The organism is Achromobacter sp. Root83 (assembly GCF_001428845.1).
Classification (GTDB): domain Bacteria; phylum Pseudomonadota; class Gammaproteobacteria; order Burkholderiales; family Burkholderiaceae_B; genus Achromobacter.
The window spans coordinates 165,515-221,363 of the sequence record NZ_LMIU01000024.1; the positions used below are offsets into that span (position 1 = coordinate 165,515).

General features: G+C 66.3%; 52 protein-coding genes and 1 pseudogene (2 of these 53 cut by a window edge). 13 read left to right on the plus strand and 40 right to left on the minus strand.

Features of this window, described 5'->3' with window-relative positions; translation table 11 throughout:
• A protein-coding gene (locus ASE30_RS22340; RefSeq protein ID WP_057286469.1) for a LysR family transcriptional regulator crosses the window boundary here: on the plus strand, positions 1 to 275 show its 3' portion. The gene continues 637 nt to the left of window position 1, outside the view; the window shows 275 of its 912 coding nt (coding positions 638–912); the start codon falls outside the window, past its left edge; its stop codon occupies positions 273 to 275.
• 52 nt (positions 276 to 327) lie between these two features.
• Positions 328 to 957, plus strand: coding sequence for a class I SAM-dependent methyltransferase (locus ASE30_RS22345; RefSeq protein WP_057286470.1), 630 nt, complete (start codon positions 328 to 330; stop codon positions 955 to 957).
• A gap of 18 nt (positions 958 to 975) precedes the next feature.
• Here the strand turns inward: ASE30_RS22345 and ASE30_RS22350 are convergent, their stop codons facing one another.
• The 8 genes from ASE30_RS22350 to ASE30_RS22385 all read right to left on the minus strand — a co-directional run bounded on the left by ASE30_RS22350 (position 976) and on the right by ASE30_RS22385 (position 8,612).
• Complete coding sequence (locus tag ASE30_RS22350; RefSeq protein ID WP_057286471.1) at positions 976 to 1,362, minus strand: VOC family protein; 387 nt, start codon at positions 1,360 to 1,362, stop codon at positions 976 to 978.
• 49 nt (positions 1,363 to 1,411) lie between these two features.
• Positions 1,412 to 2,170, minus strand: coding sequence for an SDR family oxidoreductase (locus ASE30_RS22355; protein WP_057286472.1), 759 nt, complete (start codon positions 2,168 to 2,170; stop codon positions 1,412 to 1,414).
• Between the two features lie 48 nt (positions 2,171 to 2,218).
• Entirely contained in the window at positions 2,219 to 3,190 is a 972-nt protein-coding gene (locus ASE30_RS22360; protein ID WP_057286473.1) for a tripartite tricarboxylate transporter substrate binding protein, read from the minus strand.
• 61 nt (positions 3,191 to 3,251) lie between these two features.
• Positions 3,252 to 4,922: a thiamine pyrophosphate-binding protein gene (locus ASE30_RS22365; protein ID WP_082601682.1), complete on the minus strand. Its 1,671-nt coding sequence runs from the start codon at positions 4,920 to 4,922 to the stop codon at positions 3,252 to 3,254.
• 33 nt (positions 4,923 to 4,955) lie between these two features.
• A complete protein-coding gene (locus ASE30_RS22370; protein WP_082601683.1) occupies positions 4,956 to 5,834 on the minus strand; it encodes an SMP-30/gluconolactonase/LRE family protein in 879 nt (292 codons plus the stop codon).
• Positions 5,831 to 6,805: a tripartite tricarboxylate transporter substrate binding protein gene (locus ASE30_RS22375; protein WP_235515320.1), complete on the minus strand. Its 975-nt coding sequence runs from the start codon at positions 6,803 to 6,805 to the stop codon at positions 5,831 to 5,833. Before ASE30_RS22375 ends, ASE30_RS22370 begins: the two co-directional genes overlap by 4 nt.
• 62 nt (positions 6,806 to 6,867) lie before the next feature.
• Positions 6,868 to 7,584, minus strand: a complete 717-nt coding sequence (locus ASE30_RS22380) for a GntR family transcriptional regulator (protein WP_057286474.1) — start codon at positions 7,582 to 7,584, stop codon at positions 6,868 to 6,870.
• A 14-nt stretch (positions 7,585 to 7,598) separates the two neighbouring features.
• Positions 7,599 to 8,612, minus strand: a complete 1,014-nt coding sequence (locus tag ASE30_RS22385) for a TauD/TfdA family dioxygenase (RefSeq protein ID WP_057286475.1) — start codon at positions 8,610 to 8,612, stop codon at positions 7,599 to 7,601.
• Between the two features lie 437 nt (positions 8,613 to 9,049).
• Between ASE30_RS22385 and ASE30_RS22390 the strand changes: the two genes are divergently transcribed.
• Positions 9,050 to 10,231 carry an MFS transporter gene (locus ASE30_RS22390; RefSeq protein ID WP_057286624.1) on the plus strand — a complete coding sequence of 394 codons (1,182 nt, stop codon included), beginning with the start codon at positions 9,050 to 9,052 and terminating at the stop codon, positions 10,229 to 10,231.
• 116 nt (positions 10,232 to 10,347) lie between these two features.
• Here ASE30_RS22390 and ASE30_RS22395 read toward each other — a convergent pair whose 3' ends face one another.
• From ASE30_RS22395 to ASE30_RS22410, 4 genes are all read right to left on the minus strand, one after another.
• The gene (locus ASE30_RS22395) at positions 10,348 to 10,866 is read right to left on the minus strand and encodes an O-acetyl-ADP-ribose deacetylase (RefSeq protein WP_057286476.1); all 519 of its coding nucleotides are present in this window, start codon (positions 10,864 to 10,866) and stop codon (positions 10,348 to 10,350) included.
• Between the two features lie 214 nt (positions 10,867 to 11,080).
• On the minus strand, positions 11,081 to 12,157 hold the full coding sequence (locus ASE30_RS22400; protein WP_057286477.1) for an RNA methyltransferase: 1,077 nt from the start codon (positions 12,155 to 12,157) through the stop codon (positions 11,081 to 11,083).
• Between the two features lie 265 nt (positions 12,158 to 12,422).
• Entirely contained in the window at positions 12,423 to 13,919 is a 1,497-nt protein-coding gene (locus tag ASE30_RS28650; protein WP_082601684.1) for an ATP-dependent endonuclease, read from the minus strand.
• Between the two features lie 681 nt (positions 13,920 to 14,600).
• The gene (locus ASE30_RS22410) at positions 14,601 to 15,311 is read right to left on the minus strand and encodes a hypothetical protein (protein ID WP_156407734.1); all 711 of its coding nucleotides are present in this window, start codon (positions 15,309 to 15,311) and stop codon (positions 14,601 to 14,603) included.
• A gap of 180 nt (positions 15,312 to 15,491) precedes the next feature.
• On the opposite strand from ASE30_RS22410, the gene ASE30_RS22415 reads away from it, so the two are divergent.
• Complete coding sequence (locus tag ASE30_RS22415; protein WP_082601685.1) at positions 15,492 to 15,878, plus strand: DUF4180 domain-containing protein; 387 nt, start codon at positions 15,492 to 15,494, stop codon at positions 15,876 to 15,878.
• Between the two features lie 116 nt (positions 15,879 to 15,994).
• Here ASE30_RS22415 and ASE30_RS22420 read toward each other — a convergent pair whose 3' ends face one another.
• Positions 15,995 to 16,858: a pirin family protein gene (locus tag ASE30_RS22420; protein WP_057286480.1), complete on the minus strand. Its 864-nt coding sequence runs from the start codon at positions 16,856 to 16,858 to the stop codon at positions 15,995 to 15,997.
• A 170-nt stretch (positions 16,859 to 17,028) separates the two neighbouring features.
• Here ASE30_RS22420 and ASE30_RS22425 point away from each other — a divergent pair, with 170 nt between their 5' ends.
• The 4 genes from ASE30_RS22425 (at position 17,029) to ASE30_RS22440 (ending at position 22,842) form a co-directional block, all read left to right on the plus strand.
• Entirely contained in the window at positions 17,029 to 17,562 is a 534-nt protein-coding gene (locus ASE30_RS22425) for a DNA-deoxyinosine glycosylase (protein WP_235515321.1), read from the plus strand.
• A gap of 216 nt (positions 17,563 to 17,778) precedes the next feature.
• Entirely contained in the window at positions 17,779 to 18,552 is a 774-nt protein-coding gene (dsrO, locus tag ASE30_RS22430) for a sulfate reduction electron transfer complex DsrMKJOP subunit DsrO (RefSeq protein WP_057286482.1), read from the plus strand.
• Between the two features lie 19 nt (positions 18,553 to 18,571).
• Complete coding sequence (gene nrfD / locus ASE30_RS22435) at positions 18,572 to 19,606, plus strand: NrfD/PsrC family molybdoenzyme membrane anchor subunit (RefSeq protein ID WP_057286483.1); 1,035 nt, start codon at positions 18,572 to 18,574, stop codon at positions 19,604 to 19,606.
• A 38-nt stretch (positions 19,607 to 19,644) separates the two neighbouring features.
• The gene (locus ASE30_RS22440) at positions 19,645 to 22,842 is read left to right on the plus strand and encodes a tetrathionate reductase subunit A (protein WP_369819356.1); all 3,198 of its coding nucleotides are present in this window, start codon (positions 19,645 to 19,647) and stop codon (positions 22,840 to 22,842) included.
• A gap of 35 nt (positions 22,843 to 22,877) precedes the next feature.
• On the opposite strand, the gene ccmI is transcribed toward ASE30_RS22440, so the two are convergent.
• The 16 genes and pseudogenes from ccmI to ASE30_RS22520 all read right to left on the minus strand — a co-directional run bounded on the left by ccmI (position 22,878) and on the right by ASE30_RS22520 (position 36,214).
• Complete coding sequence (ccmI, locus tag ASE30_RS22445) at positions 22,878 to 24,263, minus strand: c-type cytochrome biogenesis protein CcmI (RefSeq protein ID WP_057286484.1); 1,386 nt, start codon at positions 24,261 to 24,263, stop codon at positions 22,878 to 22,880.
• A complete protein-coding gene (locus tag ASE30_RS22450; RefSeq protein ID WP_082601686.1) occupies positions 24,260 to 24,757 on the minus strand; it encodes a cytochrome c-type biogenesis protein in 498 nt (165 codons plus the stop codon). Before ASE30_RS22450 ends, ccmI begins: the two co-directional genes overlap by 4 nt.
• Positions 24,754 to 25,275: a DsbE family thiol:disulfide interchange protein gene (locus tag ASE30_RS22455; protein ID WP_057286485.1), complete on the minus strand. Its 522-nt coding sequence runs from the start codon at positions 25,273 to 25,275 to the stop codon at positions 24,754 to 24,756. Before ASE30_RS22455 ends, ASE30_RS22450 begins: the two co-directional genes overlap by 4 nt.
• On the minus strand, positions 25,275 to 27,296 hold the full coding sequence (locus ASE30_RS22460; protein WP_057286486.1) for a heme lyase CcmF/NrfE family subunit: 2,022 nt from the start codon (positions 27,294 to 27,296) through the stop codon (positions 25,275 to 25,277). Before ASE30_RS22460 ends, ASE30_RS22455 begins: the two co-directional genes overlap by 1 nt.
• A complete protein-coding gene (ccmE, locus tag ASE30_RS22465; protein WP_057286487.1) occupies positions 27,293 to 27,745 on the minus strand; it encodes a cytochrome c maturation protein CcmE in 453 nt (150 codons plus the stop codon). The genes ASE30_RS22460 and ccmE overlap by 4 nt, the downstream gene beginning before the upstream one ends.
• A complete protein-coding gene (ccmD, locus tag ASE30_RS22470) occupies positions 27,742 to 27,915 on the minus strand; it encodes a heme exporter protein CcmD (RefSeq protein WP_057286488.1) in 174 nt (57 codons plus the stop codon). The genes ccmE and ccmD overlap by 4 nt, the downstream gene beginning before the upstream one ends.
• Before the next feature lie 74 nt (positions 27,916 to 27,989).
• A pseudogene (ccmC, locus tag ASE30_RS22475) lies at positions 27,990 to 28,754 on the minus strand (heme ABC transporter permease CcmC); the annotation flags it as partial.
• Between the two features lie 10 nt (positions 28,755 to 28,764).
• Entirely contained in the window at positions 28,765 to 29,430 is a 666-nt protein-coding gene (gene ccmB / locus ASE30_RS22480; protein ID WP_057286489.1) for a heme exporter protein CcmB, read from the minus strand.
• A complete protein-coding gene (gene ccmA / locus ASE30_RS22485; protein WP_057286490.1) occupies positions 29,396 to 30,079 on the minus strand; it encodes a heme ABC exporter ATP-binding protein CcmA in 684 nt (227 codons plus the stop codon). The genes ccmB and ccmA overlap by 35 nt, the downstream gene beginning before the upstream one ends.
• Positions 30,066 to 30,704 (minus strand): cytochrome c3 family protein, encoded by a 639-nt coding sequence (locus ASE30_RS22490; RefSeq protein WP_057286491.1) that lies wholly within the window; start codon positions 30,702 to 30,704, stop codon positions 30,066 to 30,068. Before ASE30_RS22490 ends, ccmA begins: the two co-directional genes overlap by 14 nt.
• 10 nt (positions 30,705 to 30,714) lie before the next feature.
• Positions 30,715 to 31,191 (minus strand): nitrate reductase cytochrome c-type subunit, encoded by a 477-nt coding sequence (locus tag ASE30_RS22495; RefSeq protein WP_057286492.1) that lies wholly within the window; start codon positions 31,189 to 31,191, stop codon positions 30,715 to 30,717.
• Positions 31,192 to 31,210: 19 nt separating this feature from the next.
• Positions 31,211 to 33,706, minus strand: a complete 2,496-nt coding sequence (gene napA / locus ASE30_RS22500) for a periplasmic nitrate reductase subunit alpha (RefSeq protein WP_057286493.1) — start codon at positions 33,704 to 33,706, stop codon at positions 31,211 to 31,213.
• A complete protein-coding gene (locus tag ASE30_RS22505) occupies positions 33,690 to 34,007 on the minus strand; it encodes a chaperone NapD (protein ID WP_057286628.1) in 318 nt (105 codons plus the stop codon). The genes napA and ASE30_RS22505 overlap by 17 nt, the downstream gene beginning before the upstream one ends.
• 23 nt (positions 34,008 to 34,030) lie before the next feature.
• Positions 34,031 to 34,189, minus strand: coding sequence for a periplasmic nitrate reductase, NapE protein (napE, locus tag ASE30_RS22510; protein ID WP_057286494.1), 159 nt, complete (start codon positions 34,187 to 34,189; stop codon positions 34,031 to 34,033).
• Between the two features lie 211 nt (positions 34,190 to 34,400).
• Positions 34,401 to 35,255 carry a 3-keto-5-aminohexanoate cleavage protein gene (locus ASE30_RS22515; RefSeq protein ID WP_057286495.1) on the minus strand — a complete coding sequence of 285 codons (855 nt, stop codon included), beginning with the start codon at positions 35,253 to 35,255 and terminating at the stop codon, positions 34,401 to 34,403.
• Positions 35,252 to 36,214, minus strand: coding sequence for a 3-hydroxyacyl-CoA dehydrogenase family protein (locus ASE30_RS22520; RefSeq protein ID WP_057286496.1), 963 nt, complete (start codon positions 36,212 to 36,214; stop codon positions 35,252 to 35,254). The genes ASE30_RS22515 and ASE30_RS22520 overlap by 4 nt, the downstream gene beginning before the upstream one ends.
• Before the next feature lie 121 nt (positions 36,215 to 36,335).
• On the opposite strand from ASE30_RS22520, the gene ASE30_RS22525 reads away from it, so the two are divergent.
• Positions 36,336 to 37,244, plus strand: coding sequence for a LysR family transcriptional regulator (locus ASE30_RS22525; protein WP_057286497.1), 909 nt, complete (start codon positions 36,336 to 36,338; stop codon positions 37,242 to 37,244).
• A gap of 77 nt (positions 37,245 to 37,321) precedes the next feature.
• On the opposite strand, the gene ASE30_RS22530 is transcribed toward ASE30_RS22525, so the two are convergent.
• The 5 genes from ASE30_RS22530 to ASE30_RS22550 form a co-directional block, all read right to left on the minus strand.
• Complete coding sequence (locus ASE30_RS22530; RefSeq protein ID WP_200964464.1) at positions 37,322 to 39,754, minus strand: TonB-dependent receptor; 2,433 nt, start codon at positions 39,752 to 39,754, stop codon at positions 37,322 to 37,324.
• A 137-nt stretch (positions 39,755 to 39,891) separates the two neighbouring features.
• A complete protein-coding gene (locus ASE30_RS22535) occupies positions 39,892 to 40,923 on the minus strand; it encodes a FecR family protein (protein WP_057286498.1) in 1,032 nt (343 codons plus the stop codon).
• Between the two features lie 8 nt (positions 40,924 to 40,931).
• Positions 40,932 to 41,453, minus strand: a complete 522-nt coding sequence (locus ASE30_RS22540) for a sigma-70 family RNA polymerase sigma factor (RefSeq protein ID WP_057286499.1) — start codon at positions 41,451 to 41,453, stop codon at positions 40,932 to 40,934.
• 140 nt (positions 41,454 to 41,593) lie between these two features.
• Positions 41,594 to 42,310 (minus strand): GntR family transcriptional regulator, encoded by a 717-nt coding sequence (locus tag ASE30_RS22545; protein WP_057286500.1) that lies wholly within the window; start codon positions 42,308 to 42,310, stop codon positions 41,594 to 41,596.
• A gap of 16 nt (positions 42,311 to 42,326) precedes the next feature.
• Positions 42,327 to 44,102, minus strand: a complete 1,776-nt coding sequence (locus ASE30_RS22550) for an IlvD/Edd family dehydratase (protein ID WP_057286501.1) — start codon at positions 44,100 to 44,102, stop codon at positions 42,327 to 42,329.
• 221 nt (positions 44,103 to 44,323) lie between these two features.
• Between ASE30_RS22550 and ASE30_RS22555 the strand changes: the two genes are divergently transcribed.
• Entirely contained in the window at positions 44,324 to 45,319 is a 996-nt protein-coding gene (locus ASE30_RS22555) for a tripartite tricarboxylate transporter substrate binding protein (RefSeq protein WP_057286502.1), read from the plus strand.
• Positions 45,320 to 45,609: 290 nt separating this feature from the next.
• Positions 45,610 to 47,607: a cyclic di-GMP phosphodiesterase gene (gene pdeR, locus ASE30_RS22560; protein ID WP_057286503.1), complete on the plus strand. Its 1,998-nt coding sequence runs from the start codon at positions 45,610 to 45,612 to the stop codon at positions 47,605 to 47,607.
• A gap of 20 nt (positions 47,608 to 47,627) precedes the next feature.
• Here pdeR and ASE30_RS22565 read toward each other — a convergent pair whose 3' ends face one another.
• Positions 47,628 to 48,512 carry a crotonase/enoyl-CoA hydratase family protein gene (locus tag ASE30_RS22565; protein ID WP_057286504.1) on the minus strand — a complete coding sequence of 295 codons (885 nt, stop codon included), beginning with the start codon at positions 48,510 to 48,512 and terminating at the stop codon, positions 47,628 to 47,630.
• A 367-nt stretch (positions 48,513 to 48,879) separates the two neighbouring features.
• The gene (locus tag ASE30_RS22570) at positions 48,880 to 49,629 is read right to left on the minus strand and encodes an SDR family oxidoreductase (RefSeq protein WP_057286505.1); all 750 of its coding nucleotides are present in this window, start codon (positions 49,627 to 49,629) and stop codon (positions 48,880 to 48,882) included.
• Positions 49,630 to 49,745: 116 nt separating this feature from the next.
• On the opposite strand from ASE30_RS22570, the gene ASE30_RS22575 reads away from it, so the two are divergent.
• Complete coding sequence (locus tag ASE30_RS22575; protein ID WP_057286506.1) at positions 49,746 to 50,657, plus strand: LysR family transcriptional regulator; 912 nt, start codon at positions 49,746 to 49,748, stop codon at positions 50,655 to 50,657.
• Here the strand turns inward: ASE30_RS22575 and ASE30_RS22580 are convergent.
• The 4 genes from ASE30_RS22580 to ASE30_RS22595 all read right to left on the minus strand — a co-directional run bounded on the left by ASE30_RS22580 (position 50,636) and on the right by ASE30_RS22595 (position 55,690).
• Positions 50,636 to 52,030, minus strand: coding sequence for a GntP family permease (locus ASE30_RS22580; RefSeq protein ID WP_057286507.1), 1,395 nt, complete (start codon positions 52,028 to 52,030; stop codon positions 50,636 to 50,638). The two genes, ASE30_RS22575 and ASE30_RS22580, sit on opposite strands and share 22 nt — an antisense overlap.
• A 110-nt stretch (positions 52,031 to 52,140) precedes the next feature.
• Positions 52,141 to 52,950 (minus strand): aminoglycoside phosphotransferase family protein, encoded by an 810-nt coding sequence (locus ASE30_RS22585; RefSeq protein ID WP_057286508.1) that lies wholly within the window; start codon positions 52,948 to 52,950, stop codon positions 52,141 to 52,143.
• A gap of 38 nt (positions 52,951 to 52,988) precedes the next feature.
• On the minus strand, positions 52,989 to 54,248 hold the full coding sequence (locus ASE30_RS22590; RefSeq protein ID WP_057286509.1) for an MFS transporter: 1,260 nt from the start codon (positions 54,246 to 54,248) through the stop codon (positions 52,989 to 52,991).
• Positions 54,249 to 54,250: 2 nt separating this feature from the next.
• Positions 54,251 to 55,690, minus strand: a complete 1,440-nt coding sequence (locus ASE30_RS22595; RefSeq protein WP_057286510.1) for an amidase — start codon at positions 55,688 to 55,690, stop codon at positions 54,251 to 54,253.
• Between the two features lie 140 nt (positions 55,691 to 55,830).
• On the opposite strand from ASE30_RS22595, the gene gcvA reads away from it, so the two are divergent.
• Positions 55,831 to 55,849 carry the start of a transcriptional regulator GcvA gene (gcvA, locus tag ASE30_RS22600; RefSeq protein WP_057286511.1) on the plus strand. 866 nt of this gene lie beyond the right edge of the window, so the window shows 19 of its 885 coding nt (coding positions 1–19); it begins with the start codon at positions 55,831 to 55,833; the stop codon falls past the right edge of the window.

A 55,849-nucleotide genomic window follows, 5' to 3' on the forward strand; every position in this document is an offset into this window, starting at 1 on the left:
TGCGGGTCGACGGGACAGGGCCGCTGGTCGTGCAGATCGGCGGCGCGGTCGATCTCGCCGTCGATTCGGCCATCGCGGGCGCGGGCGTGGCGTATCTGTTCGAGGACTGGCTGCGCCCGCACCTGGACAGCGGGGCGCTGGAACCCGTGCTGGAGCCATGGTGGCCACGGTTTTCCGGGCCGTTTCTGTACTATTCCGGACGCCGCCTGGTGCCTTCGCCGCTGAAGGCGCTGATCGATTTCATCAAGACGCCCGCGGGCCGGCCATCGCCGTGACCCGGACGGGCCGGGCTCGCGCCGCAAGCCGCTTTTCATGCACAATCGGCCTATGCAACTCGACCCCGAAGACCTGGCCAAGATTTCGTCCCTGACCCTGGCCCACTACGAAGAGAACGCGGAATCGTTCGAGGCTGGCACGCGCGACCACGACGTCAGCCAGAACATTGCGGCCCTGCTGCGGCATATCGAAGGCGAGCCGCCCTACGACATTCTGGATTTTGGCTGCGGCCCGGGCCGCGACCTGAAGACGTTTGCCGCGCTGGGCCATCGGCCCGTGGGCCTGGACGGCGCCGCGCGCTTCGTGGACATGGCGCGCGCCGCCAGCGGCTGCGAGGTATGGCATCAGGATTTCCTGCGGCTGGCGCTGCCGGCAGGGCGCTTTGACGGCATCTTCGCCAACGCCGTGCTGTTCCATGTGCCGGGACAGGAACTGCCGCGCGTGCTGCGCGAATTGCGGGACGCGTTGCGGCCCCGTGGCGTGCTGTTCAGCTCGAATCCGCGCGGCGGTAACCAGGAAGGCTGGAATCGCGGGCGCTATGGCGCGTACCACGACCTGGAGGGTTGGCGGGCCTTGCTGGAACAGGCCGGTTTCCAGGAGCTGGAGCACTACTTCCGGCCCGACGGGCTGCCCCGCGAACAGCAGCCCTGGCTGGCGAGCGTGTGGCGGCGCCTGGACTAGGCGCCGCAGTGCATTCAATCAGACGGCGCGGTGGTACACCGCCTCGACGTTGTAGCCGTCGGGGTCCAGGATGAAGGCGCCGTAGTAGTGCGGGTGATATTGCGGGCGTAGCCCAGGCCCGCCGTTATCGCGGCCGCCGGCGGCCAGCGCCGCCCGGTGGAAGGCGTCGACCTCGGCACGGCTGCGGGCGCGAAATGCCACATGAATGCGCGGGGTGCTGGGCGTGCCCTGGTGGATCCAGAATTCGCCACCCGGGTCGCCCGCGTCATCGGGCTCACCGACGCCGAACCCCATGCCGGTCGCCAGCGCCTTGCGCGGCACATAGCCCAGGTTCGCAAGCGCGCTCAGGTAGAACGCCCGGCTGCGCTCGAAGTCGCTCACGTGAATTTCGATATGGTCCAGCATGCGTGTTCCTCCGTATTGCGGCTACCGTGGGCCGCATCCGTGACCGCGCTCAACGCGCTCCTGATACCCCGAGGTTCGTCCCCGAGACGTAGCTGGCTGCCGACGAGAGTAGCCACATCACCGAGGCAGCCGCCTCGATGGCGGTGCCAGGCCGTTTCATCGGCAATTGCGGCCCGATCTGTGCCAGTCGTTCCCGCGTATGGATGTCGGTATCGATGACGCCTGGCGAAACGGTATTGACACGAATTCCCTCATCGGCCACCTCCTGGGCAAGGCCAAAGGTCAAGGCTTCCAGGGCGCGCTTGCTCGCGGCGTAGTGCACGTTGCGTCCCGCGGCGCCCAGCCTGGCCGCTGCCGACGACATGTTGACGATGCTTCCACCGCGGCCGCCGTGGCGGGTCGACATCCGGCGGATGGCCTCGCCGCAGCAAAGAAAACTGCCCACCACGTTGAGCGCGAAGATGGCCTGCAAGTCTGGCGCCGTGATCGCGTCGACCCGGCCGATATATCCGCTCGTGCCCGCGTTATTGACCAGGGCGGTCAAGACGCCCAGATCCAGGTCGGTCTGGCGGAACATGTCGGAGATCTGCGCGGCGTCGGCGACGTCCGCCTGAACGGTCAAGGCCTTGCGGCCATGGCTGCGCACTTTTTCCGCAACTGCCTGAGCCTGCTGCTCATTGTTGCGATAGTTGATGCAGACGTCGTAGCCCTCGCGCGCTGCAAGCTCGCAAATCGCGGCGCCGATCCCGCGGCTGCCGCCGGTGACCAGAATGACGCCGAGGCCGGTTGTGCTGGAAGATTCTCTCATTGCGTGTCCTTTTCTGCGCTTCGGGGCATGGAGTTGAATTCCGGTATTTCAGCGGACCTGCGCGAGATCCGGATTGTCCTTCGCCAGTTGCTTCCATGAACGCACGTCGCTGGCGACACGTTCACCCAGTTGCTCGGGCGTGCTGGACTGTATGGTCAAGCCATCGCTCGCCAGACGCGCCAGCGAAGGATCGGCCAGAGCCGCCTTGGTGGCCTTGGACAGGCGGTCAATTACCGCCGCCGGAGTTCCTTTCGGTACGAACACGCCATTCCAGGTTACGAGTTCCAGGGCGGGGACGCCGGACTCGGCGAATGTCCTGACTTCAGGCAGCGCCGCGATCCGTTCCTTCGACAGCACCGCTATGGGTTTCAGCGCACCATTCCGGATGAAGGGCAGCAGCACCGGCGGCTGCCCCATGACCAGATTGGTGCGTCCGCCTATCGTGTCCGTCACAGCGGGGGCCCCGCCCTTGTAAGGAACGTGCAGCAGCTCGATGCCGGCCTGGGCGCCAAGCACGTTGACATATAGCTGCAACTGGGCGGAGGCGATGCTGATGCTCTTGGGCTTGGCCTGGGCGGCCTTGATCAGTTCTTCTGGAGAGGAGAATTTCTGGTCCGTGTTGCCCGCGATCATTTGTGGCGAGGTCAGGATCAGGCTGACGGGAGCCAAGGCCTCGGTCGGGTCGATGGCGGGGAAGGGCCCGAAGGTCATGGTCTGGGTCATCTGCCCCGTGCTGTACAGCAGGGTATAGCCGTCAGGGTCGGCCTCGGCGACCAGCCTGTTGCCGATATTGGTCGATGCGCCAGGTTTGTTCTCGACCACGACAGTCTGGCTCAATTCGCGCCCGAGAAGTTCGGCATACTGGCGCGCGACCAGATCTGTCGTGCCGCCGACCGCATACGGGACGATCATGCGGATGGGGCGGGATGGATACTCCGTTGCCGCGCTGGTTGATACGGCGGGATAGACGGCCAAGAGTACTGACATGGCGGCGCCCAATGCGCGCAGGGTATTTCCCATGTTGCTCTCCTTCGGTAGGTACGCAATGGTGCGACGGACAATCGAGGCGGCAGCGACCGGGTCAAGGCGTCCAGGGCAAGGGCGCCAGGGCTTGCGGATCGGTTACGACGTCAATGACGACAGGCAGCTCGCTCGCGCGCGCCTGCTCGAACGCGGCCGCGAACCCGGCCGGCTCGGTCACCCGAATTCCGGTGCATCCCATGGCCTGCGCGATGGCCGCGAAATTCATGGGCCGGTAGTGATAGATTTCCTCGGCCTTGCCGTCCGATCCTTCGTACGCGCTGAGAATCGAACGCGTACCCTGGGCCAGGCAGTGATTGTTGTTGACCACCGTGATGGTCTTCAGGCCCCAGCGCAGCGCGGTCTCCAGCTCCGGCAGGTGATACATGAATCCGCCATCGCCGGTAAAGCAGACGACCGTCGCTTCGGGAGCGGCGAACTTCGCGCCCAGCGAGGCCGGAAAGCCCCATCCCAATGAGCCCGCCGCTCTCAGGTAGCGCTGTCCTTCGTGACGTAGCTGCACATAGGTGCCGGTCCATTGCGATGAATAGCCCGTGTCCGACACCAGGATCGCGTCCGGCGGCAGGACTCCGCTCAGTTCAGCGCAAAGCCTTTCTGGACGGATGGGAACGGAATCGCTGGCGCCGGCCAAAGCGGCCGTTTCGTTCCACTGCCGCACAAATCCCTGGACGCGGTCCAGCCACGCTGGCCGGTCGGCTGGCGGGCAGGCCCGGGCCAGTTGTTCGAGAACGGTGCGGGGGTCTCCCGGCAAGCCCAGCGCGCCGGGATAGTTCCTGCCCAGTTGGGCGGGGTCGGCATCTATCTGTATGACCGGCACCTCCTGCCGTGGCAGCGTCCAGTTGTGGCTGACATGATCGCCGATGATGCTGCCGGCAAAAATCACCAGATCGGCGGCGTTCACGATCTGGTTGGCGCATGCGCGGGAATAGGTGCCGGCAACGCCGCCGTTCAAGGGATGCGATTCGGGCAAGACGGCTTTGGCATCCAGCGACGTCACCACGGGAATCGAGGCTTGCTCGGCGAACAGCCGCAAGGCTTGCTGCGCACCGGACGTGCAGACCCCTAGGTCTGCCACGATGACCGGCCGCTCGGCTTGCGCGATCAACCGTACCGCTGCTTCGATCAGCCGGCTTTCGGCCGGGAGGCGAAAGCCCGGCAGGGCCGAAAAAGGCTGCCGGGCTTGCGGGTAGCCGTTAAGCGTCGCGGCGGCTATGGCGTCTCCGGTGTGTCCCGCGATGTCGATGTGCACGGGGCCCGAGCGGCCCGTGACTGCTTCGCGGAATGCCTGTTGCAGTACGTGGGGCAGTTGTTCGATGCCATCCACGCGCATGCTGTTCTTGGTCGTGGAACGAAACATCGGCTCATGTGGCAACTCCTGGTAGGCATTGCGGTATTGCATCGCCGCGGGCTGCCGGCCGGTCATGGCAATGATCGGGGTCTGGGCAAGACAGGCATCCTGCAGGCCCGCCGCCAGATTGGCGGCGCCTACAGACTGCGCCATGCAGACGGCGGGCTTGCCCGTCACGCGCGCATAGCCGTCCGCCATGTAGGCGGCGGCGATTTCCGAGTGCGCCAGGACGCGGCGGATGCCTAGCTTTTCCATTTCTACCAGGGCGCGCCGGAGTATGGCGTCCATGAAGAACACGTGATCCACGCCGTGCGCTTGGAGCATCTCCGCAATGATGCGGCCGCCTGTGAGGGGAGTAGACATACGCTTCCTTGTGTAGTGAGTTTTCGATGACGTTCAGCAGGCTTCCGCGAAAGGCGTATCGCAGACTCCCGAGACTCCCGCGTTCACGGCAAAAAGCGCGCCAGCCAGAGGCTGCTCGCGTAGCGCTTGCTCGGTCAGCCCCTGGGTAGCAGTGGTGATGAAGAGCGTCTCGAGGCGATCGCCGCCAAAGGCGCACGAGGTGACGCCGGTGACCGGCAGCTGGATGGTCCGGTCCCGGCGCCCTTGCGGCGTATAGCGAACCACCTGGCCCGCGTGAATGTGGGCGCTCCACAGGCATCCCTCGGCGTCGACGGTCGCGCCATCGGGGCGGCCGGCATGGCTGGACATGTCGAGAAATGTGCGGGGGTTGTAGGGCACACCGTCTTCCGTGTCGAAGTCGAAGACCTGGATGGATTTCGCTGGCGTATCGGCGAAATACATCTTTTTGCCGTCGGGACTCCAGGCCAGGGAGTTCGGGATCGTGATGCCGGAAAGATGGGCGGTGGATGTGCCGTTGCCCAGCACGGAATACAGCGTGCCGGTGGGAATCCGGTCGCCATCGTTCATGCTGCCTACCCAGAATCTTCCTTGCCTGTCGCACTTGCCGTCGTTCAGGCGATTGTTTGGCAAGGCCGGTTCGGGGTCGAACCAGGCTTGCAGTCCGCCGGTCTCCAGGTCGAGGAAATGCAGGCCGGACTTGAGCGCGAGCATCAACCTTCCCTTGCTGGTTTCGCAGAAGCTGCCTATCAGTTCCGGCAAGGGGAAGGTCCGCACCACACCGCTACCCGGAGCGTACGCGTGGAGCGCAGGCTTGCGGACATCGATCCAGAACAGCGACTTGCGCGATGGCGACCACAGCGGGACTTCGCCCAGCCGATCAGCGCTTTCGACAACGACATGGACTGCGCTCATTTTTTTCCTTCGATATTCGCGGCAACGTCTTTCCACATTGCTTGTTCTGTCTGGATGTATTGGGCAAAGTCCTGCGTGTCCAGAAACGCGGCTTGCGCATCCGCGGCACTCAGTGATGCCTGCACCTCCGGCCTGGATACGATTTCCCTGACGCTGTCAGAAAGCCGCCGGATGATTTCCGGAGGCGTTCCGGCGGGCGCATGCAAGCCAAACCACGAGGTCACGATGGCCTTGGGATAGCCCTGCTCGGTCATGGTCGGAATCGCAGGCGTGTTGGAGCCGCGTTTTTCGCCGAACGTGGCCAGGCCTTTCAGCTTGCCTGATTGGATAAGTGCGGTCACATTGGCGGCGGCCAGCACCGCCATAGACACGCGACCGCTTACCAGGTCCGGGATAATTGGGGGAGCGCCCTTGTACTGGACTGGCTCGACGTCCAGGCCCGCCTGGCCCAGGAATAATTCGGCCGCCATGCGTTGCGTCGATCCCGTCCCCGGGCTTCCATACTGCAAGGGCGGATTGGACTGGCTGCGGGCAAACGCCACATAGCCCGCCAGATTCTGATAGGGCGCGCTGGCGGGCACCACCAGCACGTTGTCCGTCAGCGCGAAGCGCGCCACCGGCGCCAGGCTGGCCGGCTCCCAGCGTCTGCCGGTCTCCACATATTGGTTGATCGCGAACCATGGGCCGCTTACCAACAGGGTGTAGCCATCGGGCTTGGCCCGGGCCACCCATTCCGCGGCAATGTTCGAGTTTGCGCCGGGCTTGGATTCCGCGATGAACGGTTGGCCCAGCGTCCGGGCCAGTTCGTTCAGCACGATTCTGGTGACCACATCGGCGGCGCCGCCGGCGGGATAGGCAATGACCACAGTTATGGGCCGTTCCGGCCATGTCTGGCCGGCGTGGCCCGATCCTGGGAATGCGTACGATGCCGCCAGGATCAAACCGGCGAACATCCGTTTGATACTCACCATCTACCTGTCTCCTCGATTTCGGCCGCCGCGCTTCTATCGAGCGCGTCGCGCGCAGGGGCGTGCTACTTCATGCCGGATTCCGGTTGGTCTTTAGTTGTTGGGCGGCGCGCGGACGCGTCCTGTTTTTCCTCCAGCAGGCGTAGCGCAAAATTCTTCGAGGCGGCCATGATGTGCCGGGCCGCTGCTTCCGCCGCCTGCGGATCGCGACTGAGCAAGGCGCGGCCCAGATCGTGCCAGTAGCGGTTGGCATCCTGGCGGCTCGCATACGAGGAAATGCCCATGTAGCAGTAGTGCCAGAGCATCTTCTGGCGCAGATTGTCGATAAAGGCGCGGGTGTAGCGGTTCTGGATCAGCGCATACATCTGCGAACTGATGGCGTTGGTCATTTCCTTGTATTCACGCTCATCGCAGCCGGCGTCTGTCTGCTTGATCAGTTCATCGATGTCCGCCTCGATTTTCTTCAGCAAGTCCAGTTCGCCGGTCGACGCAACATGCCTGACGCACAGCCCGAACATATCGGCGCGCGCCTCGAAAAGGTCCCTGATCTCTTCAAGCGTGGGTTCGACGATGCGCACGCCGCGCCAAGGCAGGATCTCGATCAGGCCATCGCGTTCCAGCACGCGGAAGGCTTCTCGGAGAGGCGCGCGGCTGGTCCCCATCTTGAGCGCCAACTCCTGCTCTTTGAGCCGCTGACCGGGCAGGTAGACACCTTTCAGGATGTCCTCGGTCAGCGTGGTGACGATCTGGTCGGGAAGGGAAAGAAACTGTACTTGGCCCACGTTTGATACTCCGTTTATGCCGAGGCGCGCTGTTGCCGGCGCGCATACGATGGTCCGAATTCCCGCGTTGTCGCGAACACTTCGGGCAGCGGACGACTGTTTTCCAAGGTCAACCAAAGTCGGTACAGGTGGCGGCGCAGCTCCGGCTCGTCGTAATCCACATACTTCGTGCGCGAATGCAGGATCGAGTAGTTGTTGCCGATCTGGATGTCGCCGGGCTGCATGCTGAACGCCAACTGCAAGGCGGGATCGGCGCAAAGCCGATCGAAGATGTCCAGGGCCTCGGTCTGCTGCGGCGTCAGTCGCGGGATATCCGGGAAACGCTGCGCGGTCACGATGTAGCGCCGCTTGTAGAGCACGTTCAGGTATCCCAGATGTTCCGTGAAGATGGGAACGACCTGAACGTTGTTTTCGTTCAGGTTCTGGGCACGGGAATCGAAGTAGAAGGGCTGCTGCAGCACCGCCGCAAGGTCGGGGCGCTCTTCCAGGATGGCATTGAACAACGCGGCCGCGCTGACAAGTTTGCTGATCCCGCCCTCCTTGGCGGTGCGCAGGCAAAGCAGCATGAAGACGTCGCCGCCGTCATTGTGGAACTTCAGTTCGTCGTCGGTTTCGTAGCCGCGGGCCGTATCGCTGCTGGCAATGGTCTTGCCGGTGTTCGTCACGCTGTGCAGCAGGCTGCCTGTCCGGTCCTGCGGTTCGGGCGTCCCCAAATATTGGGCCAGCCCCCAGATCACGCGCTTGCATGATTCCGCGCCCAGGCTGGCCGGGTCCAGGCCGCGCAGCACGGTGAAGCCGCGCCCGCCTTCGAGTTCCTGTTGGATGCGCTGGAAGCGCTCTGCCAGCGCTGCGAGCGGGAAGTCGTCCTTGGTGATCTCGAACAACGGGATATCCCGGCTTTCGCAATGGCGAGCCGCGGCCACCACTTCCTGAATCTCGGTGTCCGTGAGCCGCTGGCACCAATTTTCCTGAGGGCCCAGCTCTTCGCTGCGCCAGACTCCGGGCCCTTCCAGTTTTGTCAGAAGCATTTCAGGTCTCCTATCCGCTACATGGTTTGTTCTTTTGTTGGATTGTCGACAATCAAACAATTGAATCATATAGGTGAATACCCGTTGTTCGAGCGTGGGTCCGGCGCGCTGCGTTTATCTGTTGGATCCGACGGCTCCAGCGCCTTTCTGTGCAACACCCGGCCCGTTGCGGCGCATCAAGGTCGCCAAGACCGGCCCACCGTCGCTATGCCAAATTCGAGGGCTATCGCATGCCGAGGCTGCCTACGCTCACAAGCGCAAGCCGGTGCCCATCGGTGCCTCACGGCTGGGGAGAAACGCGCCGGCTGTCAGCCGGCTGACAGCCAGGCTCGAGGGCCTGCAGCTACACTCTCGGGGTTCCCGCGCCGATGGCCGCCGGGCCGGTCCCGCGCAGAGGCAAGGCGGCCGGCAGGCGGCCGCGCTTCCAGTCTCCCGTCATGTCGCAACCCGATTCGTTCAATCTGAAGCAGATCGCCGTGCCGGCGTTCGGCCCGTCGCTGCTCTATGGCATCAGCAACGGCGCCATCCTTCCCGTGATCGCGCTCACCGCGCGGGACCAAGGGGCGTCGGTGGCCGCCGCCGGCCTGATCGCCGCCCTCATCGGGGTCGGCTCGCTGCTCTCCAACATTCCGTCCGCGCTGATCACCGAACGCTTCGGCGAGAAGCGCGCCATGGCGGGCGCGGCCGTGTTGAGCGTGATCGGCCTGCTCCTCGTGATTGGCGTGCCCAACCTCTGGGTGCTGGCGCTGGCCATGCTGATGCAGGGGTGCGCGCAGTCGGTGTTCCAACTGGCGCGCCAGAGCTACATGATCGAGGTCGTGCCGCTGGTGTACCGGGCGCGTGCCCTGTCCACGCTAGGCGGCACGACCCGGATCGGCACCTTCATCGGCCCCTTCGCGGGGGCCGCGCTGATCCATTTCCTGGGGCTGGACGGCGCCTATTGGATCGCCGTCTGCGCCATGCTCGGCGCGGGATTCATCGCCATCAAGGCGCCCGACATCGAGCCCTCGGGCCGCGCCAGCGCGGGTGCGCCGCGCGCGCGCATGGGCGAGGTCGCGCGCGACCATCGCGGCGTGTATGCCACGCTGGGCGTGGGCGTGATGCTGATCAGCGCGCTGCGCGCGTCGCGCCAGGTGGTGATTCCGCTGTGGGCGGACCATCTCGGCCTGGACGCCACCACCACCTCGCTGGTCTACGGGCTGGTCGCGGCAGTCGACATGTCGGTCTTCTATCCGGCGGGCAAGGTGATGGACCAGCGCGGCCGCCTGTGGGTCGCGCTGCCGTGCACGCTGCTGATGGGGCTGAGCCTGATGGCGATCCCGCTGACCGGTGGCGTGACGAGCTTCATCCTGGTGTCGGTGCTGCTGGGCTTCGGCAACGGCATCGGATCGGGCATCGTGATGACGCTGGGCGCCGACGCCGCGCCGCCGGGCGCGCGCACGCAGTTCCTCGGCATCTGGCGCTTCATGGCCGACATCGGGTCAAGCGGCGGGCCGGTGGCGCTGTCGGTGCTGACCGCCCTGGTGTCGCTCGGCGGCGCATCGTTCGGCGTTGGCACGCTGGGTTTGGTGGCGGCTGGCGTGTTCTGGCGCTGGCTGCCGCGCCGCGCGCGGGCTTGAGTGCTTCGCGCTGGTAGCGGGAGCGGTCCTTGTCGGGAGCGGTCCTTACTGCTGCCTGCGACAGATCCTGGCAGCAGGCTAAGCCGGGGCCTCGAAGACCGCATCCCTGCATCGAGTCACGCAGGCGGCCTGTTCAGGATGCGCTCATAGTGAAGCAGGTCTTCCGGCGAAAAGCAGCAGAAGACCACCTCTTGAACCGGCGAGTCCTTGGACAAGCTTTCGCGGACGCTTTTGACAGCAACTTCAGCCGCCAATTCGATGGGATAGCCGTAGATCCCGGTGCTGATGCTCGGGAACGCAATCGAAGCGACTGCTTTTTCTTCCGCCAGTTCGATGCAGCGGCGATAGCAACTGGCCAGCAACGCCGGTTCCCCGCTTTCCCCGCCCCGCCAGACCGGGCCGACCGTATGAATGACGTAGCGGGCGGGCAGACGATAGCCTTTGGTCACCTTGGCATCCCCCGTCTTGCAACCGCCTAGCAGCCTGCACTCATGCACAAGGTCCGGGCCCGCGGCGCGATGTATCGCGCCATCGACGCCACCGCCGCCAAGCAATGAGGAGTTTGCGGCGTTGACGATGGCGTCCACTTGAAGCTTTGTAATGTCGGAGCGGATTGCACGCAGGGTGGTGGGCATGATTTCGGTCCTCGTGATGTGAGGGCGGTCGCTGCTGCAACCAGGAAGCAGCTTTGCACGCGCAAAGGCTGCGTTCGCCATCACGGTAAGACGCTGGCGGTGCTATCGCGAAAGCCGTTTTCCCACGCCAACGGATCCGGCCATTACCAGGGAAGAATTGTAGTCCGACGACCGCTGCGGGTCGCGATCGGAATTCTCGAAAAGGTTGCTCGGGCTAGGCGCGAAGAGCCCTGGCCTGGACGGCTACCGGCGTCGCAATGGGCTTGCGGCGCAGTTCGACCACCTGCGCCGCGCCAACGGCGCGAGCCCGCAATTGGCCACAGCCGCCGTCCACATCCTGCCCGGCGCTATTCCTTACCTTGGTTAGCACACCACGGCTTTGCAGAGAGCGGACGATCTCGCGGATGCGCTCGGAACCAGGGCGCTGGTAGTCATCCCCGTCAAGACTATTGAAGGGAATGACGTTGAGCACGCCGTACTTGCCCTTGAGCAGACGCACGACTGCATCGAGTTCGTCGTCGCCGTCATTGATGCCTTTGAGCAGCGTCCATTGATACTGGATCGGATAATCGGTGTCGCGCGCGTATTTCTCGCCAAGCTCGATCAGTTCTTCCGGCGCAATTTTTGGAGCGCGTGGCAGCAGGTGTGCGCGCAGTTCGGCCTTGGTCGTGTGCAGCGACAGCGCCAGCGCGGGCTTGATGCGTTGTCGCGGCAGGGCTTCGAACACGCGCAGGTCGCCCACGGTGGAGAACACGAGATTCTTGTGGCCGATACTGCCTTCGGTGCCGAGCAGGTCGATGGCTTCGAGCACATTGTCGAGGTTGTGCGCCGGCTCACCCATGCCCATGAAGACGACTTTCTTCACCGCGCGCAGACGCCGCGCCAGCACGACCTGGGCGAGGATTTCCATGCTTGTGACCTGGCGGATCAGGCCGCTCTTGCCGGTCATACAGAAGCGGCAGCCGACCGCGCAGCCGACCTGGGTAGAGACGCAGAGTCCGTCGCGCGGCAACAGCACGCTTTCCACCATCTGCCCGTCGGCAAGTTCGACGAGCAAGCGCGAGCCGTCATTGCCGGCATGTTCGGAGCGGACCCGAGCAAGGCCGTCCAGTTCCGCCGTCAAGGCGGGCACGGCGTCGCGCAGCGCGAGAGGCAGAAAGTGCTCCGCGCTCCGGCGCCGCGTGCCGGTGTCGAGCGCTTGCCCGTTCAGCCAGACGCGCATGACCCTGCCACGATGGACGGGCAGGGCGCCGAGAGCGGCGAGGCGTTGGTCGAAGTCGGAGTGGCGCATGGGGGCGGAGTTTACTCTGGTGCTTGGAAGGGGCGGGAGGGGAGTGCTGCCGGGGTTTTTAAGGTTGAGAATTGCCGGCCGGTCTCTTATCGGCCATGAGCGGACGCTGGCTCTCATGACTCCGACTTCCGAGAGCGCAGGGGTACGGCATCTACTAGCCGTTGAGCAAAGACAACGGCACGGCGATGTCCAGCCTAGCGACCGCCGAGGCGAAGTAAAGAGACACAAACGCCTTATCGGGAAATTTCGTGGGCGCGCAGGAAACTTAAGACAGCAGAGGAGACATACGCCGCATTATCGTAGCGCGATCGGTTGCGTAGAGATGATTCGCCAACAATTTGAGAAGCACCTCCTCCACTTTACTGGCGTCTCCATTGGGAAGCCGCTTGGCAAGCTTCTCACAAGCTTCCCATACATATTTTTTGTTTGGCTTTCTGGGGAGCGCGGGGGGTAGAACACCGAGATCCGCCTTTACAAACTGAAGCCCGGGGAGGTTGTAGTGGGCCCGGAGGGCGTTCCTTACCTCAGTTGTATTTTGATCCAAATACTGCGCCAGCCCAACTTCCGGTGTGACAGTGAGATAGGAAATTGAAGCTCGCTCAGTATCCCTGATCGCGATAACGTCAGGCTGCACTGCGTTGGCCAGACTGGGCTCTGCATCCGCATCCAGCAAGACGAAACATCGAGTAATCGCGGGAACCAGTGCTTTTTGGTGCTTAAAGAAGCGAAGGACGTTAACGAAACCTCCAACTGGGACGGATTGGACCGATGGGTGTGGAGTTAATCCTTTGTAGAGAGCATGGCAAACCTTGCCAACCAGATGATCTACTATCACCTTAGCCGCATCATCCTCAACGTAGATGATCCGATCTGCGGCATTTTCTTCGCCATATGCGAGCGCCCCCAGAACCATCGATGGGAAGCACTTGTCCAGACACGTGATGTTGCCTTTGCCATCGTTCTCCAACAGCAGCAATCGTTGTTTGCCCGCTTGTTTGATGAGGGTTGCCGAGTGCGTAGAAACGACAATGGTCAGTTGTTTACTTTCCGCGACGTCATCCAGATGGCGTAACAATGCCACCTGTGCCATCGGGTGTAGCGCGAGTTCCAATTCGTCAATTAATACCAGTGAGCCAGCGGGGCAGTCCTTCAACATTCGGAGCAGTTTAATAATGCAAAGCTCACCAAGACTAAAGTTCTTCTCTGAAGCATAGCTCTTACCCGTTTGCCCCGGCCGAGCAGGAAGTTCGAGGAGAAAAGCGTCATTCCCAACGCCACGTGACAGATTGATCGTCTTCAGATGACTAAAGCGTTGCGTATCGAAGATGCTATTCGCCCCAGCAATAATGGATGCGTGCGCGGCACGCACACCTCGGGGCTTGAAATCCTCTGGACGCGGCTCAATGCGTCGAGCATCCGCTGCGATATAGAGAACCCCAGGGTAGCCTGCGCCTTTTAGCGCATTTGCGTTAGCCCTCGGCAGAGGTGTCCAGCGTGTACCGCTGTACTTGTATTTGACCTTGACGCCATTGATGTCGTACTCCACAGAAGCGCCAGCGACCGAGTCGAGGCTACTCGATTGAGTCGATACCTTGAAGTGCATTGGGAACGCATTGCGCTCACCGATTCGACGCATACAAGCTAACAGCGACGTTTTCCCCGTGCCGTTCGGCCCAGTCAGTAGCCAAACGCCTCTTTCCGGAACAATGAAATCCAGCGTGTCGATATGCTTAAGATTCTTGATTGAAATCTTCACTGGCATCAAGTCACCACTTATTACGTTTTCTGCGTGACCGCGAATCCTACCACCGAATCTTGGCTACATGTCTGTTCCCCTCGTCCGGCGCGTAATTACACTGCGGACCTGACTAGCTGCTCCCGCGCGTCCAATGCCGATCCTGAATAATGTCCCTGTCTTATGGGAAGATTGAGCACCGCCACTGGTCAAGTTGATTGCGTACTCCAGCAGCGGGGAGTGTGTGTCATCAAAAAGGTCCGGGACGTCGGTTGCGGTGTCATCTGTTCTTCCGCAAGGCGGGGGGGCCTTGATTGAGCGATAGCGGCCCCTGCCGTCGATGTCAGAGCAACCATAAAAGCGCAAATGACAATTCCGATGAGTTCGCTCTCTACTCACGCCACGCCTCAATCGGCCCGAAACCGCACCGACTCAATCGTCCGCAGACTATGTCCATGCACCGGCGAAAGAAGTGGTCGCTCAGCTCGTGTTGGCTCGGAGGCGCGCAGTCCCTCGTCTACGTCCCAATGCCTAGCCGGCGTGACGCCGGCATTCTCCGTTCTCGGCACTTCTCAACGGCTTCTTTGGGTCGGAAGCTGCCGTTCACAAACGACGGCTTCCGACCCAAAGTGGAAATCGGCTACGCACGATTGAGCCCCGAAAAGCTGACCCTCAGGGCGCGCACACGTCCAGTCGCTGCGCGTCAACCTAGACAAACGACGTAGCCCCGCCATCCGCGCCGACTCCGAGTGTCCAGAGGTACTTGTCGAAAATGCGGTCAGCGAACCAACGTTCTTTGAAAACCGCCTTTGCCTCGGCATGCACATCGGACGGGATGCAAGTCCACGCGAGCTGGCGAGGCAGGTCGACAAGCGCTTCCGCCAGAACGCCCTTGTGCGCGTCAAGCTGATCTTTCCAGACTGCCGCATACTGCTCGTAGTCGACACCCAATTTGCCTCGAACGCCTCTGAGGCGGCCGAGTGCATCAACTGCTCGCTTGTCCAGTATTCGCACCTCGTGCTCGCCTGCAAACCATAAGAACTTCGTGGCTGCCGACAGCAGATTGGTTCCAGTAATGCTCTTTACCGGCGCGACCTTGCCCAGTTCAATCGCGAGAGTGTGTACCTTGACTTCGGCATGCTCCGCGCTTTGAGCGGCGGCCGTTAAGTGCGCTGCCGCCGTCACCCATCGTTGGCTGCTCGAGTGCGGATTGTCCTTTTCGGTCTTGAATCCGCGGGCTACCATGTACTTCGCCGCGAGATCTCCCAGGACAAGGGCATCAATTACCCGAGAGCCGTTTTTTCTCAGCTCTTTCATGAACTTGCGGTCTGTCATGAACCATTGATTGGCATAGGACAGCGCCGAGTGCTTCATCAACCAAGGCGCGCTTACATTTGATTTTGTCTTCGTCGATTTCATTGATCTCCCTTCGCAGAATCTGGTGAAAACGTGGAGCGCACGCCACCGGCGGACGGCCGGTGTGATCATCCGACCCGTAAGCAGACTGATGCAAACAGCCTGCTCCTGGCCGCAACCGGACATTGCCGGAGGCCAGCTTTTCGGCTCTACTCCCCGGGGCAGCCTAAATGCCCCTACGAGATGAAAGCAGACGAGATTGTCACGAACACAGAGAACAGTACAGGTCTTGACGCGTATTTTGCCGTCATTGAAGGCCCCGCCTTGGCGACCGAACAGGACGCGCTGGATCTGTTGGGCGAAATCTATGGCAAGGAGGTCGATGTCATTGTCGTCCCCGCCCATCGTTTCACGCCTGAGTTCTACGACCTCAGCAGCAGACTCGCCGGCCATTTTTTTCAGAAAATGCAGAATTATCGGGTTCGTCTCGTGATCCTCGGAGACATCTCTGTCCACGTAGCGGCGAGCAAGGCGCTCCGTGACTTTGTTGGCGAGACCAATCGCATCGGCCATCATTTGTTCGTGGCTGACCGGGCCGAACTAGAGGACAAGCTCCGCCGGAAGGGTTGATCCTCTGCCTTGCGGACGGAAGTTCAAAGAACTTCAACACCAGGGCCGCACACCCGCATCCAAAAGCAAAGAAGCCGCGCATTTCGCGCGGCTTCTTTTTTGCGGCCCGGCAGGCCTCAATGCATCTGGCCGTATCGCCCGGCGTTGAAGTCCTGGATGGCTTCCACGATTTCCTCTTGCGAGTTCATCACGAAGGGACCGTAGCCAACCACCGGCTCATCGATCGGCTCGCCGCTCAGGATCAGGAACACCGCGTCGTTATTGGCTTCGACGGTGACGTCCTCACCCTCTTGCGAGAACAGGGCCAGTTGCGCGTCGCGCGCGACCGATTCGCCGTTGACCAGGACGGTGCCGCGCAGCATTACCAGCATGCTGTTGCGGCCCGCGGGGATCGGGAAGGTCGCGGACTTGCCGGCGGCCAGTTTCACGTCCCACACGTCCATCGGCGTGAAGGTGCGCGCCGGTCCGGCCTGGCCGGCGTAGCTGCCCGCGATCACGCGCAGAGATCCAGCTTCGTTCGGCAGTGCGACCACGGGAATGTCCGCGTTCAGAATGCCCTGGTAGCCCGGCGCCGCCTTCTTGTCCTTGGCGGGCAGGTTGACCCAAAGCTGCACCATTTCCAGCTTTCCGCCCGAACGGGTGAAGGCAGGGGAATGGAATTCTTCGTGCAGGATGCCGGAGGCGGCCGTCATCCATTGCACGTCGCCGGGGCCGATGACGCCGCCGTTGCCGGTGGAGTCGCGGTGTTCGACTTCGCCGCTGTAGACGATGGTCACGGTTTCAAAGCCGCGATGCGGATGCTGGCCCACGCCTCGCGGCTGGGTAGCGGGCTCGAATTCGGCCGGGCCGGCGTAGTCCAGCAGCAGGAAGGGGCTGGTGTCGCGGCCCTTGTCGTTGTACGAGAACATGGAGCGCACCGGAAAGCCGTCGCCCACCCAGTGGGGACGGGGGCTGGCATGCAAACCGAGGATCTTCTTCATGGTGGTGTTTCCTGTTGCGCGGCCCCATCGGAGCCGTTCGTCATAACAATGAAGATAAGGGCGGAACGCTGTTGGCGGTAGTCCCCCGTGCTGGTAAGCACTGTTCCATGGATCGGACGATGGGGCGGCCGGCGCTTTTTCGGAAGTATGCTCCCGGCATGGAAACATGCATGGACAGCGCCCCAGGCCGGGGCGACGAACAGGTTTGGGGTTTTGCCCCGGTGGCATCCGCTGGCGCGCGCGTGCTGGTGCTGGGATCCATGCCCGGGGTGGCGTCGCTCAGGCAGGCGCAGTATTACGCCCATCCCCGCAATGCGTTCTGGCCGCTGGCCGCGCGCATCTGCGGCTTTGATCCGGTGCTGGACTATCCCGGCCGCCTGCGGGCGCTGCAGGCTTGCGGGATCGCGCTGTGGGATGTGCTGCGGGCCTGCGAACGGCCGGGCAGCCTGGACGCCGATATCCGGAACGATACGCTGGTGCCCAACGATTTCCGGGAATTCCTGGGCCGCCATCCGGGCATCGTCCGCGTTTGCTTCAATGGGGCGAAGGCCGCCGCCGTCTACCGCCGCCACGTCCTGCCGGGACTGGCGGGCGTTTCCTTGCAGTACGTGGAGCTGCCATCCACCAGTCCCGCCCATGCGGCGGCGTCTTTCGAGCAGAAGCTGGCGGCCTGGGCGCCTGCACTGAAAAGCCTGGATGAGTAACCGGCGCCAGGTCTGAACAGACCGGACGATATCCGGCGCCCACTCTCCTGAACCGCCTGCACAAATGCCCACCCGACGTGAAAAAACGCGGGGAAGGGCTGCGCACACGGCCCCCGCATGCCACTAACCTGTCCCCCATTGATGGATATCAACACTCTATATAACTACAGGTGATAAGTTAATTTCCGTAGCAGATATACGTTTCGGAGTTTAACCATGCACACCCCAACCAGCCCCCCGGAAACGCCTCTTCCGGGCAAGCGAGGCTTCCTTAAAGGCCTCCTCGGGCTTGGCGCTTCCGCCACCCTCATTCCCATCCACGCGGAAGCCACCCCCGGCATCAACGGCCAGCCGCCGCGCCGCCCCGGGATCCCGGGCAAGCGCTATGGGATGGTTGTCGACATGCGCAAGTGCATCGGCTGCCAGTCCTGTACGGTGAGCTGTTCGCTGGAGAATCTGCCTCCGGTCGGGCAGTTCCGCACCACCGTCCTGCAATACGAGGTCACCCCCGATACCGGCGGCCCCTGCGCCATGGTGATGCTGCCGCGTTTGTGCAACCACTGCGACAAGCCGCCGTGCGTGCCCGTCTGTCCCGTGCAAGCCACCTTCCAGCGGGAAGACGGCATCGTGCTGGTCGACAACGAGCGCTGCGTGGGCTGCGGCTACTGCGTGCAGGCCTGTCCCTACGACGCCCGTTTCATCAACCACGAAACCCAGACCGCGGACAAATGCACGTTCTGCGAACACCGCCTGGAAGCCGGCCTGCTGCCGGCTTGCGTGGAAAGCTGCGTGGGCGGCGCCCGCGTGATCGGCGACATGAACGATCCCGACAGCGCCATCTCCCGGCTGCTGGTCGAACACAAGGCCGACATCAAGGTGCTCAAGCCCGAGATGAAGACCGATCCCCACGTCTATTACATCGGCCTGCCCGACGCGTTCGTGCACCAGGTCGATGGCCAGGCGGGCGTGCGCCTGGCTGGCGGCCACTGAGCCCTTGAAGGAGACACTCATGCAAATCTCTGAATTGCTCACGCCGGTCTACGACGCCGCCTGGCTGCCCTGGGCCGTGCAGTACTTCTTTCTGATCGGCATCAGCGCCACCACGGCGCTGACCGCCGCCTTCGCGGCGTTCGGGCGCGCGGACTCTCCCGCGCGCCGCTTGCTGCCGGCCGCCGTGACGGTGCTGCTGGTCAGCGCCATCGCCGCGCCCGTGTCGCTGCTGGCCGACCTGCACCAGCCCGGCCGCTTCTGGCACTTCTATGCGCATTTCACGCCCTGGTCGTGGATGTGGCTGGGTGCTTTGCTGCTGCCGGTGTTCGTGACCCTGGCCTTGCTGTTCTGCGCGGCATGGTGGTGGGGCCGGATGGGCTGGGTGCGCGTGGTGGCCGTGGCGCTGGCCCTGTCGGCCTTGTCCATCCTGGTCTATACGGGCGCCGAAGTGATGGTGTTGCGTTCCAGGCCGCTATGGCACACCGTCTTTCTGCCGGTGAACTTTGCGCTGACGGCATGGCTGGGCGCGCTGGGCGCCATGTTTCTGGTGGGCCGCTGGCTGCCGGGCGGCATGAAGGCCTTGCCGGTGGACATGCTGCGCTGCCTGAGCGTGACGGCCGTGGTGCTGATGGCACTGGGCGCGGGCGCCTGGGCCTTGCTGGGCCTGTTGGGGCTGGATGCGTCGTTCGCGGCCGCGCTGAAGCTGTTTTCGGAATACCCGATCTGGCGCATCAGCCTGGCCGGCGCCGTGATCACGGCCTTCTGCATCATCGCGCTGCTGCAGCGCCCGTGTCGGACGCTGGCGGCGCCGCTGCCGTCGGCCGCGCTGGCGCTGACCATGCTGGGCGCGGCGTGGATCTTCCGCTGGGTGGTCTTCATGAGCGTGCAGGGCGTGCCCAAGTACGGCGCCGGGCTCTATCTGTATGACATGCCCTGGGGCAGCGATGGGCTGCTGGGCATGGTGGGCGTGCTGGGTCTCTGCGTGGCGCTGATCGCCGCCGTGACCTGGGCCCTGGAGCTGTTCCCGGCCCGCGCCCGCGCCGTGGCCGCCTGACCCCGGCCGCAAGACGAAAAAACATGGAAATGAAAGCAATGAACAAGCAACACGAAGACGACAAGCGCCGCCCGGCGGACGACGGCCCGGACCTGCCGCGCGATGAGGCACGGCGCAAACTGATGGTGCGGGGCGGCGTCGTGGCCGGCGGCATGGCGGCCTTCGCGGCCGGTTATGGCGAGACCGTGGCCAAGGCCGTCAAGGGCCTGGCGCAGGGCACCGCCGGTGTACCGACGGCGCATGCCGTGCGTGGCAACTCGCTGACGCCTGAATTCCGTATCGATCCGCTCTCGGGCGCGCTGAGCGCGCAGCCGGACCAGACGGTCAGCCCGTCGAGCTGTCTGGGCTGCTGGACGCAATGCGGCGTGCGGCTGCGCGTGGACACGAAGGAAAACCGCATCCTGCGCGTGGCCGGCAATCCCTATCATCCGCTGGCGACGACGCGGCCCGCCGCGATGGAGACGCCGGTGCGCGAGGTCTACGCGCAGCTGGGCGGCGACAACGGGCTGGAAGGGCGCGCCACGTCTTGCGCCCGGGGTTCTGCCATGCTGGAACAGATGAACAGCCCCTTCCGCGTGCTGCAACCCATGAAGCGGGTGGGCGGGCGCGGGGAAGGCAAGTGGCAGACGATCACGTTCGAACAGCTTGTGCAGGAAGTGTGCGAAGGCGGCGATCTGTTCGGCGAAGGCCATGTGGATGGACTGCGCGCCATCTTCGACCGCGAGACGCCGCTGGACCCGCAGAACCCCGAGTACGGCGCCAAGGTGAACCAGTTTCTCTTCACCGACGCGTCCAACGAGGGGCGCACGCCGTTGATCCAGCGTTTTGCCGCGCAGTCCTTTGGCACCGTCAACTTCAGCAATCACGGTTCGTATTGCGGACAGAGTTTCCGCGTGGGGGCGGGCGCCGCGATGGGCGACCTGAAGGGCATGCCGCACGGCAAGCCCGACTGGGACAACGCGCGTTTCGGCCTGTTCATCGGCGCGTCGCCAGCGCAGTCCGGCAACCCGTTCCAGCGCCAGGCTCGGCAACTGGCCGAGGCCCGCGTGCGGCCGGAAGCCTCCAGCTTCACGTATGTGGTGGTGTCGCCCATGTTGCCCGCGTCCTCGAGCCTGTCGGCGGGATCGGGCAACGAGTGGGTGGCCGTCAACCCGGCCGGCGACCTGGCGCTTGCGATGGGCCTGATCCGGTGGATCCTGGACAACGAACGCTTCGACGCCCGCATGCTGGCGCAGCCCGGCCCCAACGCCATGAAGGCGGCGGGCGAGGCGGCCTGGGCCAATGCGACGCACCTGGTGGTGGCCGAACCCGGCCATCCCCGCCTGGGCAGTTTCGTGCGGGGCGCGGACATGGGATGGGCGCGTCCGGCGGACGCGGACGACAAATGGGAGGACGTGTATGTCGTGCGCCTGCTGGACGGGACGCTGGCGCCGCACACGGCGGCCACGCCGGCCGAGCTGTTCGTCGATGAGGCGATTCCGATGTCTGGCATGGCGGGCGCGCCGCAAGCGCTGCGCGTGCGCTCGTCGCTGAGCCTGCTGCGCGAGGAATCGCGCCGCAAGACACTGGACGAATACGCCGAGCTGTGCGGCGTGCCGGCGGGCAAGATCGCATCGCTGGCCGAACGCTTCACCAGCCACGGCAAGCGCGCCGTGGCCGATGCTCACGGCGGCACCATGAGCGGCGCGGGCTTCTATACCGCCTATGCCATCGCCATGTTGAACACGCTGGTGGGCAACCTGAACGTGGAAGGCGGACTGGTGCTGGATGCCGGTCCTTTTCCGCCGTATGGCGCGGGCCCGCGCTACAACATCGCCGGTTTCGCCAACAAGGCGGCCCCCAAGGGCGTGGCGCTGTCGCGCAACCGTTTTCCGTACGAGAAGTCCAGCGAGTTCAAGCGCAAGAAGGCGGCGGGCCAGCCCGCCTATCCGGCGGCGGCGCCGTGGTATCCGGCCACGGGCGGGCTGAGCTCTGAGATGCTGGCGTCCGCGCTGGCGGGCTACCCGTATCGCGCCAAGGTCTGGTTCAACCACATGAGCAACCCCGTATACGGCATTGCCGGGTTCAAGAGCGTGGTGCTGGACAAGATGAAGGATCCGGGCATCCTGCCGTTGTCGGTGTCCATCAACCCCTTCATCAACGAGACCAATGCGCTGGCCGACTACATCGTGCCGGACACGGTGACCTACGAGAGCTGGGGCGTGTCGGCGCCGTGGGCCGACGTGGTGGCCAAGGCGTCCACCGTGCGCTGGCCCGCCGTGCAGCCGCGCGTGGCGCGCACCGCCACGAATGAACCCGTGTGCCTGGAGACCTTCCTGATCGCCTGCGCCAAGCGGCTGGGCATGCCGGGCTTCGGCGCCAACGCCATCTCGGACAAGGACGGCGCCAAGTACGCGCTGGACACGCCCGAGGATTTCTTCCTGCGCGGCATGGCCAACATCGCCTTCGCGGCGGGGCGGCCGGTGCCCGAGGCCAGCGACGACGACATGGCGCTGACCGGCGTGGACCGCTATGGCCCGCTGCTGCGGCAAAAGCTCAAGCCAGGCGAATGGCGCCAGGTCGCCATGCTGATGAGCCGCGGCGGCCGCTTCGACAGGATGGAGGATGCCTGGGTCGAAAACGGCCCGGCGCGCCATACGCGCGCGGCTTACGCCAAGCCGCTGCATGTCTGGAGCGAGGAGCTGGCGGGCTTTCGCCACGCCATGACGGGCGAACGCTACAGCGGCTGTCCGACCTGGTATCCGTCGCGCCTGGCGGACGGACGCGATGTGCGGGCAGAGTATCCGCGGCAGGACTGGCCGTTCCTGCTCAGTTCGTTCAAGTCCAACCTGATGAGTTCGATGTCGATCGGCGTGAGCCGTCTGCGCCAGGTGCATCCGCACAATCCGGTGTCGATCAACCGGCAGGACGGCGAGCGCCTGGGCATCCGCAATGGCGACGCGGTGCGCATCGTGACGCCGGGCGGCGCGGTGACGGGGCTGGCGCTCTTGCGCGACGGCATCCAGCCGGGCGCGCTGGGCATCGAGCATGGTTATGGCCATACCGAGCTGGGCGCCCGCGCGCATATCGTGGACGGCAAGCCCATGCCGCACGATCCGGCGCTGGCGGCGGGCGTCAACCTGAACGACCTGGGTTTCGGCGATGCCACGCGCGGCGAACATGCCAACGTCTGGATCGACTGGGTATCCGGCGCGGCGGTGCGCCAGGGCCTGCCGGCGCGGATCGAACGCGTCTAGGCGGACTTGGCGCACGGGGCCGGCCCGCGTGCGCGCTAGCGCACCACGGTGTCGGCCACCAGTTCCAGCCCGTCGGCATGGATGCCGACATCGGGCAGCACACCGCTCAGGTCACCCGGCTGGGCGGTGGCGCCGCCCGACCGGCTGATGCGGATCTCCACCCTTACCTTGGTGGCGCGAGACAGGGTGGCCTCCGGCGACATGGAGGTGCTGTCGTCCAGCACGAAGGCGCGGGGCAGGTCCGACACCCGCATCCGCAGGATGGCAAGGGGCATGCGCGAGCCTTCGACGGGCCGCGCCAGGATGAAGACGGTATCGGTGGGCCGCACCTGATCGCGCAGCGCATCGGCGATGCGGGCGCGGCCGCCGATGCGGGCGGGCGATGCCGGTGGCGCGGAGCCGCCAGCGGAAGACGTTGACGGAGTGGAGGCGCCAACGGAGGAAGTTGACGGAGCGGAGGCACTAGCGGCGGACGTCGACGGCTCAGAGGCGCCAGCGGCGGACGTCGAGGGGGCGGAAACACCGCCGGACGTGGACGGCGCAGGGGCCGCCGAGGGCGCCGCCGACGCGCCCGCGGCCATCGATCTGGCCTGCGCGATATTGGTCTGGATCTGCCGCGCCGCCTCGGAGTCCGGCGGCAACAGCGTCTGCAGGCGCTCCCAATGCACCAGCGCCTCGGCCGCATCGCCTCGCCGCAGCGCCATCATGCCCGCCAGCGCCAGCGCCTTGGGCTGGTCCGGTTGCGCGTTCAGCGCTTGCGCGACCGCCGCGATGGACGCCTCGTCGGGCGTGCCCTGTTTGGCCGAGAGCAATGCATCGGCCAGATCGGCCAGCACGTCCGGCTGGCCGGGCACCAGGCGCAGCACCTGCTGGTAGGCGGCTACCGCATCGGTGTAGCGGCCCAGCGTTTCGTAGGACCGCGCCAGCATGTACCAGCCGTCGGCGTCGTCGGGGGCGGCGCGCAGGCGCTGGGCCAGCGCGTTGATCGCCAGCGCCATGTCCTCGCCGGCCTCCGGGGCGTGAGGCTCGGCCGCCGGCGCCATGGTGACCGTGGCCGCCGCGCGGGGGTTGCCCAGTTTTCCATACAGCAGCACCGCGGCGACCGGAATCGCCACGCTGAGCAGGCAGGCGGCCGCAATGCCGGCGCGCTGCCCGGCCAGGGGAGCGCCGCGCGTGCGGCGCAAGGCCAGATCCTGCAGCAGGTCGCGCTGCAATTCCTCTTCGGCGCGCGCGTATGCTTGCGAGGTCAGGGCGCCGTTGTCGAGATCGCGCCGCAGTTGTTCGCGTTGCGCCAGATAAAAGGCGCGCACGTTGGCATCGGACGCGGGTTGGGCGGCGGGCGCGCGACGCAGCAGCGGCGGAATCAGGCAGAGCAGGGTGGCCAACAGCAGGGCCAGGACGATGAGCCAGAGCGCGGTCATGAGCCGGAGTCCAGAAAGCGGGCGGCGCGGGCGCGTTCGTCCGCGGTCAAGGGCGGCCGGGCGCCAGCGCGGCGCTTCAGGGTGCGCACCAGCACCGCGAAGCCCAGCGCCAGGAGGGCGAAGGGCCCCAACCAGAGCACCCAGGTGATGGGTTTGAAGGGCGGGTCGTAGCGCACGAAATCGCCGTAGCGCGCTTCGAAGAACTGCATGATCTGCGCGTCGGTCTTGCCATGGGCAAGCTGGTCGCGAATGAGTTTGCGCATGTCCAGCGCCAGCGGCGCGTTGGATTCGGCCAGCGTCTGGTTCTGGCAGACGAGGCAACGCAGGCCATGGGCCAGTTTGTCGGCGCGCTGTTCCTGCGCGGCGGTCAGCGCGGGCTCGGCCGAAGGTTCGGCCCCGGCGGCCGGGCTGGCAAGCAGCGCCGCCGCCAGCAGCAGCAGGGCGGCGAGCAGGGTGGCGTTCAGGACGGAGCGTGGGGCGGACGGCGCGTTCATTGCAGCGACTCGATGACGGGCTGGAGACGGGTGCGCCAGAGCTCGGGCGTGATCAGGCCGAGCTGCTTGTAGCGGATCCGGCCATCGCCGTCGATCACAAAGGTCTCGGGCACGCCGTAGACGCCGTATTCGATGCCGACGCGGCCATCGACGTCGCTGGCCGACGCGATGTAGGGATTGCCGTTGCGCGCCAGCCAGTCGCGCGCGTCATCGGGCTTGTCCTTGTAGTTCAGCCCATAAAGCGGAATGTTATGGCGCTGCGCTACCTCGCGCAGCACCGGCAGTTCTTCCTTGCAGGGCCCGCACCAGGAGGCCCAGACGTTCAGCAGCCACACCTGGCCGCGCAGCGACGCGACGTCCAGCTTCTGGTCCGGTTCAAGCAGGATCGGCAGGCCGATGGCGGGGGCGGGCTTGTCTATCATGGCCGACGGCACCGCGCGCGGGTCGCGCGACAGGCCCATGGCCAGGAACACGGCCATGGCCAGGAAGGCGGCAAGCGGCACCAGGTAGCGCAGCATCAGTAGCCCTCCCGCGTGGCTGGGCGGGTGTCGGGCATGGCGGCGCGCGCGCCCTTGCCATCCTGGCGCGCCTGCGCCTCCTGCGCGCGGCGGTAGCGCCGGTCGCTGGCGGCCAGCAGGCCGCCCAGCGCCATCAGGATGCAGCCTGACCAGATCCAGGTCATGAAGGGCTTCACCTGGATGCGCATCGTCCAGGCGGTGTCGCCCACGGGATCGCCCAGCGCCACGAACAGGTCGCGGCTGAAGCCGCTGTCGATATCGGCCTGGCTCAGCGCCATGTCCTGCACGGTGTAGAGCCGCTTTTCGGGGTACAGCGTCACCACCGGCTTGCCGTCGCGCGTGACGGGAACGACGGCGCGCTGCGCGCTGTAGTTGGGGCCAGTGGCGGGGCCCACGCTGGCGAAAGTGAATTGATAGCCGCCGGCCTCCTGGGTGGCGCCCAGGTCCAGGCGCAATTCCTGCTTGACCTCGTAGCCGTTGGCCAGCGTGACGCCGGCGATGAACACACCGATGCCCGCGTGCGCCAGCAGCATGCCGTACCAGGCTCGGGGCTGCCGCCCCAGCCGCCGCAGCAGGCGGCCGTCGCCATCCGTCAGCCGCTGCCAGGCGTGCGTGGCGGCGCTGGCCACCGACCACGCGGCCAGCCACAAGCCCAGGATGATCATGGGCGAGCCCAAACGCGACGGCCCGGGCATGGCCAGCGGCGCCAGCACGGCGGTCAGCACGCTGACGGCGAACGCCACGCGCAGCCGCCGGCCCAGCTCGGGCACCTCGGCCTGTTTCCAGCGGGCCACGGGGCCCACTCCCATCAGGAAGATGGCCGGTGTCATCAGCGGCACGAAGACGGCCTCGAAGTAGGGCGGTCCGATGGAAATCTTGCCCCATTCCAGGACGTCCAGCACCACCGGGTACAGCGTGCCCAGCAGCACGGAGCCGGCCGCCACGGTCAGCACGACGTTGTTGGACAGCAGCAGGGATTCGCGCGACAGTAGCGAGAAGCCGCCGCCCAGCCCCACGGTGGGCGCGCGCCACGCGTACAGCGCCAGCGATCCGCCCACGACCAGCGTCATGAACGCCAGGATGTACAGGCCGCGGCCGGGGTCCACCGCAAAGGCATGGACCGAGGTCAGCACGCCGGAGCGGACCAGGAAGGTGCCCAGGATGCTGAGCGAAAACGTGCAGATGGCCAGCAGCACGGTCCAACTGCGGAAGGCGCCGCGACGCTCGGTGACGATCAGCGAATGGATCAGCGCTGTGCCCGCCAGCCAGGGCATGAACGAGGCGTTTTCAACCGGGTCCCAGAACCACCATCCGCCCCAGCCCAGGACGTAATAGGCCCAGGCGCTGCCCAGCAGAATGCCGATGGTCAGGAAGGTCCAGGCGGCCAGCGTCCAGGGGCGGACCCAGCGCGCCCACAGCGCGTCCAGTTCGCCGGACAGGAGCGCGGCAATGGCGAAGGCAAAGGCCACCGAGAAGCCCACGTAGCCCATGTACAGCATGGGCGGATGCACGATCATGCCGGGGTCCTGCAGCAGCGGGTTCAGGTCGCGGCCGGCCATCGCGGGCGGGATCAGGCGTTCGAAGGGGTTGGACAGGAACAGCAGGAACAGCAGCAAGCCCACGCTGATCCAGCCCATCACCGCCAGCACGCGTCCGGCGAAGGGCAGCGGCAGGCGCCGGCTGCACAGCGCCACGGCCAGGGTCCACGCCGTCAGCAGGTACTGCCACAGCAGCAGGGATCCTTCATGGCCTCCCCAGACCGCCGCGAACCGGTAGGCGGCGGGCAGGTCGGCGTGCGAATTGCCCGCCACGTACAGCACCGAAAAGTCGTTGTCGACGAACGACCAGGCCAGGCAGGCGAAGGCCAGCGTGGTCAGGCCGAACTGGCCGATGGCGGCGGGCCGCGCCACGCGCAGCCCCGCCTGCCAGCCGGTGGCCGCGCCGATCAGGGGAAGGATGCCTTGCGCCAGCGCGACCAGCAGCGCCAGGATCAGGCAGAACAGGCCGATCTCGGGAATCATCGGGCCTCCACTCGCATTGCGTTGGCGGCGCCGGCGCGCTTGACGGCATCCGCAGCCTCCGGCGGCATGTAGTTTTCGTCGTGCTTGGCCAGCACCTCGGTGGCGCGGAAGACGCCGTCCGTGCCCAGCTTGCCGGCCACCACCACGCCCTTGCCTTCGCGGAAAAGGTCGGGCAGCAGGCCCTGGTAGGTCACGGGAACGGTGTGGGCGGTGTCGGTCACGGCAAAGCGCAGCGTCAGGCCATCGGCCTCGCGCCGCAACGACCCCGCTTCGACCAGCCCTCCCACGCGGAAGCTGCCGCTGTGGGGCGCTTCGCGGGCCACGACCTGGGTCGGGCTGAAGAAGAACACCAGATTGGACTGCAGGGCGTTGAGCACCAGCACGGTGGCTAGCGTCAGCAGGGCCAGACCCGCGCAGATGGCGAGCGCGCGGCGCTTGCGGGGGGTCATGGACGGTTCCTTGCGCGGGAGTCCGTGGCGGCGCCCAGGCGCCGCGCGGTCCGGCGGCCGCGGCGCCAGAGCACGAACACCTCCAGTCCCATCAGCGCCAGTGTCACGCCATAGGCGCCCAGGATGTAGGGGCCGTGGCCCTGCAGCGAGAACAAGGTATCCCAGCTCATGGAGCCTCCCGCCCAGTGCGGCCAGTTTGCGCGGCGCCCGTCTGGATGGCGTCCGGTCGCACGGCTCCCGTTTGCACGGCGCCCGCTTGCACGGCGCCCGGCTCACGTTCGGCGATGATGCCGCGCACGCGCGCCAGCGCCACCGCCGCGCTGTACAGCCAGAACGCCGCCACCATCAGCAGCATGGCGGTCACCATGACGCGCGCCATGCTGGGGGCCGTGGTCAGGTTGATGGAGGCGCCCTGGTGCAGGGTGCTCCACCATTGAACCGAGAAATAGATGATGGGCACGTTGATGACGCCGGCCAGCAGCAGGATGGCGCCGCCCCGGTCCGCGCGCCGGGTGTCGTCCGTGGCGGCCTGCAGGGCCATGAAACCCAGGTACAGGAACAGCAGGATCAGCTCGGACGTCAGCCTGGCGTCCCACACCCACCACGCACCCCAGGTCGGTTTGCCCCACAGGGCGCCCGTCCACAGGGTCAGGAACGTGAAGAGCGCGCCGGTGGGCGCCAGCGCGCGCATCATCATGAACGACAGCCGGGTCTGAAGGATCAGGCCCAGCGCCGCATAAGCGGCCATGACCAGATACAGGAACATCGACATCCAGGCCGCCGCCACATGGATGAACAGAATGCGATAGACCTCGCCCTGCTGGCTGTCGATGGGGGCAACCACCAGCCCCGCGTACAGGCCGGCGCAGGCGAACAGGGCGGCGCCCAGCGCCAGCCAGGGAATCATCCGTCCGGCCAGCGGATAGAACAGCGCGGGCGACGCGTACCGCAGCCAGCTCGCGCGCGGCGGCGCGGCTTGGCGGGAGTCGTAGGCGGAGTGGTTTTGCATCGAGGTCTCTTCAGTCCAGCGCCACGCGCAGCGCCGCCGCGGCGCTCCACGGGCAAAGCAGTATCGCCAGGCACAGGCAGGCGCCCAGCAGAGAGAGTTGCGGCCCCGCGCCCAGGCCCGCATGCGTGGCCGACACCGCGCCCGCGCCAAAGATCAGCACCGGCACATACAGCGGCAGCACCAGCAGCGGCAGCAGGGCGCCGCCGCGCAGGCCCAGCGTCAGCGCCGCGCCCAACCCGCCCACCAGCGCCAGCGTGGGCGTGCCCAGCAGCAGCGACAGCACCAGAACGCCGATCGCCTGCGGCGACAGGCCGAACTGCAGGGCCAGCACCGGGCTGGCCAGGATCAGCGGCAGGCAACTGCCGAACCAATGCGCGGCCAGCTTCACACCCACCAGCAGGGGCAGCGGATGCGGGGACACCAGAAGCTGTTCCAGCGCGCCGTTGTCGTAGTCCTGCGCGAAGGGGCGATGCAGGCTCAGCAGGATGCCCAGCAGCGCGCAGACCCACAACACGCCCGGACCGATCGCCAGCAACAGGACAGGATCGGGGCCGACCGCCAGCGGAAACAGGGTGCCCGCGACGATGAAGAACAGCGTGGCGCCCAGCGTGTCCGCCGGTCGCCTCCAGGCCAGCCGGACTTCACGCAGCGCTAACTGAAACAGCGTAGCCAGCATCCGCGTAGTCATCCATGTTCAGGGTTTGGGTGTGCGACGCGGGCGTGCCCGGCGATCGATGCGAGGCGACGACGGCCGCGCCGCCCTGCGCCAGGTGCGCGTCCAGCGCCTGGCGCAGTTGGTCCAGGCTGGCCGCGTCCAGGCCCGCGTCGGGCTCGTCCAGCAGCCACAGCGGCTTGGCGCCCAGCACCACGGCGGCCAGCGCCATGCGGCGGCCCTGGCCCTGTGACAGGCGGGCAGCGGGCGTATGCAGACAGGCGCCCAGGCGCCAGGCTTGCAGGCCGGCGGCGATGGTGTCGTCGCATTGCGGCGTGCCTGCCACATGCAGGGCGCAGCGCAGGTTTTCCAGCGCGGTCAACTCTCCGCGCAGGCCGTTGCCGTGTCCCAGGTACGCGGTGCGCGCGAAATGCGAGGACGGGTCGCGGCAGATGTCGTTTTCCAGGCAAAGCACGGTGCCGCCCAGCGGCCGCAGCAGACCGGCCAGCATGCGCAGCAGGCTGGTCTTGCCGCTGCCGTTGGCGCCCTGCACATGCAGAAGCTGGCCGGCGTGCAGGTCGAAGCCGATCGGGCCCAGGCCGTCGGGGCCGCCGCGCGGGCACGTCAGCGCCCGCGTGGAAAGCACCGGCGGCGGCGCGTCAGCGGGGAGCATGCGCCACTTCCTTGGGCGCCCCGCTGGCCGGTGCCGCATCGGAAGTCGAGCCTGGCGGAATGTGCGGCAGGGTGTGCGCGATGCCCTTGTGGCAGTCGATGCAGGTCTTGGACTTGTCGGCCAGGTAGGTCGAATGCATGTTCTGCGCGCGCACGCTCTGCCGCGTGAAGTCCATGTATTGGTAGTTGTGGCAGTTGCGGCATTCCAGCGAGTCGTTTGCCTTGAAGCGCGCCCATTCGCGCTGGGCCAGTTCCAGACGCTTTTCCACGAACTTCTCGCGCGTGTCGATGGTGCCGAAGATCTTGCCCCACACTTCCTTGGACGCCTGCATCTTGCGCGCGATCTTGTCCGTCCAGTTGTGGGGCACGTGGCAGTCCGAGCACATGGCGCGCACGCCGGACCGGTTGGTGAAGTGGATGGTGCCCTTGAGTTCCGAGTAGACGTTGTCGCGCATTTCGTGGCAGCCGGTGCAGAACTGCTCGGTGTTGGTCAGTTCCATGGCCGTGTTGAAGGCGCCCCAGAACAGGATGCCGCCCACGAAGCCGCCGATCGTCAGGAACCCCAGGCTGAAGTGCACGCTTGGCCGGCGGATGATGGCCCAGTAACGCTTAAGGAGTTTGCGCATGGGTGGATCCTCAGCGTTTTTCCGGAGGGGTCGCCGTGAGCCGCTTCAGGATGGTGTCGATATCCTGGAAGTTGTTCGGCACCAGCGGTTTGGCCTCGGTTTGCGTGACGTGGCATTGCAGGCAGAAGTAGCGGCGGGGCGACACCTCCGCCAGCACGTTGCTGTCGCGGTCCATGTAGTGCGTCACGCTCAAGGGCACCGCCTGCGTCTGCTCGGTGTTGACGCGGGCGTGGCACGCCAGGCACCGGTTGAAGTTCTTGTCGATCTGATAGCCGTCGATCTTGTGCGGAATGGTCGGCGGTTGCATCGAGTAGGTGCGCATGCGCCGGATATCCCGGTTTTCAACCGGGCTGATCAGCGGCGGGGTGATCGATTCGGTCAGGGGCGTCGGCCCCCGCAAGGGGTCCACCATCGCGTCGGGCGGCGCGGCCCCGGCGTTTGTACCCAGCAGGACGGCCAATGCAATCGCGGCAGCTCGAATGTTCATGAGAGTCTCCGTCGGTCCGTCAAGCTTTGGTGATCTTGACCGCGCACTTCTTGAAATCCGTCTGGAAAGAGATCGGATCGGTGGCGTCGAACGTGACCTTGTTGATCAATTGGCCGGCATCGAACCAGGGCACGAACACCAGGCCGCGCGGCGGCTTGTTGCGCCCGCGAGTCTCCAGGCGGGTCTGCATCTTGCCGCGGCGCGACGCGATCTCGACCAGCGAGCCGCGCCGCAGACCCATGGCCTGGGCGTCGTCGGGGTGCATGAAGCAGACCGCGTCGGGAAAGGCCCGGTACAGCTCGGGCACGCGCCGCGTCATCGACCCGGAGTGCCAGTGTTCCAGGACCCGTCCGGTGGACAGCCAGAAGGGATACTCCTCGTCGGGCACTTCCGGAGGCGGTTCATAGGGCAGGGCATAGATGTTGGCCTTGCCATCCGGATTGCCGTAGAAATTGAATCCCGAGCCGACCCGCACGTAGGGGTCGGCGTTTTCGCGGTAGCGCCAGCGCGTTTCCACCCCGTCCACGACGGGCCAGCGCAGCCCGCGGACTTCGTGATAGGTGTCGAAGGGAGCCAGATCATGGCCGTGGCCGCGGCCGAATTCGGCGTATTCCTCGAACAAGCCCTTTTGCGGATAGAAGCCGAATGCCTTGGCCTCGTCGTTGGCGTATTCGGGATTCAGGTCGGAATTCGGAAACTTGTTGACCTTGCCGTTTTCGAACAGCACCTGGAACAGGGTCTTGCCGCGCAGTTCCGGCTTCTTGGCCAGCAGGTCGGCGGGCCAGACCTCGTCGGTGGTGAAGCGCTTGGAAAATTCCATCAACTGCCACAGGTCCGAACGCGCGCCGGTGGGGGCATTGACGAGCTGGTGCCAGAACTGCGTGCGGCGCTCGGCGTTGCCGTAGGCGCCTTCCTTTTCGACCCACATGGCCGTGGGCAGCACCAGATCTGCGGAAATGGTGGTGACCGTCGGGTAGGCGTCGGACACCACGATGAAGTTGGCGGGGTTGCGATACCCCGGCAAGCCTTCATTCATCATGTTGGCCGCCGCCTGCATGTTGTTGTTGACCATCACCCAATAGGCGTTGATGGTGCCGTCTTTCAGCATGCGGTTCTGCAACACCGCGTGCGCGCCCACTTTTTCGGGCACGGTGCCGTCAGGCAGGCCCCAGATCTCCTCGGCGCGGGCCCGGTGCTCTGGGTTGGTCACGACCAGGTCGGCGGGCAGGCGGTGCGAGAACGTGCCGACCTCTCGGGCGGTGCCGCAGGCCGACGGTTGGCCCGTCAGTGAAAACGGGCTGTTGCCCGGCGTGGCGATCTTGCCGGTCAGCAGGTGGATGTTGTAGACCATGTTGTTGGCCCACACGCCCCGCGTGTGCTGGTTAAAGCCCATGGTCCAGAACGACATGACGCGGATCTTCGGGTCGGCATACAGCTCGGCCAGCGCTTCCAGGTTCTTGGCGGGCACGCCGGTCAGTTTCGCGGTGTATTCCAGGTCGTACTTGGAAACGAATTTGGCGAAATCGTCGTAGGTGATCGGGCGCGAGCCCCCCGCGTTGTTGGCGTTTTTCGCCGCTTTCTGCAAGGGGTGTTCGGGACGCAGGCCATAGCCGATGTCGGTATTGCCTTCGAGGAATTTCGTGTGCTTGTCGACGAACTCGCGGTTGACGCGCTTGGTCTTGATGATGTAGTGGGCGATGTAGTTCAGGATCGCCAGATCGCTTTGCGGCGTGAAAGTCAGCGACAGGTCGGCGAGTTCATACGAGCGGTGCTCAAAGGTGGATAGCACCACGACCTTGGTGTTGGGCGTGCTCAGGCGCCGGTCAGTGACCCGGGTCCAGAGGATGGGGTGCATTTCCGCCATGTTCGCGCCCCACAGCACGAACGCATCGGCGCTTTCGATGTCGTCGTAGCAGCCCATGGGCTCGTCGGCGCCGAAGGTGCGGATGAAGCCGACCGCGGCCGACGCCATGCAATGCCGGGCATTGGGATCCAGGTTGTTGCTGCGGAATCCCGCCTTCATCAGTTTCAGGGCGGCGTAGCCTTCCCAGATGGTCCATTGGCCCGAACCGAACATGCCGACCGCGGTGGGACCCTTGTCCTTCAGCACGCGCTTGTACTGTTCGGCCATGACGTCAAAGGCCTGGTCCCAGGATACGGCCGCGAATTCCCCATCCTTGGCGTACTTGCCGTCCTTCATGCGCAGCAGCGGGGTGGTCAGCCTGTCGTTGCCATACATGATCTTGGACAGGAAGTAGCCCTTCACGCAGTTCAGCCCGCGATTGACCTCTGCCTTGAAATCCCCGTGCGTGGCGACGACCTGGTTGTCCTTCACGGCCACGTTCACGCCGCAGCCGGTGCCGCAGAATCTACAGGGCGCCTTGGACCATTTCAGCTTGGCGGCCTCGGAATCGGTCACGATGTTCTGCGTGTACCCGACGATGGGGATGCCCGCCACGGTGGCGGCCGCGGCGGCCGCCGATTGCTTGATGAAGTCTCTACGAGCCATGGACATCGTCAATCTCCTCATTCATCGCGGTGAGCGTGTCGGAATGCTGGTAGACCAGCGCCGACGCCAGCACGCCATCCAGGCGCTGGATCTCGGAGATCTGCGCCATTATGTCGTTCGTGGAGGGGGCTTCGAGGGTAACCACCAGCTTGCCGGTGTCGGAAGCGCCATGGATTTCGACGCCCGGTATGGCAAGAAGCGCCTGGCGCACGTCGGCCAGGCGGCGGGGCGTGGCATGCACGACCATGCTGGCGATATGCAGCTCGGGCGGGCTAGTACAGGGAGGGGGGGGCGGAATCGCGGACATGCTGGGGGATTCGGCGCGTGTCATCAGCTACCTGGGGGGCCGACGAAAAGCTGATAGAACCAGACCGCGAAACCATAGCCCGCTACGACGAGCACCGATAACACGGGGGCCATGACGGCCGTCAGGAACAGGAAACTTCGAAGCTCCTGAGGCTTGGTGTAGCCATCAGACTCGTTTTGCACAAACCACCTCGCTGCATACGTTGGGGTATTGCGTTCACGTGCGGATACCGAAGTTTGTAGCAGGCTTTGCGCTGCGTCAATGTTGCAGCACAGCGAAATAAATTCCGGGGGTTATATACAACGATGCCTGACGGGTTTCCGGAGGATTCGCCGGGAGCCGTCAGGCACCATTGTGTTCCGCCTCAAGGCGGGCCGCGCCTAGGAGAGACCGCTACGCGATCGCGCCGTAGATGCGGCGCGCGTCGGCGGCCGTGGCCAGCGGGCGGCCCAGGGCTTGCGCGCCTTGCGCGGCCTGCCGTACCAAGGCGGCGTTGTCGGGGGCGATCGTGCCGTCGCGCAGCTTCAGGTTGTTCTCGAAGCCCACGCGCATATGGCCGCCGAACGCCGCGGCGGTCGTGACACAGGCGTTTTCCTCGGGACCGAAAGCGCAGATGGCCCAGGGCAGGGAATGGTCGTACACGGCCAGGAAGGGCAGCAGGTCGTACGCCGACGACGTCTGGCCCGCGCTGTAACGGCCCAGCACGAACAGCACCGACCATGCTCCCGGCGGCACCAGCCCGCGCGCGCGCAGCGACAGCCAGCGGCGCACGTCGGCGTCGTCGTACAGGATGATCTGCGTCATGATGCGCCGGTCGGCCAGCCAGGCAAGGAAGGCGGCCAGTTCCGCTTCCGGGATGTCGGGCACGGCGATTTCCCGCAGGCCGATGGACACGGCTTCGGGCTGCAGCTCGCGCACCAGCGCGATCTGTTCGGCGGCCTTGTACACGCCCGCGGCCTCGCTGGTCACCTGCACCAGCAGTTCGTCGCCGACCGCCTGCCGCACCGCGGCAAGCGCGTCGCGGTAGGCCTGGGCGTCCAGCAGATGGCTGCCGTCGGGCTTGCGCACGTGCATGTGCATCATGGCCCCGCCCGCGTCCAGGCAGGCGCGCGCTTCCAGCGCCAGGGCGGCGGGCGTCATCGGCACGGCCGGATGGTCGGCGGCCTTCTTGTAGGCGCCGTTGGGCGCCACGGTGATGATGACGGGCGATTCGGCCAGCGCGGCGCGCGGCAGGGCGGCGGCGTTCAAGGCTGGATCTCCGGCAGTTCGGGGGCGATCAGGTCCAGGCCCGCGCGCAGCAGCCTGTCATAGCGCGCGCGTTCGGCCGCGATGGTTTCCGGCGTCCATTCGTAGAAGCCTTCACCGGTCTTCATGCCATGGCGGCCGTCGGCGGCGCGTTCGGTCAGGCAGCGCGCCGGGTGGTCGGCGTTGCAGAAGGTCGGGTACATCGTGGCGCCCGCCGCCGCGTGGACATCGATGCCTGCGTGGTCGCGCTGCATGACGGGACCCGCGGCCAGGAAGCGGAACCCGAAGCCGAAGCGCACGGCGGCGTCCACGTCTTCCGGCGACGCAATGCCGCGGTCGATCAGGTCGAAGGCCTCGCGCGACAGCGCGTGCTGCAGGCGGTTGGCCAGAAAGCCGGGCAGATCCTGCTTGACCTTCACGGGCACGCTGCCGCAGCGCCGCATGAAAGCGATCAGCGTGTCCGCGCAGGCATTGTCGCTGGCCTCGCCCAGCACCACTTCCACCAGCGGCACCAGGTGCGCGGGCATGAAGAAGTGCAGGCCCAGCATGCGGCCACGGGTGTCCAGGCCCTGGCCGATCGCGCTGATCGGAAAGCTGGAACTGTTGCTGGCCAGGATGGCGTCCGGCCGGGCGCGCCGCGCCAGGTCCGCGAAGAGCGCCTGCTTGATGTCCAGGCGTTCGGGGATGCACTCGATCACCAGGTTCACGGTGGACCAGTCCACCTCGTCCAGCGAAGGCGCGGTGGCCAGCAGCGCGGCGTTCGCTTCGCGTCCGATGGTCTTCAGGTTCTCGGCGACGCGGGCGGGCAGGCCTGCCGCGCGCTCGGTATTCGACTCGATGACCGTCGTGCGGCAGGCCGCGCGGGTCAACACCACCGCCACGTCGGCGCCCATCGTGCCGCCGCCGACCACCACCGCATGCGCCGCGCCCGGGTTGGGCAGGGCTTTCGCGTCCGTCTGCATGGTTTGCTCCTTGATCTGAAACTACGCTGGGGGCGAGTGTAGAGAAGCGTGGTTGATTGATGAATCAGAATTTTTGGATAGAATGATCTTCAAATCAGATCAATAAGATCGGGGACAAATCATGCAGATCAACCTGTCGATGCGAGACATCGACACCACCCTGGTGCTGGGCCGCACGCTCAATTTCCGGCAGGCGGCCGGGCAGTTGCACCTGTCGCAATCGGCGCTGTCCACGCAGATCCAGCGCATCGAAGAGGCGCTGGGGGTGCGGCTGTTCGACCGCACGACGCGCACGGTGCGGCTGACGGCCGCCGGCGAGGTCTTCCTGCAGCAGGCCGCGACCCTGCAGGCGGCCTTCCGCGACGCGATCGCCGCGGTCGGCGGCATCACCAGCGCCGAGCAGGGGCAGGTGTCGGTGGCGGCGCTGCCGTCGCTCGCCGCCCGGCTGTTGCCGCGCGTGCTCATGGCCTACCGCCAGGCCCATCCCCAGGTGGCCCTGAAGGTGCGCGACACGCTGTCGGGGCCGGCCTTCGACCTGGTGCGCGCCGGCGAGGTCGACTTCGCCCTGACCGCGGCCGATCCCCAGCATGCCGACCTGCACTACGTGCCGCTGATGTCCGACAGCTTCATCCTGCTGATTCCGCAGGCGCATCCGCTGGCCCGGGCCAAAGGCCCGCTGCGCTGGGCCGACACCGCCACCGCCGAACATGTGTCCATGGTGCAACCCAGCAGCGTGCGCCAGTACACGGAATGGGCGTTCCTGCAGAACCGCATCCGCTTCACGCCCGCGTTCGAAGCCGAGCACCTGACCACCATCGTGGCGATGGTGGAATGCGGGTTCGGCGTGGCGGCCCTGCCGGAGATCGCCGCCAGCGCGGTGGCGCAGAGCGGTATCGTGCAGCGGCCCTTGACCGGACCGGTGGCCGAGCGGTCCATCGGCCTGGTGACCTCGCGCAACCGCAGCCTGTCGCCGGCGGCCACGGCGCTGGTGCAGACGCTCAGGGAATATCTGGCGGCCCAGCCGCGCTAGCGAACGGGCGGTGTAACGGTGGCGGAACGAAAAACGGCCCGCCGTGGGGCGGGCCGTCCTGCGCAAAACCGCAAGCGTCAGAAGTCGATCTGTGCCGACAGAAGCACGGTGCGCGGCGCGGCGACCGTGGCGTAGGAACCGCTGGCCAGCCAGTAGTCCTTGTTGAACAGATTTTCGACGTTGGCGCGGAACACGACCGCGCGGCCCAGGATCTCGGTGCTGTACCGCGCGCCGATGTCGTAACGGGTCCACGAGGGCAGCGTCAGCGTGTTGGCGGCGTTGAAGTACATCGACGATGTATGGATCACGCGGGCGTTGAGGCTCAAGCCGCGCACCCACGGCGTGTCCCAGTCCACACCCAGGTTGAAGGTGTTCTTCGGCACGCCGTTGGCCTCGTTGCCGTCGTTCACGCCGCCCGTGGTGCGGGTCAGCGTGGCGTCGTAGAACGTGGCGCTGGCCATCATGCGCAGGCCGGGCATCGCCTCGCCGAAGGCGGACAGTTCCAGGCCGCGGTTGCGCTGCTCGCCGTCAAAGCTGTAGATGTTGGTGGACGGGTCCGTCATGGAGTTCGGCCGCGTGATCTGGAACACCGAGGCGCTGGTGATCACCTTGCCCCAATCGACCTTGACGCCCGCCTCGTACTGCTTGGACTTGTAGGGCGCGAACACCTGTCCGGCATTGACGGCGGTGGCCGGCGCGATGCCGCCGCGGGTCAGGCCCGAGGTGAAATTGCCGTACAGCGACACGTTGGATATGGGCTTGAAGACGACGCCCGCGACCGGCGAGATGGCGCTTTCATCGTAAGAATTGGTGCGGGCGCCGGTGGTGGTGGAATAGTTGTCCAGCGCGACCCGCTGGTTGCGCAGGCCGCCCGTGATCATGAGGCTGTCGTCGGCGAACGACAGCGTGTCGGTCAGCGTGTAGCTGGACAGTTCCGTCTTCGAGGCCTTTTGCGGCGCGCCGCGGTCTGCGGTGACCGGCGGCAACGGCGCGGGGCGGAAGATGTTGGACGGGACCGACGTGCTGGACGTCACGTAGGCATTGCCTGCTTCCTGGTCCAGGCGGGTGGCGGCCAGGGTCAGGGTGTGCTTGACGCCCCAGGTGTCGAAGCGCGCGCGCAAGCCGACGTCGCCCGTCCACGTGCGCGAGTAGGAGTCGTAATAGGCGTTCGTGACCCTGAAGTTGCCCAGCGCGTCCGCGGGACCCGACGGGAAGGTCTGTTCGGCGGTGCCATAGCGGTAGCCGGTGGCGCCGTAGACCATCAGGTGGTCGTTGATGTCGTATTCGAGCCGCGTGGCGACTGTCGAGTCATCCAGCTTGAGCTTGGTGCCCGGGAAGAAATTCCGGTGGCCCGAGGGCGGCGACGGCAGCGACGTCACCGTCGGCTGGAAGCCGATCTGCGGCCGGAAGTTGTCGACGTCCTCGTGCTGGGTATAGGCGTCCAGCGACCAGCGCAGTTTCTGGCCGCGGTAGTCCAGCGCCAGCGCGCCCACGCCTTGTTCCTGCCTGCCGTCGTCGATGGTGGTGTCGCCGTTGCGGTAGACGCCGTTGAAGCGGATGCCCCACTCGTTGTTTTCGCCATAGCGGCGGCCCATGTCGAGCTGCCCGCCAAGCTGCGATTGGCTCTGGTACGTGGTGGTCAGGCGCGTCAGGGGCTCGTCGCCCGCGCGCTTGGTGACGATGTTGATGCCGCCGCCAATGCTGCCGCTGGGGCCGATGCCGTTCATCAGTGTGCCCGGACCCTTCAGCACCTCCACGCGTTCCATGATGGCCGCGGGCATGCGGCTGGCCGATGCCAGGCCGTAGAGGCCGTTCAGGCCGACGTCGCCGCTGGACACCGTGTAGCCGCGGATCTGGAATTCGTCGGCGAAGCCGCCGCTGGAGGTCAGCGTCCGCACCGAGGATTCGTTGATCACGACATCGGCCAACGTGCGGGCTTGCTGGTTTTCCAGCATTTCCGCCGTGTAGTTGGTGGTGCTGAACGGCACATCCATGACGTCGGCCGTGCCCAGCACGCCCAGGCCGCCGCCGCGCGCCACCTGGCCGCCGGCGAAGGGCGCCGGCAGCGCGGGGTCGGCGGCCGAGGCGGTGACCGTCACGGCGGGCAGTTGCGTCGTCGCGATGCCCGCGCCGGCCGGGCGGTCCAGCACATAACTGCCATTGGACTGCGGCAGGACCCGGATGCCGGTGCCGGCCAGCAGGGCGTCGAGCCCGCCGCGCACGCCATAGCTGCCCCGCAGTCCATTGCTTTGCAGGCCCGCGGTGACCTCGGGCTTGAATGACAGCACGATGCCCGTTTCGCGCCCAAAGCGGCCCAGCGTGTCCTCGAGCGTTCCGGCGGGAATGTCGTAGGCGCGCGTTTGCGCAGCCTGTGCGTGCGCGGCGACCGGCACGGCCAGCGTGGGGGCCGCCAGCAGGGCGCCGGCGGCGATGCGTCCGGCCAGGCGAGCCGCGGCCGCGCGCCGCAGGATGGGGGGGAGCTGGCGCTTGGGCGCCCGGACGTGATTCATGTACTGGCCTTTCGATGGGTAGATGAGAATGCTGTGTGCTCACCTGCCATGACCCGCAAAAGCGCAAAACGGATCAGTTCTTCGGCACCTTTTTTGTAACAGGCGCGGCCGGGCTCGCCGGCGAGCGCGTCGCCGCGTCAGGCGCGCGCCGCGTCCGGGCCGGAAATGACGCGCAGATGCCTGCCGCGCCACAGCCGGGTCTGGACGTCCACCCGGACGTCCAGGGTCGCGCGCAGCGCGGCCAGCACCTTGTCGATGTCGTTGACCGGGAACGACCCCGACAGCCGGAGGCCGGCCACGGCGGGGTCGCAGGACAGCGTGTCGCGGGAATAGCGGCCCAGCTCGGCGATGAAGTCGTCCAGGCGCATGCCGCTTGCGACGATGAAGCCGTCTTTCCAGGCGACGCGGTTTTCCGCGGCGGCGGCGGGCGTCCCGATGCCATGCGCCGAATAGTTGGCGCAAAGGCCCGCCTGCAGCGTCAGCGCGTGATCGGCGTCCTGGCGCGGACGGATCTGGACGGCGCCCTGGAAGACGCTGACTTCGGTGGAGTCTCCCAGCAGGCGCACCGCGTACTCGGTGCCCAGCGCGCGCGCCGTGCCGTGGGGGGTCTCGACCAGGAAAGGGTGCATCGCCGGGCCGGCCTCGGGGGCGGTGGCGATCAGGATCTCACCCGAGATCAGCGTCACCCGGCGTTCCGTGGCGCCGAATCGGACGTCGATGGCGCTGCCCGTGTTCAGCACCAGGCGCGTGCCGTCCGGCAGGGTGAGATTGCGGCGTTCGCCGACACCGGTGCGGTGGTCCGACGTCCATTCGCGCCAGGGCGTGTACTGGCCCACGCTCCAGCTTGCGCCGCTGGCGATGGCCAGCGCGCCCATCGCCTTGAGGGCGCGGCGGCGGTGCGGGGAGGGGGGCGCCGTCAGCGCCGCCTGCGCGATGGCGGCGTGGCCGGAAGAGGCCAGCGGCCGCAGCGTGCCGCGCACGGATTCGATGCGCAGCCAGGCCCGCTCGTGGTCCGGGTGCGCGGCGCGCCAGCAGACCCATTCCCGCACGGTTTCCGGAGGCACGGCGTCGTCCTGCAACTCCACCAGCCACTCCAGGGCGCGCTGCGCGACGGCTGGGGAAAGCGCGGAGGCGTCGCGGGTGGTCCTGTACCAGGGCGAGGCGGACAAGGGTCGGGTCATCCTGTAAAGGAAAGGTCGGCAAAGCAGCAGCGTTGCAGGGCCTTGACGATGTAGCGCTTGACGGTGGGAATCGAGATGCCCAGCGCCTGGGCCACCTGGGCATGGGTCTGCCCCTCGAGCTGGGACAACAGGAAGGCCCGCCGCACGAGCGCGGGCAGTCCGTCGAGCAGGCGGTCCAGTTCCAGCAGCGTCTCAAGCACGATGGCGCGGTCTTCCGGCGACCAGTTCATGGGCTGTGGCGCCTGGGCCAGGGCTTCGAGATAGGCGCGCTCCAGCTTTTCGCGGCGCCAATGGTTGGACACCAGATGCTGCGCCACCGTCGTAAGAAAGGCGCGCGGTTCGGAAAGTGTGGGGGGAACCCGTTCGCTGCTGAGCAGGCGGATGAACGTGTCGTGCGCCAGGTCCTCGGCCTGATCCGCGTTGCCCAGGCGGCGGCGCAGCCAGCCCCTGAGCCAGGCGTGATGGTCGCTATAGAGCGTTTCGATGGAGGTGGGGAAGGCGCATCCCGGCGTAGTCAAGATCCAACCTTTTGATCAAGCCGCCGGCGCCTCGCAAGCCGAGGCGGGACAACTGCTCATGCCAATTACTGGAAATAATAATTGTTATTATTACCGAATCCGTGCGGGGCTTGTCAAATTGTTGCTGGAAATCCGCGGAGTCACGCCAGGGCGGGGTGGGCCAGATAGGCCCCATTGGTCTGGCTGAACGCCTGTTGCGAGGCCAGGTAGGCGTCGCGCGAAGGCAGCAGATGGTCTCGGCAAACCACCATCAGCGCGTCGCGGTCGCCGTCGCGCAGCGCCTGGATCATGGTCCAGTGCTCCTGGCGCGCGCGTTCGCGGTGCCCGGCCGTCACCAGCGACCCGAACCGGATCGGATGGGTGCGGCGGGCGTATTCTTCGATGGCCTGGCCCAGCACGGCGTTGTCCAGCAGGCCAAAGAACTCGCGGTGAAAGCGCTGGTTGCTGCGGAATACGCGGCGCGCGTCGCCGTCCGCCACCGCCGCGTCGTGCTCGCGCTGCACCGCCATCAGCGCCGCCAGCCGGGGCTCCGGCACGGGCAGCGGTATCTGACTGGCCGCGTGCACTTCCAGCACTGCACGCAACGCGTACAGCTCCATCACTTCACGCACGGAAAACGCGCGCACCACCGCGCCGACGTTGCGCCTTTTTTCCACCACGCCCAGCAGTTCAAGATCGGCCAGCACCTGCCGCACCGCGTGGCGCTTCATGCCGAAGCGCGCCATCAGCTCGTCTTCGGTCAAGCGTTCGCGCGGATGCAGCCGGCCGAAGACGATGTCTTCCTCCAGTGCCGCCACCGCGGACTGCGTGGCGTCGGGGGCCTGTTCCTGCAAGGCGTCGGGCGTGATGGCGTTCATGGCGAAAAGCGTCGGCTCACTTCTTGGGGACGGTGTCGTTCGTGACGCCGGCGCGCAGGAAGTCGAAGTCCACGCCCTGATCGGCCTGCGTCACGGTCTGCAGGAACAGCTTGCGATAGCCGCGGTCGGCGGTGGGCCGGGTGATCGGCTTGGCCGCGGCGCGGCGCGCCAGCTCGGCGTCGTCCACCAGCAGCGCGATTTCGCGCTGGGCCACCGACAAGCGGATGCGGTCGCCATTCTGCACGTAGGCCAGCGGTCCGCCAATGGCGGCCTCGGGCGTCACGTGCAGCACGATGGTGCCGGCGGCGGTGCCGCTCATGCGGCCGTCCGAAATGCGGACCATGTCCTTGACGCCCGCGCGCGCCAGCTTTTTGGGAATCGGCATGTAGCCGGCTTCGGGCATGCCCGGCGCGCCGGTGGGACCGATGCGCTTGAGCACCAGGATGTCCTCGGCCGTCACGTCCAGCGCGTCGTCGTCGATGCGCAGGGCCATGTCCTCGGCGTCTTCGAACACCACGGCGCGGCCCTCATGCTCCATCAGCTTGGGATTGGCGGCGGACTGCTTGATGATGGCGCCGCCGGGCGCCAGGTTGCCGCGCAGCACGGCCAGTCCGCCCACCGGATAGATGGGCGCGGCCGCCGTGCGGATCACGTCCTGCTTGAAGGGGGCGGGCGCCGCGTCCAGTTCTTCGCCCAGGGTGCGGCCCGACACGGTCAGCGCGTCCAGGTGCAGGAAGGGGCGCAGTTCGCGCAGCAGCGCGGGCATGCCGCCCGCGTCGTGGAAGTCTTCCATGTAATGCTGGCCCGACGGCTTCAGGTCCACCAGCACGGGGGTGTCGCGGCTGATGCGGTCCAGGCCCGCCAGGTCGATGTCGATGCCCAGGCGGCCGGCGATGGCGGTCAGGTGCACGATGCCGTTGGTGGATCCGCCGATGGCCAGCAGCACGCGCAGGGCGTTCTCGATGGACTTGCCGGTCAGGATGAGGTCGGGCGTGAGCCGCGACGCCGCCATGGCGACCGCGGTGGCGCCGGTCCGTTCGGCCACGCGGACGCGGTCGGCGGTGACGGCGGGGGCGGACGCGCCGCCCGCCACCATCATGCCCAGCGCTTCGGTGATGCAGGCCATGGTGCTGGCGGTGCCCATGACGGAACAGGTGCCCACGCTGGCGACAAGCTGGTTGTTCACGTCGGCGATTTCGGGCGCGTCGATCTCGTCGGCGCGGTAGCGGCCCCAGTAGCGGCGGCAGTCGGTGCAGGCGCCCACGCGTTCGCCGCGGTGCGAGCCGGTCAGCATGGACCCCGTGACGAGCTGGATGGCCGGCACGCCGGCCGACGCCGCGCCCATGAGCTGGGCCGGCACCGTCTTGTCGCAGCCGCCGATCAGCACCACGGCATCCATGGGCTGGGCGCGGATCATTTCCTCGGTGTCCATGGACATGAGGTTGCGCAGGTACATGCTGGTGGGCTGCGAGAAGCTCTCGTGCACCGAGATGGTGGGGAAGTCCATCGGCAGGCCGCCCGCCAGCATGACGCCGCGCTTGACCGCTTCGATGAGCTGGGGCGCGTTGCCGTGGCAGGGGTTGTAGCTGCTGCCGGTGTTGACGATGCCGATGATGGGACGGGCCAGCGCGTCGTCGGAAAGCCCGGCGCCCTTGATGAAGGCCTTGCGCAGGAACAGCGAGAAGCCCTTGTCGCCGTAGTTCGTCAGCCCGCGGGCCACGCCCTGCGCGGTGGCGCTGTCGCTGTCGAACGGGCCCTTGCCCGGCTGTTCGCCCTTCTTCTCGTCTGTCATATTCGGTCCCGATAATATTATTGATAATCCTGGGGCAACATCATATCCAGCCCTTGGCGGCGGCCGCAAGCGGTTTGTTGAGCGCTTTCTATTGATCTGTTTTAAAGATCAGTCGATAGAAAAATGTTGATTCTTCAATCAAGAATGGCCTCCTACACTGGCGCCGTTGACGAGCCGGGCGTCCGTCCATTCCTATACTCAACCCGGCTGGAGAGACCTACATGTCAGACCTGCGTCTGCGGCCGCGCCGTGCCGTGCTGTTATCCCTGCTGGCCCTTTGCGCCGGCGTTTCCGCCCCGGCGTTCTCCGCCGACGCCTATCCCGATAAGCCCATCCGCCTGATCGTGCCGTATCCGCCCGGAGGCGCGACCGACGTGATCGGACGCGTGCTGGCGCAGGAATTGTCGGGCGCGCTGGGCCAGACCGTCGTGGTGGAAAACCGCGCCGGCGCGGCGGGCAATATCGGCGCCGACCAGGTCGCCAAGGCGCAGCCCGACGGCTACACCTTGTTGATGGGCGCGCTGACCAGCCATTCCATCAACGCCGCGCTGTATCGTGGCCGCGTCACGTATGACGTGGAGAAGAGCTTTGCGCCGGTGTCCATCGTCGGCACGGTGCCGCTGGTGTTCGTCGTGAACCCGTCGGTGCAGGCCAAGACCCTGTCCGAGTTCATCGCGCTGGCCAAGTCCAAGCCCGGCTACATGACCATGGCCTCGGCCGGCAACGGTTCGCCCCAGCATCTGGCCGGCGAAATGTTCAAGCGCACGGCGGGCGCCGACATCCTGCACGTGCCCTACAAGGGCAGCGGCCCCGCCATGACCGACCTGATGGGCGGCCAGGTGCTCAGCATGATCGAAACCGTGCCCGCCTCGCAGGCCAACATCAAGGCGGGCAAGCTGCGCGCCCTGGCGGTGACCTCGCCCCAGCGCGTCGACGCCTTGCCCGACGTGCCTACCGCGGCGGAAGCCGGTCTGAAGGACTTCGAGGTCAGCTCGATGTTCGGCATCGTGGCCCCCGCGAACACGCCGGCGCCCGTGATCGACCGCCTGAACGGCGAACTCAAGAAGATCCTGGCCAAGCCGGAAGTGAAGGCTTCGCTGTTGAACCAGGGCGCCATCGCCACGTGGACCTCGCCGGCGGACGCCAGCGCCCGCATCTCGGCCGAGGTGGCCCGCTGGACCAAGGTGATCGACGAGGCCGGGGTCAAGGGCGACTGATACGCCGCACCCGGCGCGCTGCGCCATTTACGCCACACGCCGGAAGTCCGCTCAGGATTTCCGGCGTTTTTGTTTGCGCGAATGCTGAAAAGAAACGCAATAAAAAAACCGCGCGCCTGGATCCGGACGCACGAAACCAGCCTGTATTGCGAAGGTTTACAGGGTAACGATGGACTGCGCCGCAATAAACCGCAATACACGAATTTGGGTACTCAACAATCTGGTTGACCCCAAATTGAGTAGACCGTAATGTGCTTTGCGGGCCATCTTAGGGCGGCGGGGGGATACCAATGACTGAGAACCAGGACGAAAAATCGATCCTGCACACGCATTTCGGTACGCATAGCCCATATTGGCGTTTAACCGCCGATAGCGATGCGATCGAGCTCGCCGCGGTCAAGGGCGCGACCAATATCGCGATGGCGTTACGCCCGGACCAGGCGGACGTCATCCGCGGGCTGACCGGCATCACGTCCAGCGTGCGCATCGACATCTCGCTGTACGGCGACCTGCTCCACCTGCACCTGGTGGGCCGCAAGATCAATCCCAACGAATGGGCCGGCACCGCGTCGGCCCATACCGATACGGAATCGGTCGCCAAGGACCTCGTCGAAGGCCTGTCGTTCGCCGAAACCGTCGTGTCCGAGGCCAACTCGGTCATTGTCATCGTCGACCAGAACGGCCGGGTGCAGCGCTTCAACAAGCTCAGCGAGGAATACACCGGCAAGCGCGAACAGGACATCGTGGGCCGCAGCGTCTTCGAGATGTTCATGACGCGCGAAGAGGCCATCGCCTCGCGGCGCAATATCGCCGAGTTCTACAAGCGCGGGCAGTCCTATGAAGTCGAGCGCACGATCAATACGGTCAAGGGCCCGCGGCTGTTCCTGTTCCGCAATAAGTTCGTCACCAGCGGCAGCGGCGAAAAGCGCGTCTACCTGATCTGCTCGGGCACCGACATCACCGAAGAACGCCAGGCGCAGGAACGTTTGCGCGTGCTGGCCAACACCGACATGCTGACCAACCTGCCCAACCGCCACGCGATCACCTCGCGGCTGAAGGCGGCGCTGGCGGCGGGGCAGGAAGGGCGCGGCGGCGTGCTGTTCCTGGACCTGGACAACTTCAAGCGCATCAACGACCACTACGGCCACGGCTTCGGAGACCGCCTGCTCAAGGCGGTGGCGGTCGCCATCTCGACCTGCCTGTCCGAGGGCCAGACGCTGGCCCGCCTGGGTGGCGATGAGTTCATCGTCCTGCAGGAAGCGGCGCAGGCCTGGCAGCTCGAAGCCACTGCCGAACGCATCATCGAACGCCTGCGCGAACCTTTCCGCCAGGGCCTGATCGAGGTCTACACAAGCTGCTCGATCGGTATCGCCATGTACCCCGACCACGGCGCCGACCTGGACAGCGTGGTGCGCAGCGCCGACATCGCCATGTACGTGGCCAAGGAAGCAGGGCGCCACACGTACCGCGTGTTCCAGCACGAGATGGACCGCCGCAACGCGGACTACGTATGGCTGGACACCAATCTGCGCAAGGCCTTGGCCGAAAATCACCTGATGCTGTACTACCAGCCCAAGCTCGCCGGCCGCACCGGCGAGGTCGACGGGGTGGAAGCCCTGGTGCGCTGGCGTTCGCCGGAACGCGGCATGGTCGGCCCCAACGTCTTCATTCCCTACGCCGAGGAATCAGGCCTGATCTCGCCGCTGGGTGTCTGGGTGATGCGCGAAGCCGCCCGGCAGGCGGCGGCCTGGAAGCGCGACGGCCTGAATATCCGCATCGCGATCAACATGTCGGCCCGCCAGCTCGACGACAAGGGCGTGGTCAGCGAATTCATGCGGGCCATCAACGACGCCAGCCTCGATCCCTGCCTGCTGGACATCGAACTGACCGAGAGCTGCCTGATCGACGACGAAGACGCGGCCATCGAACTGATCAAGCAGTTCCGCCAACTGGGCGCTCGCGTCCATCTGGACGACTTCGGAACCGGCTACTCCTCGTTGTCGCAGCTTGCGCGCATCCCGCTGGACGCGATCAAGCTGGACGCCAGCTTCGTGCGCGGCGTGAACGAGAATCCGGTGTCGCAGGCGCTGGCGCGCGCCATCGTCGCGGTGGCGCGCACGCTGGAACTCAAGGTGATCGCCGAAGGGGTGGAAACGCCGGAAGAGACGGCGTTCCTGGACACCCTGGGCGTCGATGCCAAGCAGGGCTATCTCTACGCCAAGCCCATGCCGGCCGAGGAACTCTCGGGCTGGCTGGCGCAACGTCGCCGGCTGCATCTGATCGCCTGACGCCGTTGCGCGCCGGCCGGTCAGTGCATCGTGGCTTCTTCGACGGCCTCGGTGCTGGCGGCGCTGCGGCGGTTTTGCGCCATCACCAGCCGTTCCATGTAGGCGCGGTCCTTGGGGTCGATGGAGAACGCCGCATCGACCCAGTCCTCGGTGATGTCCATCAGCTCGGAGCGGGTCAGGCTCAGCACGCGCTGGCGCGCGCGCAGCATGGCGCGCATGCCGTTGAGCTTGGGCCGCATCACGTCGATGAAGGTGCGGGTGGCCTTGTAGGCGTCGCCCGGCTCGAACAGCTGGTCCACCAGGCCCTTGGCGTGGAACCACTCGGCGGTATGGGATTCGCCCGTTCCGATCAGCTCTTCGGCCAGCTTCATGCCCGAGCGGCGCGCCACCAGCGAATAGCCGCCCATGCCCGGGAACAGATTGAACGCCATCTCGGGAAAGCCCATGCGGGCGTTGGTCTGGGCCAGCACGAAATGGTGGGCTAGGGCGGCCTCGAAGCCGCCGCCCAGCGCGGTCCCTTCGATCATGGCCAGCGATATGGCGCCGGTGTCGAAGCCGCGCGTGGCGGCATGCACGCAGTCGACGCAAGCCCGGGCATACGCGCGCAGCGCTTCGCGCTTGCCCGTGCGGATGGATTCGGCGAAAAAGTTGAGGTCGCCGCCCACGTTGTAGATCTGCGGCACCAGCGAACCTGTGACCCAGAAGTCGATAGGCAGGCCGGAATCCTTGGCGGCGCGCGCCAGGGTCATGATCTCGTCGATCAGTTCATGGTTAAAGCAGGGCCGCGGTTGCGCGCGCAGCATCATCCACATGACTCGGCGTCCCTCCTCGTAAAAGGCGGAGATCTGCTTCAGATTGCCTGCTGCGGTGAAGGGGTGGCAGTCCGGATGAATGAGTTGATTCATTGCTTTCGTCCAATCGATCAAGGTGAGTCGGAGTACTGCCGGGTCAGGCTAATACACACCTTCCGGGTGCCGTCTCATGCAAACCTCGTCCAACTGGCCAGACTTGTCCGTAAATCAAAGGCCCGAGTGAGCAATTCGAAATTTCTCGAATCGGTGCCGGCGCCTCGCCCCATCGGGCGATGGGGGTATGGGTAGAACGGATGAGCACCTCAGCAAATCCGCGATGCTCCGGACCGCCCCCGCCATCCCCGCGCCCGAGCCCCGGCTCGTGCGTTGGGATGACGGGGGAGCCGAAGCGGCTAAGGCATCGGGTCCGGCCGCACGGTCCGGTTCGGCCTCGCCGCGGGCGTTTTCCGGCGGGTGGCGCTCAGGCGATGCCGCCATTGGCGCGCAGAATCTGGCCATTGACCCAGCCGCTGTCCGGGCCCGCCAGGAACGCCACGACGCCGGATATGTCGTCGGGCTGGCCCAGGCGTTCCAGCGGCGGCATCTTGGCGTAGTGCTCGATCAGTTCTGGGCTTTTGCCCTTGAGGAATAGCTCGGTGGCGACGGGGCCCGGAGCCACGGCATTGACGGTGATGCGGCGGCCGCGCAGCTCCTTGGCGTAGACCTGGGTGAAGCTCTCCACCGCCGCCTTGCTGGCGATGTAGACGGCGTAGCCCGGCAGGTTCAGGGCGATGGTGGTGCTGGACACGTTGACGATGCTGCCGCCATCGGCCAGGCGGGCGCTGGCCTCGCGCAGCGTATTGAAGGTGCCTCGGGTGTTGATGTCGAAGGTCTGGTCGTACACGTCGTCGCTGGTGTCGGCCAGCGGCTGCACCTTCAGGATGCCGGCGCTGTTGACCAGCACGTCGATGCGGCCCAGGCCGTCTTCCACGGCGTCGAACATGGCGCGCACTTGCGCAGCCTGGGAAACGTCGGCGCGCACGGCGATGGCGCGGCCGCCGGCCTGGCGGATCTCGCCAGCCAGGGCCTCGGCCTCGGCCGCGCTGGAGGCGTAGTTGATGCCGACCGCGAAGCCGTCGCGGGCCAGGCGGCGCACGATCGCGGCGCCGATGCCGCGGGATCCGCCCGTGACGAGGGCGATGCGCTGGGGAGTGGGAGTGGAAGCGCTCATGGTGTTTCTCCGTCGGGTGAGTGGGTAGGACGCATCATCGACTATTCCAGATCAAAGATAATTACCCGTGATTTGCTAAGATAATTTCGTTTGCATTAACAATTGGCGGATCGGCGATGGATCGTTTCCAGGAAATGCGGGTGTTCGTGCGGATCGCCGAACGCGGCAGCTTCACCAAGGCGGCGGAAGACCTGCGCATCCCCCGGGCCACCGTCACCAACCTGATCAAGCGCATGGAGTCCCGATTGGGCGCGCGCTTGCTGGAACGCACGACCCGGCAGGTGCGGCTGACGCACGACGGCGAAGCGCACTACCAGCGCTGCGTGCGCCTGCTGGCGGACCTGGAAGAGGCGGACGGCGCCTTCCTGAACACGGCGCCCAAGGGCCTGCTGCGGGTCAATGCACAGGGCACGCTGGCCCGGTTTTTCGTCATGCCGGGCCTGCCGGATTTTCTGGAGCGCTACCCAGACATCGTGCTGCACCTGGGTGAAGACGACCGCCTGGTGGACCTGGTCCGGGAAGGGGTGGACTGCGTGCTGCGGACCGGCACCTTGCAGGACTCCACGCTGGCGGGCCGGCAGATCGCGCTGATGCCGCAGGTGACGGTGGCCAGCCCCGCCTACCTGGCGCGCTTTGGCGTGCCGGCCAGCCTGGAAGACCTGGAGGGCCATCGGGCGGTGGACTACCTGTCCAGCGCCACGGGCCGCGGTCTTCCGCTCGATTTCACGGTGGATGGGCGCAACGTGCTGGTCCGCCCGCGTTCGGTCGTCAGCGTGACGGGGGCCGAACTCTACACCAGCGCGGCGCTGGCCGGCCTGGGGCTGGTGCAGGTGCCGCGCTACCGCGTGGAGCGGGAACTGGCGGCGGGCCACCTCAGGATCGTGCTGCCCCACGCGCCGCCCGCGCCCATGCCGGTGTCGGTGCTGTATCCGCAGAACCGGCAGGTGCCCGCGCGGGTGCGCGTCTTCACGCAGTGGCTGGCCGGGGTGCTGGGCGCGGCCTTCGATCAGACAATGCCGGTCAGGTAGAAGACCGCGATCACCAGGAATACCGACATCGTCGATATCAGCGTGATGGCGAAGATATCGCCGTAGGACTGGCGGTGCGTCAGGCCGGTCACGGCCAGCAGCGTGATGACGGCGCCGTTGTGCGGCAAGGTATCCATGCCGCCGCTCGCCATGGCCGCGACGCGGTGCAGGACCTCCATGGGGATGCCGGCGGCCAGCGCGCCGTCGATGAAGGTCTGCGACATCGCGGCCAGCGCGATGCTCATGCCGCCCGAGGCCGAGCCCGTGATGCCCGCCAGCGTGGTCACCGCCACGGCTTCGCCGACCAGCGGATCGGGAATCGCCTTCAAGGCCTGCGCCACCAGCAGAAAGCCCGGCAGCGCGGCGATGACGCCGCCGAAACCGTATTCCGCCGCCGTGTTCATGGACGCCAGCAGGGCGCCCGACACGGCGCTCTTGCTGCCTTCGGCGAAGTGCGCCTTGATGGCGCGGAACGAAAACAGCAGGATGGTGAAGATGCCCGCGATCAGCGCGCCCATCACGGCCCACAGCGCCACCTGCTCTTCGGCGTTGACGGCCATGGGCTTGGCAAGGCCGGGCAGGTCCACTTCCGAACCCGCCGGATACCAGCCCGGGATCCAGCGCGTCAGCAGAAAGTTCATGACGCCCACCACCACCAGCGGCAGCAGCGCGATCAGCGGGTGGTGGCTGCGTTCGCTGGGCGGCGTGGCCGGTTCGTTGCGCAGGTCAGTGCCGTAGGTTTCGCCGGCGGCCGCCGCGCGCTTGCGCCGCCACTCCAGGTAGGCGATGCCGGCGCTCAGCGTGAACGCCGCGCCGATTAGGCCCAGCCAGGGCGCGGCCCAGGTGGTGGTCTCGAAGAACGTGGTGGGGATGATGTTCTGGATCTGCGGCGTGCCGGGCAGGGCGGTCATGGTAAAGGTGAAGGCGCCCAGCGCGATCGCCCCGGGCATCAGCCGCTTCGGAATGCCGCCCTGGCGGAACATTTCGGCGGCGAACGGATACACCGCGAACACCACCACGAACAGCGACACCCCGCCATAGGTCAGCACGGCGCATACCAGCACGATGGCCACGATGGCGCGCTCCGCGCCGATCAGGCGCAGCACCGCCTGCACGATGGCGCGCGAGAATCCGGACAGCTCGATCAGCTTGCCGAACACCGCGCCCAGCAGGAACACGGGAAAGTAGAGCTTGGCGAAGCCCGCCATGCGCTCCATGAAGATGCCCGAAAACACAGGGGCCAGCGCCGACGGGTCGGTCAGCAGCACCGCGCCCATGGCCGCGATGGGCGCGCAAAGAATCACGCTGTAGCCTCGGTACGCCGCCAGCATCAGAAACGCCAGCGCCGCCACCACGATGATCAATCCGGTCATTCAATGCTCCGCGAATGAAGAGATAAGGGGTGAGGGGCTACACCTTAACGCATCGGGCTTGTGTTCTCTTTACGCGGCGAGCATGGGGCATGGCGCCGGCCAGCGCGGATTCAGCGATCGAGCAGGGCCTGCGCCTGGCGCGCGATATCCAGGTCGATCGCGGCATCGTCGCCGTCGCCCATGTACCAGGCGGCCGACAGGCCGCACCAGGCCACGACCCATCGCAACAGCCGCCGGCGGTCCAGCCCGGCGTGCGCCACGATGATGTCCAGGCGGCGCTCGAATTGCCCGGGCACGGTGGCCACGGGCGGCACCGGGTCCGTCAGGTCGGGATTGCAGAAGATGTTGGCGTAGTCGAAGGCCCGGTCGCCATGCAGGCGCTTGGGATCGATCACGAGCCAGCCGCGCTCGCCAAAGTCCAGCACGTTGTCGTGATGGGCGTCGCCGTGCAGCACGGTCACGTCTTGCGGATCGTCCAGCAGGGCGCGGGCGTGGCGGGCGCTGTGCGCGAGGATGCCGCCATGCGTCCGCGCCATCGGCCACAATTCGGCGAACCATTCCTCCAGCGTCCGCAGGGCCGGCAGCGGCTTGCCTCGCGGCGCGTGCAGCGCCTTCAGCACGCCGCAGAGGATGCGGGTGGCCTCGTCGTCGCGGCCATTGCGCGCGTAGTGGGCCAGCGAGCGCGTGCCCGTGGCGCGTTCCAGCAGGATGGCGTCGTCGTCGTGCGCCAGCACGCGCGCGGCGCCCTGGCCGTCCCACCAGTTCATCAGCACGCCGCCTTGCTTTTCGTCTTCTTCGATGGACACCTTGAGCATGGCGGGCGCGCCTTCATGCAGGACGGGCAGCAGTTGCGCCGCGTGGGTGACGATAGGCGCGCCATCGGGCGCGAGGTTCCAGCGGGTGAGATAGGCGTCGAACATGACAATGGTTGCGGAGGCATCCGGTTGCGGGGCGACCCCTATAGTACGGTCCGCGGGGAAACGGCGCGCTCCGGAAGCAGGGCCGTGATCGCCGCCGCCAGGATATTTCCGCCGGCGGCCGTGGCGATCGGCAGCGCGTAGCTGCCGCCCAGGTCGTAGGCGTAGCCCGCCGCGACCGGCCCGATCAGGGTGCCGAACGCCACGCTGGTGTACAGCATGCCGATGATGCCGCTGACGTGGCGTCCGCCGAAATAGTCCATGACCACGGCGGGCAGCAGCGCCACCCAGCCGCCGTAGAACACTCCGAACGCCAGCGCGAACAGCGCCAGCGCCCAGAACTGGCTGAAGGCGCTCCAGATCGCCAGCGTGGCTGCCATCCCGCAATACATGGCCGCAAGCGATGCGCGCCTGCCCAGTCGGTCCGCAATCGGTCCCAGGCAGAACCGGCCGGCCGTGCTGCCCACGCCGATCAGGCTTAGCAGCAGAACGGCCCGGGCCGGCGGCACGCCGTGGTCCAGTGCGTAGGGCACGAGGTGCACGAAGGGCACGAAGACGCCGAACGCGCAGAACAGGCAGGCGAGGTACAGCAGGACAAAGGCTTTGCTGCGGACGGCCTCGCGCACGGGGACGCCCTCGAGCGCTGGTGTGGCGGCGCACGGGGGCGGCAGCGGCGCGCCATCCGGAGCCAGGCCGCGGTCCAGCGGCGAGTTCTCCACCCAGCGCGAGGCGGCCGCGCCCAGGACCGCTACGCACACGGCCAGCGCAAGATAGGTGGCCCGCCAGCCCCACAGGTCTATCAGCGCCGAAGCCAGGGGCGGCACGAGCAGCGTGCCCACGCCGATGCCGCTGACGGCCAGCCCGGACGCCAGCGCGCGCCGCCGCCGGAACCAACGCTGCACCGCACCCACCACCGGCACATAGGAACATCCCACTCCCAAGCCCACTCCCAGGCCATAGGCCAGGTATATCTGCGTCATGCTCCGCGCCGCGCCGGCAAGCAGCAGTCCCAGCGCCAGCAGCAGCATCCCGGCCAGCGCCAGGCGGCGCGACCCGTAGCGGTCCGCCAGGGGCCCGCTGATCACGCCCAGGCCGAAGTACAGAAATCCCGCCAGTGAAAACACCAGAGACACCGCGCCCCGCGAGGCGCCGAAATCGTGCTGCAGGGATTCGACGAACGCGCTGAAGGAATAGGCGCTGCCGAATCCCAGCAAGGTGATGGCGAACGCGGCGGCGACCACGAACCATCCGTGAAAAATCCTGCCGGCCGTGGGCAGGGGGGTGGCATGTTGCGAGCGCATGGTCACGCTTCCTTTCCTGGCGCGGGCCTGTGCAGATGCCAGCAGGTGGCGGACTGGAACGCGGCCCCAAGCCGGAACAAGGTCCTCTCGTCCAGACGCGCGGCCACCAATTGCAGGCCCATCGGCATGCCGGCCCGGCATAGGCCCGCCGGCAGCGTCAGGCAGGGATGACCCGTCATGTTGAACACGCAGGTGTAGCGCTGCAGCGCGGCGATCAAGCCGGGCTGATCGCCCAGCGTGCTGATGGCGTGCAGGGTCAGTGGCGGCATCGGTTGCACCGGCGCCAGCATTGCGTCGATGCCGGTGAACATCGCGTCCACCTGTCCGCGCAGGTCCATGCGGCGCAGCAAGAGGCGCTGGTAATCCAGGCCGGACAAGGCATGGCCCGCATCCAGCACCTTCGCCAGCACCGGCCCGTACTCGTTCTTCTGGGAGGGGTAGGTGCCCGCATGGGCAACCGCGGCTTCCACCGCGCAGTTCGGCGCCCAGTCGCGAACCGCCTGTTCAGCCTGCGCGCGCGGGAAGCGCACCGGCACCAGCTCCGCGCCCAGCTCCTGGAATGTCTGCGCGGCCGCCGCCAGCATGCTTCGCGTCTGGGCGTCCACGTCCATGCTGTTCCAGTCCGGATCGACGCCGATCCGCAGGCCGCGAATGGAGCCGGAGGCAAGCTGGGCATAGCGCGGCACCGGCGCCTGCAATGCGGTGGGCTCCAGGGGATCGGCGCCCGCCACGGCTTCCAGCATGACGGCGGCATCGCGCAAGCTGCGCGCGACGATGCCGATGTGATCCAGCGAGGCCGCCAGTTCCACCGTGCCATGGCGGCTGACGCGGCCCCACGTAGGCTTGATGCCCGTCAGGCCGTTGGCCGCGCAGGGCCAGCGGATCGATCCGCCCGTGTCCGATGCGGTGGCCGCGAAGCACAGGCCAGCCGCCGTCGCCACGGCGGATCCGCTGGACGAGATGCCGGTCCAATAGTCCGCGTTCCACGGATTGCGCGGGGGCGCGATGGCGGGATGATGGTCGGAGTACGCCCCTTCCGTCATCTGCAGTTGCCCCAGCAGCACCGCGCCCGCGTCGCGCAGCCGCCGCACGACGGTGGCGTCATGATCTGCGGGCGTGCTCCGGTGGATAGTCGAGCCCGCCGCCGCCGGCACGCCTTCCCGCCGGCACAGGTCCTTCAGCGCGATGGGCACGCCATGCAGCGGGCCACGGTAGCGGCCGCCGCGTATCTCCGCTTCGGCGGCGCGCGCGGCCTGCAGCGCCGACGCCGCCGTCACGCAGGCGTAGCTGCGCAGCGCGCCGTCCCGGGCCTCGATGCGCCGGAGCTGGGCGCGCGTGATCTCCACGGGCGAAATCTCGCCGGACCGGATCAGCGCGGCGACCTCGGTCAGGTCCCGGTCCAGGAGGTCCGCCCCAGGGGTTTCGAGCTTGATGTCATTCATATAGTTGAACTATTCTTTTTCGAGTTGATTTGCCAGCGCACACCTTCAAAGTTAATGGGACAAATCAGGTTCGACAAACCCTCTTTTCTATCTTGTTCAAGTTAGTAAAACTAACTTGAATCTTTACCGCGGCGACGCCCATGCTCCCACCCAGACTCC

What these genes read in the sequence shown, in the direction of transcription:
- ASE30_RS22345 (WP_057286470.1), top strand. Translation starts at nt 328, where the DNA reads ATGCAACTCGACCCCGAAGACCTGGCCAAGATTTCGTCCCTGACCCTG.
- ASE30_RS22350 (WP_057286471.1), bottom strand. Translation starts at nt 1,362, where the DNA reads ATGCTGGACCATATCGAAATTCACGTGAGCGACTTCGAGCGCAGCCGG.
- ASE30_RS22355 (WP_057286472.1), bottom strand. Translation starts at nt 2,170, where the DNA reads ATGAGAGAATCTTCCAGCACAACCGGCCTCGGCGTCATTCTGGTCACC.
- ASE30_RS22360 (WP_057286473.1), bottom strand. Translation starts at nt 3,190, where the DNA reads ATGGGAAATACCCTGCGCGCATTGGGCGCCGCCATGTCAGTACTCTTG.
- ASE30_RS22365 (WP_082601682.1), bottom strand. Translation starts at nt 4,922, where the DNA reads ATGTCTACTCCCCTCACAGGCGGCCGCATCATTGCGGAGATGCTCCAA.
- ASE30_RS22370 (WP_082601683.1), bottom strand. Translation starts at nt 5,834, where the DNA reads ATGAGCGCAGTCCATGTCGTTGTCGAAAGCGCTGATCGGCTGGGCGAA.
- ASE30_RS22375 (WP_235515320.1), bottom strand. Translation starts at nt 6,805, where the DNA reads ATGGTGAGTATCAAACGGATGTTCGCCGGTTTGATCCTGGCGGCATCG.
- ASE30_RS22385 (WP_057286475.1), bottom strand. Translation starts at nt 8,612, where the DNA reads ATGCTTCTGACAAAACTGGAAGGGCCCGGAGTCTGGCGCAGCGAAGAG.
- ASE30_RS22390 (WP_057286624.1), top strand. Translation starts at nt 9,050, where the DNA reads ATGTCGCAACCCGATTCGTTCAATCTGAAGCAGATCGCCGTGCCGGCG.
- ASE30_RS22395 (WP_057286476.1), bottom strand. Translation starts at nt 10,866, where the DNA reads ATGCCCACCACCCTGCGTGCAATCCGCTCCGACATTACAAAGCTTCAA.
- ASE30_RS22400 (WP_057286477.1), bottom strand. Translation starts at nt 12,157, where the DNA reads ATGCGCCACTCCGACTTCGACCAACGCCTCGCCGCTCTCGGCGCCCTG.
- ASE30_RS28650 (WP_082601684.1), bottom strand. Translation starts at nt 13,919, where the DNA reads ATGCCAGTGAAGATTTCAATCAAGAATCTTAAGCATATCGACACGCTG.
- ASE30_RS22410 (WP_156407734.1), bottom strand. Translation starts at nt 15,311, where the DNA reads ATGAAATCGACGAAGACAAAATCAAATGTAAGCGCGCCTTGGTTGATG.
- ASE30_RS22415 (WP_082601685.1), top strand. Translation starts at nt 15,492, where the DNA reads ATGAAAGCAGACGAGATTGTCACGAACACAGAGAACAGTACAGGTCTT.
- ASE30_RS22420 (WP_057286480.1), bottom strand. Translation starts at nt 16,858, where the DNA reads ATGAAGAAGATCCTCGGTTTGCATGCCAGCCCCCGTCCCCACTGGGTG.
- ASE30_RS22425 (WP_235515321.1), top strand. Translation starts at nt 17,029, where the DNA reads ATGGACAGCGCCCCAGGCCGGGGCGACGAACAGGTTTGGGGTTTTGCC.
- dsrO (WP_057286482.1), top strand. Translation starts at nt 17,779, where the DNA reads ATGCACACCCCAACCAGCCCCCCGGAAACGCCTCTTCCGGGCAAGCGA.
- nrfD (WP_057286483.1), top strand. Translation starts at nt 18,572, where the DNA reads ATGCAAATCTCTGAATTGCTCACGCCGGTCTACGACGCCGCCTGGCTG.
- ASE30_RS22440 (WP_369819356.1), top strand. Translation starts at nt 19,645, where the DNA reads ATGAACAAGCAACACGAAGACGACAAGCGCCGCCCGGCGGACGACGGC.
- ccmI (WP_057286484.1), bottom strand. Translation starts at nt 24,263, where the DNA reads ATGACCGCGCTCTGGCTCATCGTCCTGGCCCTGCTGTTGGCCACCCTG.
- ASE30_RS22450 (WP_082601686.1), bottom strand. Translation starts at nt 24,757, where the DNA reads ATGAACGCGCCGTCCGCCCCACGCTCCGTCCTGAACGCCACCCTGCTC.
- ASE30_RS22455 (WP_057286485.1), bottom strand. Translation starts at nt 25,275, where the DNA reads ATGCTGCGCTACCTGGTGCCGCTTGCCGCCTTCCTGGCCATGGCCGTG.
- ASE30_RS22460 (WP_057286486.1), bottom strand. Translation starts at nt 27,296, where the DNA reads ATGATTCCCGAGATCGGCCTGTTCTGCCTGATCCTGGCGCTGCTGGTC.
- ccmE (WP_057286487.1), bottom strand. Translation starts at nt 27,745, where the DNA reads ATGACCCCCCGCAAGCGCCGCGCGCTCGCCATCTGCGCGGGTCTGGCC.
- ccmD (WP_057286488.1), bottom strand. Translation starts at nt 27,915, where the DNA reads ATGAGCTGGGATACCTTGTTCTCGCTGCAGGGCCACGGCCCCTACATC.
- ccmB (WP_057286489.1), bottom strand. Translation starts at nt 29,430, where the DNA reads ATGCTGGCTACGCTGTTTCAGTTAGCGCTGCGTGAAGTCCGGCTGGCC.
- ccmA (WP_057286490.1), bottom strand. Translation starts at nt 30,079, where the DNA reads ATGCTCCCCGCTGACGCGCCGCCGCCGGTGCTTTCCACGCGGGCGCTG.
- ASE30_RS22490 (WP_057286491.1), bottom strand. Translation starts at nt 30,704, where the DNA reads ATGCGCAAACTCCTTAAGCGTTACTGGGCCATCATCCGCCGGCCAAGC.
- ASE30_RS22495 (WP_057286492.1), bottom strand. Translation starts at nt 31,191, where the DNA reads ATGAACATTCGAGCTGCCGCGATTGCATTGGCCGTCCTGCTGGGTACA.
- napA (WP_057286493.1), bottom strand. Translation starts at nt 33,706, where the DNA reads ATGTCCATGGCTCGTAGAGACTTCATCAAGCAATCGGCGGCCGCCGCG.
- ASE30_RS22505 (WP_057286628.1), bottom strand. Translation starts at nt 34,007, where the DNA reads ATGTCCGCGATTCCGCCCCCCCCTCCCTGTACTAGCCCGCCCGAGCTG.
- ASE30_RS22520 (WP_057286496.1), bottom strand. Translation starts at nt 36,214, where the DNA reads ATGCAGACGGACGCGAAAGCCCTGCCCAACCCGGGCGCGGCGCATGCG.
- ASE30_RS22525 (WP_057286497.1), top strand. Translation starts at nt 36,336, where the DNA reads ATGCAGATCAACCTGTCGATGCGAGACATCGACACCACCCTGGTGCTG.
- ASE30_RS22530 (WP_200964464.1), bottom strand. Translation starts at nt 39,754, where the DNA reads ATGAATCACGTCCGGGCGCCCAAGCGCCAGCTCCCCCCCATCCTGCGG.
- ASE30_RS22545 (WP_057286500.1), bottom strand. Translation starts at nt 42,310, where the DNA reads ATGAACGCCATCACGCCCGACGCCTTGCAGGAACAGGCCCCCGACGCC.
- ASE30_RS22550 (WP_057286501.1), bottom strand. Translation starts at nt 44,102, where the DNA reads ATGACAGACGAGAAGAAGGGCGAACAGCCGGGCAAGGGCCCGTTCGAC.
- ASE30_RS22555 (WP_057286502.1), top strand. Translation starts at nt 44,324, where the DNA reads ATGTCAGACCTGCGTCTGCGGCCGCGCCGTGCCGTGCTGTTATCCCTG.
- pdeR (WP_057286503.1), top strand. Translation starts at nt 45,610, where the DNA reads ATGACTGAGAACCAGGACGAAAAATCGATCCTGCACACGCATTTCGGT.
- ASE30_RS22565 (WP_057286504.1), bottom strand. Translation starts at nt 48,512, where the DNA reads ATGAATCAACTCATTCATCCGGACTGCCACCCCTTCACCGCAGCAGGC.
- ASE30_RS22570 (WP_057286505.1), bottom strand. Translation starts at nt 49,629, where the DNA reads ATGAGCGCTTCCACTCCCACTCCCCAGCGCATCGCCCTCGTCACGGGC.
- ASE30_RS22575 (WP_057286506.1), top strand. Translation starts at nt 49,746, where the DNA reads ATGGATCGTTTCCAGGAAATGCGGGTGTTCGTGCGGATCGCCGAACGC.
- ASE30_RS22580 (WP_057286507.1), bottom strand. Translation starts at nt 52,030, where the DNA reads ATGACCGGATTGATCATCGTGGTGGCGGCGCTGGCGTTTCTGATGCTG.
- ASE30_RS22585 (WP_057286508.1), bottom strand. Translation starts at nt 52,950, where the DNA reads ATGTTCGACGCCTATCTCACCCGCTGGAACCTCGCGCCCGATGGCGCG.
- ASE30_RS22590 (WP_057286509.1), bottom strand. Translation starts at nt 54,248, where the DNA reads ATGCGCTCGCAACATGCCACCCCCCTGCCCACGGCCGGCAGGATTTTT.
- ASE30_RS22595 (WP_057286510.1), bottom strand. Translation starts at nt 55,690, where the DNA reads ATGAATGACATCAAGCTCGAAACCCCTGGGGCGGACCTCCTGGACCGG.